This window comes from Bradyrhizobium sp. Y36 (assembly GCF_002531575.1).
Classification (GTDB): Bacteria; Pseudomonadota; Alphaproteobacteria; order Rhizobiales; family Xanthobacteraceae; genus Bradyrhizobium.
Genome location: NZ_NWTI01000004.1, coordinates 338,152 through 393,632, shown reverse-complemented (window position 1 = coordinate 393,632; position 55,481 = coordinate 338,152). Strand labels below are relative to the sequence as shown.

Below are 55,481 nucleotides of genomic sequence, written 5' to 3'. Positions count from 1 at the left end.
GAGCGTGCGCTGACGATTGCGGTCGGTGCGACCGGCGTTCACGAACGCCGATGCGTGCAAATTCGCGAAGTATATTTCATTGCACGCAAGAGCTGCGAGAAGTCAGGCAGTTAAGCGGCTTTTCCAGTATTTCTACCTAGCCCGCCGGGGTCCTGCTTAACGTTAATGAGGAACGTCGCTGGTAGCCTCTCCGGGTTGTGCGCGCGCTTCGTCGCGGCAAATGCGTACCTTTCGAGGATACCTCAATGATGTTCGTTCAGAACCTGCGAATTGGCACCAAGCTCGCGGTCACGTCCGCGCTGACCATCGGGCTCGTCGCGCTCATGATCTTTCTGCAGATGAGCGGAAACGCCGATGTCCAGAAGCTCGGCAATGCCGCGTCGGAACAGCAGGCGATCGCGCAAAACGCCGCGGAAGCGAAGGCGTCGGTCCGGGGCATGCAGATCGGCATTCGCGACATCCTGACGTCCGTCTCGCCGGCCGATATGCAGAAGGCGGTCACTTACTTCAACGACCGGCTGACTGCTGCCACCAAGTTCTCGAACGAAATGGCGAAGCTCTCGCACTCGCCGGAAAACCGCAAGCGAATCGATCGCCTGACCGTGTTGATCGGCGAATTCGGCAAGGGCCAGCAGCAGATCGAGGCCAAACGCAAGCAGGAGCTCGCGCTCGAGGGGAACAAGGACGCCGAAGCGGCCGCTCAGATCGCAAAGCTCGTGGCTGAGGTCGATCGCATTCGCAAGGGAACGCTGGCGCCGATCAACGAAGAAATCACCGAGCTGACCAACCAGATCACCGATTTCGCCAAGCGGAAGAGCGTCGAGGCGCGTGCGGAAGCGGAAGCCGAGGCGGCGTCGGTTGCCCGGACCTCGCTGATCACCGGCGCGCTGGTTGCACTGGTCTTGATCGCTACGTGCATCTTCTCCGTCTTCAGCATCGCGCGGCCCATGCGCGCGCTGACATCGGCGATGGAGAAGCTTGCCGGCGGCGACTTCTCGGTCGTGCTCCCGGGCCTTGGCCGCAAGGACGAAGTCGGCGAGGTCGCGGGTGCCGTGGAGAAATTCAAGGTCGTGTCCGAGCAGAAGGCACGCGCGGAAGCGGAAGCCAAGATACGGCAGGACGCGATCGCGGCCGAGCAACGCAAGGCGGAAATGTACAAGCTCGCGGACACGTTCGAGTCCGCGGTTGGCGAGATCGTCGGCACGGTGTCTTCGGCCTCGACCGAGCTCGAGGCATCCGCCACCACGCTGACCTCCACCGCCGAGCGCACGCAGGAGCTCACCGGCCTGGTCGCGGCTGCGTCGGAAGAAGCGTCCACCAACGTGCAGTCGGTGGCTTCGGCGACCGAGGAACTGTCGTCCTCGATCAACGAGATCAGCCGGCAGGTGCAGGAATCCGCGCGCGTCGCCAGCGAGGCGGTCGGCCAGGCCCGCACCACGACCGACCGCGTCGGCGAATTGTCGAAGGCGGCGGCGCGGATCGGCGACGTCGTCGAGCTCATCAACACCATCGCCGGCCAGACCAATCTCCTGGCGCTCAACGCAACCATCGAGGCCGCGCGCGCCGGCGAGGCGGGCCGCGGCTTTGCCGTGGTCGCGTCCGAGGTCAAGGCGCTCGCGGAACAGACGGCGAAGGCGACCGGCGAGATCGGCCAGCAGATCGCCAGCATCCAGACCGCGACCGAGCATTCGGTCGGCGCGATCAGGGACATCAGCGGCACCATCGAGAAGCTGTCGGAGATCTCGTCGACCATCGCCGCGGCCGTCGAAGAGCAGGGTGCAGCGACGCAGGAGATCTCCCGCAACGTGCAGCAGGCGGCGAAAGGAACCCAGCAGGTGTCCTCCAACATCACCGACGTGCAGCAGGGTGCGAGCGAGACCGGTTCGGCGTCCTCGCAGGTGCTGGCGGCTGCGCAATCGCTGTCTGGCGACAGCAACCGCCTCAAGCTCGAGGTCGACAAGTTCCTCGGAACCGTGCGCGCGGCCTGACGGCGACGTCTCTCATTCGGCGACTTGCAACCGTCGCGCGTGACTGCGCGGCGGCTGCACGCGTTCCTAACCCGATGCCCGATCCGCGGGCGCAGGGTTAACCTTCCGGAAAAGCGATGCGGTCATGATTGCCGCAATTTCCCGGGTGCTGAGTCGCCCCTTTGCGTATTGCGTCTCAATCGTTGGAGCAGTTCATGAGCGGCATTTCCATTCGTCTCACTCACAAGGTCATGGCGATCGGACTGTTCGGGCTCATCGGGCTCGTCGCCTTCGGTTCGATCTACCAGATCGGCAGCCTCTCCCAGGACACGTCCCGCGATGCCGCTGAAGACGCGCGCAGGATGTCCGACCTGAACCAACGGGTTTCCCAGCAGCTGCTCGAAGCGCGCCGGGCCGAGAAGGATTTTCAGCTCCGCCGCGAGCAGTCCTATGCGAAACGTCACGCCGAACTTGCTTCCGACATCATCCGCAACCTCGATCATTTCGGCAGCGCGACGCGTGCGGCAGGATACGCGACGATTGGCGAGACGGTGTCGCAGGTCCGCGCCGGGTTCGAAAGATATGTGAGCGAGTTTGCGGCCGTCGAGAAGGCCGAGGTCAAGCTTGGATTGAACGAAACCCTGGGCCTGTCGGGCTCGCTGCGCACGGCAGTCCACGACATCGAGTCCAAGCTCAAGGAGGTCGACGACCCCAGGCTCACCAGCGGCATGCTGATGATGCGCCGTCACGAGAAGGACTTCATGCTGCGCCGCGACCAGAAATACGTCGACGCACTGAAGAAGACGGCGACGGAGTTCTCTCGGCAGATCGAGACGTCGACGATTCCGCCGGCCGTCAAGGCGGACATCGGCAAGCTGCTCGCCAAGTATGAGGGTGACTTCTCGGCCTGGGCGGCCGGCGCGCAGGATCTGACCGCGCACGGCGCGGCCATGTCCAGGGAATTCCGGGTGATCGAACCGGTTCTCGCCGACATCGAAAAGAACGTTGCTCAGCGCTACGATGCGGCGCAGGCCGCCGAAGCGTCGTCGCGGGCCTCGATCAAGCTGTGGATGTGGGTTGCGCTCGGATGCTCCATCCTGCTGGTGGGAGGCGTGTCCTTCTTCATCGGCCGCTCGATCTCGTCCGCGCTGATCGCCATGGTGCGGTCGATGACCGGCCTCGCAAACGGCGATACCTCCGTCGTGATCCCCGGCCTCGGCCGCAAGGATGAGATCGGCGAGATGGCCGGCGCGGTCGCGGTCTTCAAGACCAATATGGTGGAGGCTGATCGGCTGCGCGCCGAACAGGCTGAAGCGGAGGCGCGTGTCCGGCAGCAGCGCAAGGCCGACATGCAGCGGCTCGCTGACCGCTTCGAAGTCGCGGTCGGCGAGATCATCGAGACCGTGTCGTCGGCGGCGACCGAGCTCGAGGCGTCTTCCAACACGCTGACGCAGGCCGCCGAGCGCGGCAACAGTCTCGCCACTGCCGTGGCGGCGGCCTCGGAGGAGGCGTCCGCCAACGTGCAGTCGGTGTCGTCAGCGAGCGAGGAGCTGACCTCCTCGGTCTCGGAGATCAGCCGCCAGGTGCAGGAATCCGCGCGCGTCGCCGACGTCGCGGTCGGGCAGGCCGAGCGCACCAATGCACGCGTCGCCGAACTGACGAAGGCCGCCTCCCGCATCGGCGATGTGGTCGAGCTGATCAACACCATTGCGGCGCAAACCAACCTGCTGGCGCTCAACGCGACGATCGAGGCGGCGCGCGCGGGCGAAGCCGGCAAGGGCTTTGCCGTCGTCGCGACCGAAGTGAAGGCGCTCGCCGAGCAGACCGCGAAAGCCACCGGCGAGATCGGCCAGCACATCGACGCGATCCAGGCCGCGACGGAGGATTCGGTCGGCGCGATCAAGGAGATCGGGGACACCATCGCGAAGATGTCGGAGATCTCCTCGACCATCGCCGCGGCGGTGGAGGAGCAGGGCGCCGCCACCCAGGAGATCTCCCGCAACATCCAGCACGCCGCGCAGGGCACCTCCGACGTCTCGGCGAATATCGGCGACGTTCAGCGCGGCGCGGGCGAGACCGGCGCCGCCTCGGCGCAGGTGCATTCGGCCGCGCAGTCGCTGTCGCAGGACAGCAACCGGCTCAAGAGCGAGGTCGCGCGGTTCTTGGAGACGGTGCGGGCGGCCTGAGCGCTCAGCCCGCCCGGGCGAGGTGGTGCGCTGGTGTGGGCTGCGCGACGCCTGCGGTGCTGCATCAGATGATTGCGAAACATATAACGGCGGCGGCGCCGAATTCCGTAATTCAACGTAGCTTCCTGTTAACGCCTGTTTGCAAGTATGTGCGTAATCTTACGAGACAAGAACCAGCCATCATTGTTGGAATGACCTTCGCCCTGCCGTCCGTCGCGACGATTGCGGCGCAGGTGATTTGTGCGTTGCAGGTTTCACCGGGATTTGTGTGATGTCGAAGCTGTCTATCGTCTTCAAGCTGCTGACCGTGCTGTCGGTCCTCGTGCTCTCGCTCGCCGGCGTCGGCGTGACCGCGATCGGCACCATGCAGAACATCAATGCTCACACCGTCGAGATCGCCGAGAGCTGGCTGCCGAGCGTCCGTGCGCTGGGTTCCATGCGCGCCGATATCAACGAGCTGCGCGTCGCGCTTCGCCTGCACCTGATGCAGGAGACCGCGGAAGGCAAGGAAGCCGCCGAGAAGCGTCTCGCCTCGCTGCAGGCGCGAATCGACCAGACGCGCAAGGTCTACGAGCCGCTGATCACCTCGGCCGAGGAGCGCTCGCTCTACACGCAATGGACCAAGGCCTGGGCCGACTATCTGAACGGTGTGCAGGAAGTGATGGCGCTGTCGCGCAAGAGCGTCGGCAAGTTCCCGGCCGACGCCAATGAATTGCTGCAGACCAGGGTCGCCAAGATGGCCCAGGCGGCCGACCCGCTGCTTCAGAAGGGCATCGAGCTCAACAACAGCGGCGCCGAGCTGGAGACCAAGCAGGCGGCCGACAGCTATGCGACGATCTTCCGCGTGCTGGTCGGCATCATCGTCCTCTCGGTCGTGATCGCGATCGCGGCCGCCTATTATCTCGTGCGCGACGTGTCGCGCGGCATTGCCTCGATCATCAAGCCGATGCAGTCGCTCGGCGAAGGCGATCTCTCGGCCGAGGTTCCGCATCGTGGCGAGAAGACCGAGATCGGCTCGATGGCCGACGCGCTGCAGATCTTCAAGGAAGCGTTGATCGCCAAGCGCGCGGCGGACGAGGCGGCCCGGCTCGATGCCGAAGCAAAGATCGAGCGCGGCCGCCGCGTCGATGCCATCACCAGCAAGTTCGAAGCCATGATCGGCGAAGTCGTCGGCACCGTCTCCTCGGCCTCGACCGAGCTCGAGGCGTCGGCCTCGACGCTGACCGGCACCGCGCAACGCGGCCAGGAGCTCGCGACCGTGGTCGCGGCGGCCTCCGAGGAAGCCTCCACCAACGTCCAGGCGGTCGCCTCCGCATCGGAAGAGCTGTCGTCCTCCATCACCGAGATCAGCCGTCGCGTGCAGGATTCGGCCCGGATGGCGGCGGAAGCCGTCGAGCAGGCCGCGCGGACCAACGAGCGCGTCAATGCGCTGTCGCAGGCCGCGTCCCGCATCGGCGACGTCGTCGAGCTCATCAACACCATCGCAGGCCAGACCAATCTGCTGGCGCTCAACGCCACCATCGAGGCGGCGCGTGCGGGCGAAGCCGGCCGCGGCTTCGCCGTCGTCGCCTCCGAAGTCAAGGCGCTGGCCGAGCAGACCGCGAAGGCGACCGGCGAGATCGGCGCGCAGGTGTCGGGCATCCAGGCAGCGACGCAGGAATCCGTCAGCGCCATTCAGGAGATCGGCGGCACCATCGAGCGGCTGTCAGAAGTGTCCGCGGCGATTGCCGCCGCCGTCGAGGAGCAGGGCGCCGCCACGCAGGAGATCTCGCGCAACGTCCAGCAGGCCTCGGTCGGCACGCAGGAGGTTTCGGCTAATATCACCGACGTGCAGCGCGGCGCGATCGAGACCGGCGAGGCCTCGGTCGAGGTGCTGTCGGCGGCGAAATCGCTGGCGACCGACAGCACGCGCCTCAAGGTCGAGGTCGCGCAGTTCCTGGAATCGGTCCGCGCGGCCTGATCTTCAACTTCCCGATTGTGGAGCCGCCGGCGGCGTGACCTGCCGCCGGAACAGGATGCGCTGGTAGAGCCAGCCGATCGCGACCAGCACGATGCCGAGGCCCATGAACGACAGTGCCCGGTAGACGCCGGTCAGCGTCGACATGTCGATGACGAAGGCCTTGAGGATCGTCAGCGCGATGACGGCAGCCGACGCCAGCCGCGCACGCTCGGAGTTGACGAGAATGCCGACGCCCAGCAGCACCACGCCGAAGCCGAGCCAGCCGATCGAATAGGTGTATTGCTCGGCGCCCGTCGTCGGACCGGTCGAGAGGATCGGGCCGTGATAGAAGCGGCGGATCTCCAGCGTGACATAGGCGAGCGCGAACACGAGCGCACCGCCGGCGATGGTGTTGGCGTAGGCCTTGCCGCGCGGGCCGGCCACCGCATAGGACAACAGCAGCATCAGCACCGCCGGCAGCGCGTAGCCGAGCAGCAGCAGGTTGAACACCGCGCCGCCGACGTCGATGCGCCAGATCAGCGGGTTCTCCAGGATCAGCAGGCCGCCCACGCTGACGAGCCCGCCGATCGCCGTGAGCACGACGGCGCCGACGTCGTGCACGACGCTGTGGCTGCGCAGCCGCAGGCGCTCCAGCCCGATCGCCATCGCCAGCGTGACGCAGACCTGCAGCGCGAATTCGAGCAGAGACGGCGGTGAGATCATGTCGCCGCCGGTCGCAAAGTGCCGGATCTCCATGAAGGCAAGCAGTGCGGTGAACAGGATGGCGGCGGTCTCCACCATGCGCAGCGGCGCATCGTCGGCGCGGCGTCGCAGGAACAGGCTCGCGGCCCAGAACGACGCCGCGGGCAGGCCGTAGCCCCAGAGCAGCCAATTGAAGATCGGCGTGGTGCCCACGGCATCGCCGACGATGCGCGGATCGTAGGCGATGCGCGCGGTGACGAGGCCGGCGAAGATCGCGGCGAGCCAGCGCAGGAACGGGATCGGCCGCTGCAGCGAGATCCAGGCGGTGCCGAGCGACATCAGCGCCAGCGCGATCGTCAGCCAGCCCTTCTCCAGCGCGAAAGTCAGCGCCAGCGCCAGCGCGCCGAGCGTGCCGGTGGCGAACAAGGCGGCGGAGATCATGGTGCCCGGCCGGGTCTCGCGGCGCGTCAGCGCCTCGGTCGCGGCGCCAAAGCTTGCTGCGAGCAGCACCGCAAGGATCGCAAACGGGATCGAGCGGTCGAGATGGGCGATGCGCGCGTAGAGCGCGACCAGGATCGCGATCGGCGTCGCGACGCCCGCGACCGACCAGACCACCGGAATGATCGCGGAATTGGAGCGGCCCTGCGCCAGGAAGCCGGCGATGCCGAAGCCCGCGGCGAAGATCGCCGCCGTCACCAGATGCAGCGTGACGGAGCTGTCGATCGCGTTGGGGCCGATGCCCGCGATGGGACCGCCCGGCAGCACCAGCATGTCGGGATTGGCGCGCACCGCCCATTCGGCGAACACGATGAAGACGGTGGCCGCCGCCGCTCCGACGGCGCCGGTGGCGGCAGACGTCCGCCAGGCGACGAACAGGGTTGCGCCGACGAGAAGCGCAAAGGTGATCAGCGACAGGTCGGCATGCGCGCTCGACAGCACGATCAGCATCGCGCCGAACAGATAGGCACCGAGCGCGCCCGAGGAGATCGGCTCGATCTCGCCGTCCTCGATGGCAGGTCCGAACATGAAGCCGCAGACGACGAGGAGCGCGGCCAGCGCGAAGCCCGCGATGACGTGGAAGGCGTGCGGCGCGACCTGGACCTGCGCGGTGTCGAGCCCCGGGAACAGCCAGAGCACGGCGAAGGCGATCGTGGTGACCGCAAGCCAGCGCCACAGCCGGATGCGGGCAAGGCCGAAGCTCGCAGCGGTGACGACGGCGAGATAAATGTAGAGCGCCCAATAATCCGGCTTGCCGCTGGAGACCAGAACCGGCGTCACGAAGGCGCCGACCACGCCGAGGCCGGCGAGCGCAGGTCCATGCAGCAGCGCGGCGGCGAGCGTGCACATCGCCACGATGCCGAGCAGCACGAAGGCCGTGGCGGGCACCAGGAAGCCGTAGAGCGCATAGGCGGCATAGATGGTCGCGAACGCTACCGCCGTTCCGGCCGCGGTGAGGATCGCGGGGATGTTGGCGGTCGGCAGAGCCGTGATGGTGGAGATGCTCTCCTTGCGCCGCGTCCATTCGCCGGCCGCCAGCAGCGCGGCTGCGAACAGGCCGCCCAGGAACACGCGCACGCCGGGGCCGAGCAGGCCGGCCTCGATCGAATAGCGCACCATGAAGAAGCCGCCGAGCGCAAGCGCAAGGCCGCCGATCCACACCACCCAGCGCGTGCCGAGCCGCTCCTCGAAACCGGGTTCTCGATGATCGGGGGCGCGTGCGGGCAGCGGCGGCGGCGCATCGGCTTGCGGGCCCGCTGCCAGCGGGGGCGGCGAAAGCGCTTCGGCGACGGGCGGCGGCATGGCCGCGTCGGCCTCGACCTCAGGTGCGAGCGGCGGAGGCTCGGCGGTTGCGGCCGTCGCGGGCGCTTCGACTTGCGTCTGCACGGGCAGCGGCGGCGGCGGTTGGACCCGCCGCTGTTGCGCGTAAAACATCTCTTCGAGCGTGTTGAACCGTCGGCGCAACTCGGCTGCCTGGCTGGAGGCCTTGATGGCGATCAGGATGGCGATGATCGCGATGATCAGCGCAAAGACGTCAAACGGGCCGTCGAACATGAAGCCTCCAGGCGACCGGCGGGCAGGGGCCGATCACACAAATTTTGGGTTAGCGCCGGGAGCGGACGCGCAATCCCGGTGCGGGCCGCTCCTGGAGCACGTCGCGGCGGAAGCGGTAAAGCGCCGCCGGCCGTCCGCCCGTCTGTGTCGACATCACCCCGGTCGGTTCGACCAGGGCTTCCATTTCGACCAGGCGGCGGAAATTTTGCTTGTGCAGATGCCGGCCGGAGATCGCCTCCACCGTATGCTGCAGTTCTGTGAGTGTGAATTCGGGCGGCAGAAGTTCAAACACCACAGGACGATACTTCAGTTTTGCCCGGAGCCGGGCGATTGCCGTCGCGAGAATCCGGCGGTGGTCGAACCGCATCGAGGTCCCGAGCGGCGGCAGCGTCTTGCGCGCTAATGCCGCAGGACGGCCGTCGCGCCGCGCTTCCTCGACCAGGCCGGCCTCGTACAGCAGCTCGTAGCGGTCGAGCACGCGCTCCTCGTCCCAGGCCGCCCCGTCGAGGCCGAAATAGAACCGCACGCGATCCTTGCGCGGCAGCGCGCGCGTCGTCTCCGGCGTTTCCTCCGCGGCCCACTCGGTCAGCGCCGGAATGATGTCGCGGGCGATGATCGCCGGCGGCTCCTCGCGCCAGTCTTCCCAGGGGAAGAAGCGATACCATGGCGCGAAGCTCGCCGCGTTGGCCGCAAGCTCGCCGTCGACCGCGCGCGTCAGTGCGAGATAGCCGATCGACACCATATGTGCGCCGGTGTCGCCGGCCTCGGCATGACGGCCGCGATCGCCGAAGGTGTAGAGCTGCTCGACATAGCCGAGCCGCAGGCCGGCCTGTTCCTCGACCCAGGCGCGCAGGCCGATGTCGAAGGTGCGGTGCGCGAGCGCGTCGAAGGGGCCGAACGGCAGGCCGGCCAGCCCGTCGCTGCCGCGCGCGGTCAGGATCAGCGGCTCGTGGCCTTCGATCGCGACGATCGCCGCGGTGAGGCCGATCTCGATCGGGGTCAGCAGCGTCTCGTTCATGCGGCTGATATCGCAGCTGTCATTCGAGCTCGATCACGAAGGGGCGGCCCTCGACCATCATCGCGCCCGGGCCGATCTCGTCGAGCGCGCGCAGCATGCGGCCGTTGCGCCCCAGGGCACGGTCGGCGAGGCCGACGATGCGCCGGTTCGGCGAGGCGATCGGCGAGGCCGCGCGGAGCTTCCTGGCGATCTCGAGCTCGTCGCGGTTGGGATTGAGCGCACAGACCGCCGCGAACGCGCTCGCGGTGGAGCGGCTGATGCCGGCGTAGCAATGCACCACCAGCGGTGCGCTGCGGTCCCAGCCGCGCACGAAGTTCAGCACCTGATCGATATGCGTCTCGGACGGTGCGGTGAAACCATCCATCTCCTCGGTGATGTCGTCCATCGACACCTTGAGATGATTGGCGGGGAGCACCGAGACCGGCCGCGCCACCTGCTCGACATTGGCCATCACGGTCAGCACATGGCTGGCCCGGGTGAGGCGGACGGTTTCGGGAAGCGCGGCGAGGGAACAGACGTGGATCATGGCGAACCTTTTTGCCGCTGATTATAGCGAGCGCCCGTAGGGTGGGCAAAGGCGCAAAGCGCCGTGCCCACCGTCTCGCAATTGCGTGCAGCTCGCCGGTTTGGTGGGCACGCCTCGCCTTGCCCACCCTACGAAGGGATGACGCCTACGCGAACACCGCGCCGAACCGCTCCAGAAACTGCTTCTCCGCCCGCGCCGCGGTCCAGGGCGTGAGGTAGTCGCGGCGGACGCTGTCGGCGAGGCCGGGGTCCTTGCCGAACAGGCGCTTGGCCTCGGCGGCGCTGAAGCCGGCCAGCTCGGTCGCCTCCAGATAGGCCGCACCGCGGTCGGCGGCCTTGATGGCCTGCGTGATCTCCTCCGGCAAGTCCGGCGGCAGGCCGAAGCGGATATGGATGGCGCCGAGCAGGCGCTTCTCCACCGCCTTGTAGTTGCCGGCGAGCACGGCCTTGAACGGCGAGATCATGTCGCCGATGACGTATTCGGGCGCATCGTGCAGCAGCGCGGCGAGCCGCATGCGCTGGTCCACGCGCGGCATCTCGTGCCGCAGCACGGTCTCCACCAGCAGGGTGTGCTGCGCCACCGAGAAGATATGCGCGCCGGTGGTCTGGCCGTTCCAGCGCGCAACGCGCGCCAGCCCATGCGCGATGTCGGCGATCTCGACATCGAGCGGGGAGGGATCGAGCAGATCGAGCCGCCGGCCCGACAGCATGCGCTGCCAGGCGCGGGACTCCGCGCCGTGCGCCGTCTTCCTCGCGCTCATTTGGTCTTGAGGCGCGGCTTGCGCTGCAGCTTGCTGCAGGTCGCGTGGCAGTGGCAGTCGACCAGATGGTCGTTGACCATGCCGGTCGCCTGCATGAAGGCATAGACGATGGTCGGGCCGACGAACTTGAAGCCGCGCGAGGACAGCTCTTTCGAGATCTGTATCGACAGCGGCGTCGAGGCCGGCACGCTCGCGCTGGTCTTGAAATTGTTGACCTTGGGCTTGCCGCCCATGAAGTCCCACAGCAGCTTCGAGAAGCCCGGACCCTTCTCCATGATGTCGAGATAGGACTTCGCACTGAGGATCGTGCCGTCGATCTTGGCCTTGTTGCGCACGATGCCGGCGTCGTTCATCAGCGCATGCACCTTCTTGTCGGTGTAGCGCGCGATCTTCTCCGGCTGGAAATCGTCGAAAGCTTTGCGGAAATTGTCGCGCTTGCGCAGGATGGTGATCCAGGACAGGCCGGCCTGGAAACCGTCGAGGATCAGCTTCTCGTACAGCGCGCGGTCGTCATATTCCGGCACCCCCCATTCGGTGTCGTGATAGGCGACATAGAGCGGATCATCGCCCGGCCAGGGGCAGCGGGTCTTTCCGTCGGGATGCAGGCGGGGGGCTCGGCTCATGCGGTGGGCTGTTTCGCAGGGATACGGACGACGTCAGGGTCTGCCAGCTGCAACGCGAGGCCGCCGGCGGTGAGGGGCTGGCCGGCATCGAGCGCCTCTGCAACCCGGTCGATGCGCACCAGGGCAATGCCCTTGCCCTGCGCCGACGAGCCCATGGTGCCGACGGACTTGTCGCCGGCCATGACACTGACGCCGGCCTCCGGCGAGAAGTCGTCGAGCAGCACCTTCACGCTGCGCGTGCGCGCGGTGCCGCGATGTTGCATGCGCGAGACGACCTCCTGGCCGACATAGCAGCCCTTGTCGAAATCGACGCCGGCGAGGCGGTCCATGTTGGTCTCGTGCGGGAACGCATCGTTGTACATGAAGTCGAGCCCGCCGCGCGGCACGCCGAGGGCGATCCGGTGCGCCTCGTAGTCCGCCGCATCGACCAGATCGGCGCCGATGAGATCGGACAGCTTCTGCTTGAGGTCTTCGGGGATCAGGATGCGGATGCCGAGCGCTTCGTTGCGCGGGTCGGTGAAGGCGAGGTCCGGCTGCGCCGCAGGCTGGCCGTCCCAGGCCGCGAGCACGCCGAGATCGAGGTTTTCCACGGTGACCTTGGCGCGCAGCTTGTAGAATTTCAGCTTGGTGGCGAGCCCCTCGGCCAGCGCTTTCGGGCAGTCGATCAGGAACCCGCCGCCATGGCCTGCGGGCACCTCGGTGATCAGGAAATCCACGATGATCTTGCCCTGCGGCGTCAGCAGCGCGCCGAATCGCCCCAGGCCCGGCTTCAGCCTGTCGACGTCGGTCGTGACCAGGCCGTTGAGGAAGTTGCGCGCATCCTCGCCCGCGACCTTGACGACGCCCCGGTCGGGAAGAAACGCTGATTTCATGCGAAAATCTCTTGCGACATGGTGCTCCGGAACGTAAGCCCGCGAGGCATAAACGACAAGACCTCGAGCCCTGCGCTTGGGGATGAGAGAGGCCCTCAGCCATGACCCAGCGCTTCGATGTGATCCTCAAGAACGGCACCGTCGTCAACCAGGACGGCGAGAATGTTCGCGATATCGGCATCACCGGAGGCCGCATCGCCGAACTGGGCCCGTTGTCGCAGGCTTCGGCCGCGGAGATCATCGACTGCAAGGGCCTGCACATCCTGCCCGGCGTGATGGACACGCAGGTGCATTTCCGCGAGCCCGGGCTGGAGCACAAGGAAGACCTTGAGACCGGCTCGCGCAGCGCCGTGATGGGCGGCGTCACCGCCGTGTTCGAGATGCCGAACACCTCGCCGCTGACGGTGACCGAGACCGAATTCACCGACAAGGTGAAGCGCGCCCATCACCGCATGCATTGCGATTTCGCCTTCTTCATCGGCGGCACCCGCGAGAACGTGCAGGATCTGCCGGTGCTGGAGCGCGCGCCGGGCTGCGCCGGCGTCAAGGTGTTCATCGGCTCGTCCACCGGCGCGCTGCTGGTGGAGGACGACGAGAGCCTGCGCCGCATCTTCCAGGTGATCCGCCGCCGCGCCGCGTTCCATGCCGAGGACGAATATCGGCTCAACGACCGCAAATCGCTGCGCATCGAGGGCGATGCGCGCTCGCACCCGGTGTGGCGCGACGAGACCGCGGCGCTGATGGCGACGCAGCGCCTGGTCAAGCTCGCGCACGAGACCGGCAAGCGCATCCACGTGCTGCACATCTCGACCAAGGAAGAGATCGAGTTTCTGCGCGACCACAAGGACGTCGCCTCCTGTGAGGCGACGCCGCATCACCTCACGCTGGTCGCGCCCGAATGCTACGAGCAGCTCGGCACGCTGGCGCAGATGAATCCGCCGGTGCGCGGCGCCGATCATCGTGCCGGCATCTGGCGCGGCATCGAGCAGGGCATCATCGACGTGCTCGGCTCCGACCACGCCCCGCATACGCTGGAAGAGAAGCAGAAGACCTATCCGGCTTCGCCCTCCGGCATGACCGGTGTGCAGACGCTGGTGCCCTTGATGCTCGATCACGTCAATGCAGGCCGCCTGTCGCTGGCAAGGTTCGTCGACCTCACCAGCGCCGGCCCCGCGCGCCTCTACAACATGGCCTGCAAGGGCCGCATTGCGGCAGGCTACGACGCCGATTTCACCATCGTCGATCTCAAGCGCAGCGAGACCATCACCAACAAATGGGTGGCGTCGAAGGCTGGCTGGACGCCTTACGACGGGTTGCGCGTCACCGGCTGGCCCGTCGGCACCTTCATCCGCGGCCGCCGCGTGATGTGGCAGGGCGAGCTGATCACGCCCGCGCAGGGCGAGGCGGTGCGGTTTTTGGAGACGCTGAAGCCGTAGGCACTAACTTCGGCTTCTTGCTCAACTGTCATGCCCCGGCTTGACCGGGGCATCCAGTACGCCGCGGCGATAGTTGGTTGATGCGACTGCCGCCTCTGGAATACTGGATTGCCCGCCCCTGTGCGCAATTGCGCACTAGGCGAGCACTGACAGTGTGCCACGAAGCGCAAGGTCAAATTGGGGGGAGCAATGTCCCAACCGTCAGCCCTCATCACCACCGAGCAGCTCGCCGCCATGCTCGGCGATCCCAATCTCCGCCTCTACGACTGCACCACGTACAACGAGCCGGTCCCACCCGGCAGCGACGTGCCGTATCGTGCCGTGCCCGGCGACAAGACCTTCGCGGCCGGCCACATCCCGGGCGCCGATTTCCTCGATCTGCAGGGCGAGTTCTCCGACGTCTCGTCACCGCAGTTCTTCATGATGCCCGACGTCGCCCAGCTCGAAGCCGCCTTTGGCCGTCACGGCCTCGATGCCGGCAAGACCATCGTGCTCTACAGCATCGGCACCATGATGTGGTCGACGCGGTTCTGGTGGATGCTGCGCGCGCTCGGCGTCGATGCCCGTGTGCTCGATGGCGGTCTCGACAAATGGAAGGAGGAGGGGCGGCCGATCGAGGCGGGCGCACCGAAGGGCTATCCGACCACGACCTTCAAGGCCGCGCCGCGCGCCGGCTTCTTCGTCGACAAGACCGTCGTGGCGGCCCGCATCGGCGATCCCGCGACCGTCATCGTCAACGCCCTCGGGCCGCAGTTTCATCGCGGCCTCGAGCCGAGCCGCTACGGCCGGCCCGGCCGCGTTCCCGGCAGCGTCAACGTTCCCGCGGCCACGCTCACCAATGCCGACAAGACCCTGACGACACTCGCCGACGCCGAAGCCAAATTCGCCGCGGCCGGTGTCACGCGCGACAAGACCGTGATTCTCTATTGCGGCGGAGGCATCTCGGCGACGATCGATCTGTTCCTGCTGGCCCAGCTCGGCTACGACAGGCTGACGCTGTATGACGCCTCCATGGGCGAGTGGGCGCGAGACCCGGCGCTGCCGATCGAGACGGATTAGGATCTGTCTCACCCGGCCCTGGCGGAGAGGGTAAGATCAGGGCGAGAAAATCCGGGAACCTTTCCGCTGGGCCTGCATCCAATGTCCGGAACCAATGGAGACAAGGGACCCGCCATGCCAGCGACCGCAGCCGGCCTGTCCGCCGGCGCCAGGCCATTAGAGGCCGAGCTGATCGACCGCGCGCGGCGCCGTGACGAGGCCGCACTCCGCGAGATCATGCAGGCCAACAACCGCAGGCTCTACCGGCTCGCCCGCGGCATCCTGCGCAACGACAGCGAGAGCGAGGACGTGGTGCAGGAAACCTATGTCCGCGCCTTCACGCATCTCGACGGTTTTCTGGGTGAAGCCGGGCTCTCGACCTGGTTGTCGCGCATCGCGATCAACGAAGCGCTCGGGCGCCTGCGCAGTCGGAAGCCGCACGTCGAACTGGGATCGGTGCCGGAGGCGGTGCTCGAAGCCCAGATCATCCGGTTTCCCCTTTCGTCCGCCGCAACCGATCCGGAAAGATCCATGGCCCAACGCGAGATCCAGCGTGTCGTCGAGCACGCGGTCGACGAATTGCCCGACGTCTACCGCATGGTCTTCATCGCGCGGGTGATGGAGGCCATGAGCATGGAGGAGACGGCCGAGCTGCTCGGCATCAAGCCCGAGACCGTCAAGACGCGGTTGCATCGGGCGCGCGCCCTGCTGCGCGAGAACGTCGAGAAGAAGATCGGCCCCGTCGTGATGGACGCATTTCCGTTCGCCGGGCAGCGTTGCGAGCGCCTGACCGAGGCGGTGCTCAGACGCCTTGGCGTTGGCGCGTAATTTTTTTTCGGGAACGTTTGCGCGAAACGCCCATCCAATTCCTGTGAAGCAACGTGCCGGCGATGCGTCCGGCAGCACAGGAGTGTCAAACCATGTTCATCCGTTGGAGCGCCGCGCTCGCCGCGGCCATTTTGTTGTCGAGCCCCGCGCTGCAAGGCGCCTGCGCTGCCGACAAGCCGACCGATCCGCAGATCGCCCACATCGCCTACACGGCCGGCGTGATCGACATCAACGCCGCCAAGCAGGCGCAGAAGAAGGCGAAGAGCAAGGACGTCAAGGCGTTTGCCGAGGACATGCTGCGCGACCATGAAGCGGTCAACAAGCAGGCGCTCGCGCTGGTCAAGAAGCTGAATGTCACCCCTGAAGACAACGACACCAGCAAGGCGCTGTCGAAGCAGGCGAGCGACAAGCTGGCCGAGCTCGACAAGCTGGACGGCGCCGCCTTCGACAAGGCCTATGTCGCCAACGAGGTCGCCTACCACAAGGCGGTCAACGGCGCACTGGAGACCCAGCTGATTCCGTCGGCGAGCAATGCCGAGCTGAAGAGCCTGCTGCAGACCGGCCTGAAGATCTTCCAGGGCCATCAGCAGCACGCCGAGCACGTCGCGGCCGAGCTGAAATAGGGAGTGGTGGGATGCGGTCGGGACGGCTGTTTTCGATTTCCATCGCGCTTGTCGTCGCGGCCCTTGTCGTCCCGGCGCGTGCCGCGACGATCGAGATCACGATGGAGAACCTCGTGATCTCACCGGCCGAGATATCGGCCAAGGTCGGCGACACCATCACCTGGATCAACAAGGATGTCTTCGCCCACACCGCCACGGCGAAAAACGGCGACTTCGACGTGACGCTGCCGCCGAAAAAATCGGCGGCGTCAATTCTGAAGAAGGCGGGAACGATCGACTATTATTGCCGCTATCATCCCAACATGAAGGCGACGCTCAAGGTCGAGCCGTGAGGGAGAGAGCACGTTCCCGAGCGCGGCGGGAACATCTCCCGATGGCGACGAGACTAATGCTTGTCCGCTGAAAGCGGCTTCCGTGCGATAAACGCGGCAGGCTTCGCGAAGCCTTTCGCCAAATCCGCTTTGCAAAGTCATTCATCCGTTGACTGGCCCCGCCCGCGTGGCGGGGTCATTTTCGGAAGGTGCTACTGCCTGCAGATGTCGACCGAGAATTCGCCGTTGCGGATGCGGCCGGGAAAGCCTTCGACGAACTTGGCGACCGCGTCCTCGCCATAGGTGCCGACGAGCTCGGCAAAGGCCGCAAACAGGCTCGCCTGCGCCAGGCAGTCGCCGTCGACGCCCTCGTGGCGCGCTTCGGCCCAAGCCTCGTTGAGATAACTCAGTGCGGCCTGCTTCTGCTCGTGATCGGGCAGCGGCGCGCGGTCGGGTGCGTAGGAAATCGGCTGGCTCATGAAACTCGATCAGGGCTGGGGCGCGATCCACGGCGATGCGCTGTGCGAGAGGTGTAGCACGCGTATTAACGCCCGCTAGGCCACATCTTTAAGAACGGTTAACGGCTGTGAACAAAGTCGATGACAGGGTTCCCGTCGCCAAACCCTCATGGTGAGGAGCGTGCGAAGCACGCGTCTCGAACCATGCAGGCCCCCGTTGCCGCGGATGGGCCTTTCATCCTTCGAGACGCGCGTTCCGCGCTCCTCAGGATGAGGAATTTACAGTTCCGGGTTTGGCTGACGGAGAGGTATTTCAGTTCGCGTAACGCGCCGTGAGATCCCGCGAGATCTTCGAGCCTTCCTCGATATACCGGCGGATCGCGACCGTCGCAGCGGGCGTGCAGCTCCGATAGGTCTGCTGAAAGCCGTTATAGCCGCGGTTGAAGCCGGCGATCATGCGGGTGCGGCGCTCTCCGGAGGGGGTTTCGGCATCGATCAGCGCCTGCATCTCGTTGCGCCATTTGTTGCCCTCGTTGGCCCCGCAGATGCCGCGCAGATAGTGCAGGCCGCCGAGGATCTCGGCCAGCCGCTGCAAATCGGCGTCAAACGGCGCCGCCACGTCCTGGGCCCGGGTGGGCGCCGAGGCGCAGGCGAGAATCAGGGCAAAAATGGCCAGAAATCGCGTGGACATCGGCGGGGTGTATGCCTCCTCGGGGCTGACGACGCAAGGTAGGCGAGCCGGTGAGCCCGGCGGCTCGGGTCAGGCCCCGATCAGCCGCGCAGCGGACTGGATGACCTCCTCCAGCCCCCCGGTCAGCCTGAGGTCACCGAGGCCCGCCAGGGCGTCGGGCGCGATCCAGCGATAGTCGTCGAGCTCGTCGTTGAGGGAAGGCTCCCTGGCCACCCAGCGGGCGGCAAACGACATGATCAGATAGTGGCCTGCGTCGGGCGCGGCCGGCAGCACCTCGCGCCAGCCGGCAAGGCCGACGATCGCGATGTCGAGCCCGGTCTCCTCGTCGACCTCGCGCGTGAGGGCCTGGTGCAGCGATTCGCCGAATTCGACCCGGCCGCCGGGGAGCGAATAGAAGCCCTTGGCGGGCGAGCGGGCCCGGCGGGTCAGCAGCACCTGGCCGTCGCGGAAAATCGCGGCGCTGACGGCGAGCTGCGGGTGGGTGGGCTGGATGACCGAGGCCATTTTCTGAACAGACCCGGCTCAGTTCGCCATGATGGTGTCGACGTCGGCTTCGGCCCCGCCATGGATGATGCCGCCGCAGGCCGCGATCAGCGGCTTGACCCAGAGGGCGGCCTGCTCGGCGAGGCGGATGCGCGTCGTGTCCTTCTCGACCTCGCGCATGGCCGAGCCGACCGCGGTCAGGATCGAGGTCATGGTATCGGTGATGTGGTCGAACTGGGCGCGGACGCTGGGATCGGCCTTCTCATAGGCCTCGATGGCGAGGTCGCGTGCCTTGAAATTCGAGGCCGTGAAATGCTCGGCATAGGACAGCGGCGACCAGGTCAAGAAATCGTCCGCGCATTCCGGCATGTCCGGAACCATCTCCAAGAGCATCACGGCTTCATTGAAATGGTTGAGATAGTCAGTGGCAAGGCCGGTCCGCGGGTTGATGTTGGCCACGCGCAGCCGCTCGGCCCAGGCGGCGGCCTCGGGGCCCGTCTGTACATGCGTCCGCGCGGGTTGGGAGGCCGTTGAGCTCATCTGCCGCAGTGTTAACGTTCGGGGTTAAAAGGACCTGAACGGACCCTATATAGACACCCTGCGATGTGTGGACGCTTCGTCATAACTTCGGCCCCCGCGGCTTTGCGGCAACTGTTCGGCTATGTCGAGCAGCCCAACTTCCCGCCCCGGTACAATGTCGCCCCGACACAACCGATTCCGGTGGTGCTGGTCGAGAATGGTGCGCGCCATTTCCGCCTGATGCGCTGGGGATTGCTGCCGGGCTGGGTCAAGGACCCCAAGGGCTTTACGCTCCTGATCAATGCCCGCTCCGAGACGGTGCTGGAGAAGCCCGCGTTCAAGCGCGCGATCCGCCGCCGCCGCGGCCTGATCCCCGCCGACGGCTATTACGAGTGGAAGTCCGAAGGCGGCCGCAAGCAGCCCTTCTTCATCCACCGGGCCGACGGCGCGCCGCTAGGGTTCGCCGCTGTGTTCGAGACCTGGGCCGGGCCGAACGGCGAAGAGCTCGACACGGTTGCGATCGTCACGGCCGCCGCGGGCGAGGACCTCGCGAGCTTGCATGACCGCGTGCCCGTCACCATCAGCGAGCGCGATTTCGAGCGCTGGCTCGACATCCGCGGCGATGAGGTCGATGCGATCCTGCCGCTGATGACGGCGCCACGCGTCGGCGAATTCGCCTGGCACCCCGTCTCCACCCGCGTCAACCGCGTCGCCAATGACGACGAGCAGCTCGTGCTGCCGATCAGCGCGGCGGAGATGGAGGCGGAGGCCGAGGCGATGAAGCCGAAGAAGACTGTGCGGAAGGTTGCGGCCGGCCCGGCGGATGACGGGCAGGGGTCGTTGTTCTGATCGCCACTGCCGTAGGGTGGGCAAAGGCGCAACGCGCCGTGCCCACGACCTCTCTCCGCAACATGCAATGGTGGGCACGCTTCGCTTTGCCCACCCTACGAGCGCATGCCATTTACTCCGCCGTCGTCCCGGACAAGCGAAGCGCAGATCCGGGACCATAACCCCAGGGAGAGGTTATGGCGCGAGCTGCTCACTACGGTCTTCGTCAAACCCAATCCTGTGGTTTTGGGTCCCGGGTTCGCGCTACGCGCGCCCCGGGACGACGAGAAGAGTGTGAGGCGCTACCGTCACACGACCTCACTTGCCCGCAACGCCGCGATCGCCGCCGCATCGAATCCCAGCTCGCCGAGCACCGCATCCGTGTCCGCCCCCAGCTCCGGCGCCATCCGGTCCAGCCTGCCGCCGCCATGGGCGAGCTTGAAACCGCTGCCGGCGAAGCGCAGGCGGCCGTAGGGCGTGTCCAGCTCCTGGATCGCGCCGCGCGCCTTGATTTGCGGATGGTCGATCACCTCCTCGACCTTCCAGATGCTGGCGCAGGGGGCGCCGGCATCTTCCAGAATGGTCTCCCATTCGCGTGCCGGCTTGGCCGCGAGCGCCTCCTCGATGATGGCGCGCAGGGCCGGCTCGTTCTCGTTGCGCGAAAACCAGTCGGCAAAGCGCGGGTCGCTGAGCGTGTCCTCGCGGCCGAGCGCGGCCATCAGCGCGCGGTACTGCTTCTCGTTGTTGACGGCGAGCAGGATGTGGCCGTCGCCGCATCTGAACAAATTCGCCGTGGTCCGGCGGCTCACCGCCTGGTTGCCCGACAATTGCTGACGATGCCCGGCGACCGACCAGTCCGCGATCTGTCCCGACAGAAACGCCATCGTCGCCTCCAGCATGGAGACGTCGATGAGCTGCCCCTTGCCGGTGCGATCGCGCTGATACAGCGCGCTCGAGACGCCGAACGCGGCAGTGGCGCCCGACAGCACGTCGCACACCGCAAAGCCGGCGCGGGTCGGTCCGGTCTCGGGATGACCGGTGATGGCCATGATGCCCGACAGCGCCTGCATCTTGCCGTCATAGCCGGGCCGCAAGCGATCCGGACCGGTCTGGCCAAAGCCCGACACCGCGCAATAGATCAGTTTTGGATTGATCGCCGAGAGCGCCTCATAGCCGATGCCGAGCTTGTCCATCACGCCCGGGCGGAAGTTCTCCATGACGACGTCGACGCTCGCCGCGAGCTTCTTCACGATCGCGACCGCCTCGGGCTTCTGCAGATCGAGCGTGAGGCTGCGCTTGTTGCCGTTGATGGCCTGGAACGCGGGGGCGAGCCCGCGTTCGGCCCATTCGCGGCTGAGCGGCGTGCGGCGCATGTCCTCTCCCTCGCGCCGTTCGACCTTGATGACGTCGGCGCCCAGCAGCGCGAGCTGGTAGCTCGCATAGGGGCCGGCCAGCACTTGCGTGAAGTCCAGGATCTTCACGCCCTCGAACGGTCGCGTCACGTCGCTCTCCCCTTTTTGATTGTCGTTGTCGGAGGACGTCAGGCGGCGCGGTTGCCGCGCGCGATCTCCTTCTGCTTGTCGAATTCGGCGCGGCGGCGCGCCAGCTCTTCCGGCGACAGCTGCGCGACGTTGTTGTAGTCGAGCTTCCAGGAGGCATCCTCGCTCCAGCGCAGCGGCGACTGCATCGTGGTCTGCGGGCCGCTCGCGGTCTCCAGCAGCAGAAGCGCCAGCTCCAGCGTCTGCGCCTGCGAGGCCACATCATGCGGCTTGCCGGCGGAGTTCCCGAGCGGGAAGTCCGAGAACAGGAAGCGCGGTACCGCGGCGTGCTCGATGATGTCCTTGGCGCAGCCCATCACCACGGTCGGAATGCCGCCTGCCTCCAGATGCCGCGCCACCAGCGCGGTGGTCTGGTGGCAGACCGGGCAGTTCGGCACCAGCACCGCGACATCGACCTTGTCGGCCAGGCAGCGCGCCAGAATCTCCGGCGCGTCGGTGTCGAGCGTGACGCGGTGGCTGCGGTTGGTCGGCGCGCCGAAGAAGCGCGGCGCCACTTCGCCGATGCGGCCGGCGGCGGACGCCTTCAACAGCTGTGGCAGCGGAAACCAGGTGCCGTTGTCGGTCGCCGAGGTGTGCTTGCGGTCGTAGCCGATATGCGAGATGCGAAGGTCGTGCTCCTTCGACGTGTCGCCGTCATAGACCTGATAAAACTTCGCGCCGCCATTATATGCCGCGCCCGGCCCCTGGTCGCCCTTGGCGGGATCGTAGGGCGCAGCCGTGGTGATGATCGTCACCCGCGACTTGGTCAGCGGCTTCTTCAGCGGCTGGAACGGCGCTGAGGTGTAATGCGCCCAGCGATACGGCGTGGTGTAGCCGATCGCCGCGTAATAATCGCGGGTGCGCTGCATGTAGGGGATGGGGGCATCATAGTCGGGCGCAAAGCCGAATTCATCGTCGCGCGGCGCGGACATGGGCGCGTCTCCTGGTTCTTGGTTGGGGCCAGACTAGAGATAGTTTTGGGGTTACTCAACCGGGGGCAGGCCAGCGCAGGACAGGATTGCAGACGAGGATAGAGCGGCAAGTCTCTTACCCTCCCCTGGAGGGGGAGGGTCGATCGCGCGAAGCGCGAGCGGGGTGGGGTGATCTCTCCACACGGGCACCGTGGACGAGGAGAGACCGTCACCCCACCCCGTCTCACATTTCGCTGCGCTCAATGTGAGCCGACCCTCCCCCTCCAGGGGAGGGTGTCACCTGAACACGTGCAGCGCTGCGTATTGCAGCAGCATGATCGCCTTGGCGTCGATGATGCGGCCGTCGGCGATCATCGCCAGCGCCTCGTCGATCGACAGCTCCAGCACCTCGATGTCCTCGCCCTCGTGCTCGAGGCCGCCGCCGTCGCTGACCCGCATCGAAGGCTCGTATTCAGCGACGAAGAAGTGCAGCTTCTCGGTGATGGCGCCGGGGCTCATGAAGGCCTCGAACACCTTGTGGACGTGATGCAGGCGATAGCCGGTCTCTTCCTCCGCCTCGGCGCGGATGCGCTCCTCGGGCTCGGCGTTGTCGAGCACGCCGGCGGCGGCCTCGATCAGAAGCTCGTCATAGCCGCGGATGAAGGCGGGCAGGCGGAACTGGCGCACCAGGATCACGGTGCGCCCCGCGAGATTGTAGGGCAGCACGGCGGCGGCGTTGTCGCGCTCATAGGTCTCACGGTGCTGCGTCTGCCATTCGCCGCTGGCGCGCCGGTACTCGAACGTGGTGTTCTTCAGCGTGGTCCAGCCGTCCGAGAGCACGCGGACGTCCTTGATGCGGACGCGGTCGGAAATGGTCATGGCAGGATTCTCAATTGCTTGGCGTGGGGGCGCGGCCGTCGAGCCATTTCTGGAACATCACGGAGGTCGACAGCTCGAAGCCGAGCGAGCCGTAGAACGCGTTGGCCTGCGCGTTCTCGCGGCGGACCAGCAGCTGCAGCTTCGAAATTCCGGCCGCGCGCAGCCAGTCCTCCGCCGCCGCCATGATGACGCGGCCATGGCCGCGCTTGCGGGTGTCGGGATCGACCGCGACGTAATAGACCCAGCCGCGATGGCCGTCATGGCCGACCATGACGGTCGCGACGATCGCGCCGCCATCGCGGCCGACCAGCACGGTGGAATTGTCGCGCCGCCGCGCCAGCGCGATGTCGGCATGCGGATCGTTCCAGGGCCGCGTCAGGCCGCAGCGCTGCCACAGCGCGACGACCGTTTCGACGTCGGGGTCATCGATCGCGGAGATCGCGAGCGGAGCGGAAGAGGCGCTCACAGCACCTTCCCCGGATTCATGATGCCGAGCGGATCGAGCATCGCCTTGATCGCGCGCATCAGCTCGATCGCGGTCTTGTCCTTGACGTCGGGCAGCTCGTCGCGCTTGAGCACGCCGATGCCGTGCTCGGCCGAGATCGAGCCGCCCATGCGCAGCACGATCTCGAACACCACGGCGTTCATGTCGTGCCAGCGCGCGAGGTAATCGGCCGTGTCGGCGCCGACGGGCTGGCTGACATTGTAATGCAGATTGCCGTCGCCGAGATGGCCGAACGGCACCGGGCGCGCGCCCGGGATCAGCTTGACCACGGCGGCGTTGGCTTCCGCGATGAACGCAGGCACCGCGGCGATCGGCACGGAGATGTCGTGCTTGATCGAGCCGCCCTCGGGCTTCTGCGCCGCCGACATCTCCTCGCGCAGCTTCCAGAAATTGTTGCGCTGGGAAAGGCTCGCCGCAATCACGGCGTCGTCGACGATCTCCTCCTCCATGGCGCGGGCGAGGATCGTCTCCAGCGGCGTGCGGGCGTCGTCGCCGGGGGAGGACAATTCCATCAGCACGTACCAGGGATGCTTCTCCGAGAGCGGATCGCGCACGTCGATGCCGTGGCGGACCGAGAAATCCACCGCCATCTCCGACAGCAATTCGAAGCTCGTCAGCGCGTTCGCCGCTTCGCCTTGCGCGATCGTCAGCAGCTTCAGCGCCGCGGCCGGCGATTTCAGCCCGACATAGGCGGTCTCGACCGAACGCGGTTTCGGAAACAGCTTGAGCGTCGCCGCGGTGATGATGCCCAGCGTGCCTTCGGCGCCGATGAAGAGGTTGTGCAGATTGTAGCCGGTGTTGTCCTTCTTCAGCTTCGACAGCACGTTGAGCACGCGCCCGTCGGCGAGCACCACTTCCAGCCCCAGCGCCATCTCGCGCGCGACGCCATAGGCGAGCGCGGCGGTGCCGCCGGCATTGGTGGAGAGATTGCCGCCGATGGTGCAGCTGCCCTCCGCGCCGAGCGACAGCGGAAACAGCCGGTCCGCGTCGGACGCCTTTTGCTGCGCGATCTGCAGCACCACGCCGGCTTCGCACGTCATCGTGTTGGAGGCGGTGTCGACCTCGCGGATCTTGTCGAGCCGGCGCAGCGACACCACGACCTCGCCGTTGTGCGGGGTCTGGCCGCCGACCAGCCCGGTGTTGCCGCCCTGCGGCACCAGCGCGATTCTGTGCGCGGAGGCGAGCTTGCAGATCGCGGAGACCTCCGCGGTCGAGCCCGGGCGCAGCACCAGCGGCGAGCGGCCGTGGAACAGATTGCGCTCCTCGGTGACGTAAGGCTGGATGTCGGTCGCATCGGTGATCGCGTGGCGCTCGCCGACGATCTCGCGGAATTGCGCGATCAGCTCGGATGCAAGCGGAGGGGGGGCGGATTGATTGATGTTCATTGTCGCGTCTCTTCTTCCACTCTCATCTCGCCACGGCAGCCCGGCGCAGCCGGTCGTTGATCGCTTCGCCGAGTCCATCCTCAGGCACCGTCATCACCGCAATCGCCCGCGGCCCCTTCGCATCGAGCGCGCGAAGATAGCCGAACAAATTGGCGGCGGCTTCATCGAGATCACCGGTGGGCGACAGATTCATGACGGCGGTGGCGGTCGCCATGCCGGGCAGCCGCGCCGGTCCGAATGCCAGCAGCGCTTCACCCGGCGCAACCTCTCGCGCGCGTAGGCGCACAGGCGCGCGCGGCGCGTAATGGGAGGCCAGCATGCCCGGCGCCAGCGGCCGGTTGTCATTGCTCTCGGCTTCTGCCGGCGGCCGCGCCAGGCTCGCGCCCAGCACGGCCTCGATCCGCTCGCGCGACAGCCCGCCGGGCCGCAGCAGCATCGGCGCGTCGAAGCAGCCGACAATGGTCGATTCGACGCCGACCGCGACAGGCCCGCCGTCGACGATCAGGTCGATCCGCCCCGACAGGTCGCTCTCGACATGGGCCGCCAGCGTCGGCGAGACGTGGCCGGAGATGTTGGCGGATGGCGCCACCACCGCCCCGCCGAACGCGCGCAGGATCGCCTCCGCCACGGGGTGGGCGGGAATGCGGATCGCGACCGTGTCGAGGCCGGCGGTGGCGAGATCCGCCACCGGGCAGCCCTCCGTCTTCGGCACCACCAGCGTCAGCGGCCCCGGCCAGAACGCCTCGGCCAGCTTTTGGGCCCGCGCGTCGAATCGCCCGATCCGACGGGCCGCCGCGATATCAGGCACATGGGCAATCAGCGGATTGAAGGCCGGTCGCCCCTTGGCGGCGTAGAGATGGGCGATCGCGGCCGCGTTGGCGGCGTCCGCGCCGAGCCCGTAGACGGTCTCGGTCGGAAACGCGACCAGCCCGCCAGCCGCCAGAGTCCGGGCGGCAGCCTCCGCGCCGGCCGCGCCGGCCGGTAGAATCAGCGTTTGAAGGCCCGTTTTCACAGGGGCAAAATTCCTCATCTCGGCCGCTTGCGGTGCGCCAAACCCGACGCTATAAGCCGGCCTCTTGTCGGAGTGTGGCTCAGCCCGGTAGAGCACTGCGTTCGGGACGCAGGGGTCGCAGGTTCGAATCCTGCCACTCCGACCATTCTTCCAAAAGTCGACGTTTTCCAGAGGCTTGGCAGACCGGCCGCCGCCGCCTCGGGACGCCCTTTTGCAACGATTTCGCCATCGGGTCCACGTCCGATTTGGCGGGGCAGGGCCGCTTGTTCCGGAACGCGGGGTCGCGACGGACGGCCCTTGACGGCCCTTGGCCGCCCTCAAAATCGCTCCGGCCGCACCACCTGGACGTCACTGACGGAAACAAGGCCCACCTGCCGGGCGACGATGGCGAAGACGACCTGCAGCAGTTCGTCCAGCCGAGCCGCATCGACGATACACCACAGCGCGAACATCCCGGCGGCATCGCCGATCTGGCCGTCCGCTTCCCATCGGCCGGCTCGGCCGCGCCCGCCGGCGAGCGGAGCCACGGAATAGCCGCTCACGCCCGTGCGCTCGAGTTCCTCGGTCAGCCGCTTCAGCACAGCCCGTTCGATCAGGATTTCGATCCGCTTCTTGGCAAACATCTGCATGCTGTCCTCATCGCGCGATCATCTGGGCGGCAGCAATGTAGAGCGGGATGCCGACGATCAGGTTGAATGGGAATGTCAGGCCGAGCGAAAGGGTCAGAGCAATGGCCGGGTTTGCCGCGGGCAGGGCAAGCCGCATCGCGGCCGGGACGGCGATGTAGGAGGCCGACGCCCCGAGCGTCATCAGGATGGCGGTACTGCCTGGCGACAGACCGATGAGCCGGGCGAACAGGGCCGCGAAGACTGCGCCGATGAGCGGCATCACCCAGGCAAACCCTGCCACCGCAGGAGAGAGCGATCTCCAGCCGTCCCGCAGTCCGCGCCCGGCGATCAGGCCCATATCGAGCAGGAAGACGCAGAGGAAACCGGGAAAAGCATCCAGCAGGAAAGGCTTGAGCGAACTCATGCCGCGCTCGCCCGTGATGCAACCGACCACAAAGGCCCCGAGTAGCGCAACGATCGAGCCGTTCAGTGCGATCTCGCGCAGGAAGTCTCCGGACAGTTCGCCTTTCGCGCGGCCTTGCCCGCTGCGCGCGATCACGAGCACCGAGAAGATCGCCGGCGTCTCCATCGCGGCTGCGACCGCGATCATGTAACCGTCATAGGGCAACGCGAGCTGGGTGAGCGCGCCCGTGATGGCAACGAACGTCACCGCCGATATCGATCCATAGTGACCGGCCACGGCCGCCGCGTTGACGTGGTCGAGCCTCGCGCCGTAGCGCAGCAAGGCGTAGGCGATGAACGGCAAGCCGGCCGACAACACGATGCCGGCCACGATGGCCAGCGCCAGCCCCGGCGTCACGCCCTGATGGGCGACCTCCGCACCGCCACGGAAGCCGATCGAGATCAGGAGATAGAGCGAGAGAAAGCGTGCAATGGCCTCCGGCACGGAGAGGTCTGAGCGGCCAAGCGAGGCGCCGAGACCCATGCCGAAGAACAGCACCGAAGGTGACACGAGATTCTGGACGGCGAGCGCGAGCAAGGGACCTCCATCGGGCTGGGGCGAACGATGGCTGCATAGCTTTTCGCTGGTGTTTGACAAAATTGATTGTATCAAGGGTCATCATTGAAAAAGGCAATGATGATGCCCCGTTCGCGTCTCAACCTCGACATCGACCTGATCCGGTCCTTCGTGACCATCGTGTCGCTCGGCAACTTCACGCGCGCCGCGCAGGCGCTCGGATTGCAGCAGTCGACGATTTCCCTGCAAATCCGCCGGCTCGAGCAATCGGTGGGCGGCAAGTTGCTCGAAAGGTCGCCGCAAGCGGTCGCGTTGACGGCGGAAGGCGACACGTTCTTCGAGTATGCGCGGCGCATGCTGGACCTGAATGACGAAATGGTTGCGCGCATCCAGGAGCCCGCGATGCGTGGCCTCGTTCGCCTTGGCGCGCCCGAGGATTTCGCGACCCGCCATCTTCCCGACGTGCTCGCCCGGTTTGCCCACGCCTATCCTCAGGTCGACCTCGAAGTGACCTGCGATCTGACGATGAATCTCATCGAGCGCTTTCGCAAGGGGGCTTTCGATCTGGCGCTGATCAAGCGCGAGCGGTCGATCGAGATTCCCGGCACGCGCGTGTGGCGCGAGCCGCTGGTCTGGGTGACGGGTGGTGTCGATCTCAGGCAAGGCGTCCTGCCCTTGGCAGTCTCGCCAAAACCCTGCGTCTACCGGAAACGCGCAACCGAGGCGCTCGATCGTGCCAAGCGATCGTGGCGGGTTGCCTACACCTGCGGATCGCTGGCCGGAACGCTCGCCGCCGTCCGAGCCCGGCTTGGCGTGACGGTGCTTCCCAAGGACATGGTGCCTCCTGATCTCCATGTCGTGGACGGAAAGCCGATGCCCGACCTCAAGGACACGGAGATTGCGATCCTGGAGCGCGACCGTCTCCCGCTGCCCGCGCGGCGGCTCAAGGACTTCGTGATCAAGACCCTGAGCTGAATCCGTCACGAGGCATCGTCAAGAGCCTGAATTCGCCCGGCACCGCGGCAGCGAGCGCGGCACGACGACGCGGGTACGGCGACGACAGCGGTTTTTCAGGCCGTTTGCCTCGACGGGACAATCCGATCCTCTGGATATTTGAACTGGCCGGTGATCCGGTCGTCGCTGCGCTACGTTTCGTGGGGGTCGATCGCAACTGATCGGACGATGGATGCGCGGTATCGCGTGCACCCATCGCGTCGGCATGAATGAAAACACCTGGAGAATTTGATGACGCCCGCAATTCGTTCGTTCGTGGCCGGAGCGGCCATGGTCGCCGGCCTGCTCGGCCCTTCCGTCGCGCGCGCCGCCGACATCGTGGACACCGCGGTTTCCGCCGGTTCGTTCACCACGCTGGTGACGGCCGTGAAAGCCGCCGGTCTCGTGAATACGCTCAAGGGCAAGGGCCCGTTCACGGTGTTTGCGCCTAACGACGCGGCCTTCGCCAAGTTGCCGCCCGGAACGGTTGAATCGCTGTTGAAAAACAAAGCCAAGCTCGCGGCGATTCTGAAGTATCACGTCATTCCGGGCCGCGTGAGGGCCGCCGACGTCGCCGGCAAGTCGCTGAATGTGGCGACCGTTCAGGGCCAGCCCGTCGCCGTCGACGGAAGCCTGGGTGTCCGCGTCAACGATGCGCACGTCATCCAGCCGGACATCGAGGCGTCGAACGGCGTCATTCACGTCATCGATACGGTGCTGCTGCCGCCGGCGCGCGCGAAGAAGATGCACCACTAGAACGGTCCATGACCGTGCACCTGGCCGCTACGGCGGCCGGGTGTTGTGTTGAACACTTGCTGCGGTGCGGATGTCGCTGCTCGCGCGGAAGAGCCTACCTTCGCGCCACCACCACGCCCACGATGAACGCCACCAGCAGCGCCGGTAGCGGCGCCTCGCGCACCATGCCGCGTACGATGTCCGGCCAGTGCTGTTCCGGGACCAGCCGCGGCGATCGCACCTTCGGCGCCGGTTCGATGCCCCAATGCGAGGCGAGTTCGGCGACTTCGCTCGACGCGAGGCGCACGTCGTCGCGGACGCGGAAGATCGCGGCTTCCGATCGCTCGCGCGGCGGAAGCTGCATCAGCGTTGCGACCGCCGTGCGCAACGTCATCTCGCCGAAGCCTTGCAGGCGGACCTGCTCCTCGGGATCGGATGTCATGCAAAATCCCTCACAGCGCAAAGTGCCGCGCAAGGCCGAAGGCCAGCGTCGCGCACAGGACCAGCGTGGATACCGCGCCGGCCACGCCGCGCGCGAGATTGGTTCGCGTCAGGTGCCTGGACATGATCGTGCTCCATGCTCTCATGGAAATGGCGGCGAGAGAGGTTGGTTCCTTCAACGTCGCCGAATCGCGACCTTGTAGGATGGGTAGAGCGAAGCGAAACCCATCACCTTCGTTTCCGCGAGAGGGATCGATGGGTTTCGCTTCGCTCTACCCATCCTACGCCCCCATCGGCTCGCCGGCGTGATTACCTCCGCAGCAACTCGCTCAGGGCCGCCGTCGCCTCGGCGCAGCGGATGTCGTCGATCTCGCGCGACAGGCTGAGCGCGCTCGCCTTGAGCTCTTCGAGCTTCCAGCTCTCAGGATGCTGGCTTTCGAGCTGGCCCAGACGCTTGTTGAGGTCGTCCAGTCTCGATTGGAGGTGCCCGATGCTGGCATCCCCATTCACTTTCCAAACGCGTTGTGCACGCATCGTCGTTCCCCTGATAGTCTCACGGCCTTGTGAGAGCGGTTCGTGGCCGCAATGGGAGTTTGTTTTGTCCGGCTTCAGACCGTGGGGAACCGTTGCATATCCGCAACGAAGTTCCATCGATCCATGCGGCAACGGCCGCGCGCCGCCTGACGATGATACCCACCGGCACGAAATTTGATTGTGCCAAGTGACGACGATGAGATGGACCGGCCTGTGCGCGCGGCCCGGCGCTCGATAGGCTCCAACCAGACGCACTCCGGGCAACGAGGGAATGACGCGTGGCAAGATTTGTGACAGTCGCGGCCGGCCAGCTTGGTCCTGTCGCGAGGAGCGAGACGAGAACGGACGTGGTGGCGCGCCTGATGGCGCTGATGCGTCAGGCCCACGCGAATGGCTGCGATCTCATCGTCTATCCCGAGCTTGCGCTGACGACGTTTTTCCCGCGCTGGTATTTCGAGGATCAGGCCGAGATCGACGGCTTCTTCGAGCGCGAGATGCCGGGCGAGGAGACGCGAGCCCTGTTCGATCTTGCCCGCGCCATCGGCATCGGCTTCTACCTCGGTTATGCCGAGCTGACGGTCGAGGCCGGAATTGTCAGGCGCTACAACACCTCCATTCTGGTCGACAAGAGCGGTGCGATCGTTTCGAAATATCGCAAGGTCCATCTGCCGGGCCATGCCGAGCATGAGCCGTGGCGGAAATTTCAGCATCTGGAAAAGCGCTATTTCGAGCCCGGCCGCGGCTTCGGCGTCGCGAATGCCTTCGGCGGGGTGATGGGCATGGCGATCTGCAACGACCGCCGCTGGAGCGAGACCTATCGGGTGATGGGCCTGCAGGGCGTCGAGATGGTGATGATCGGCTACAACACGCCGGTGCATAATCCGCCCGCGCCGGAGCATGACGATCTCTCGCTGTTCCACAATCATCTCGTCATGCAGTCCGGCGCCTATCAGAACGGCACCTTCGTGGTCGGCGTCGCCAAGGCCGGCGTCGAGGAGGGCGTCGACCACATCGGCGGCAGCTGCATCATCGCGCCCTCCGGCGAGATCATCGCGCGATGCACCACCAAGGGCGACGAGCTCGCGCTCGCCCGCTGCGATCTCGATCTCTGCAATTCCTACAAGCGCACCACCTTCAATTTCGACGTCCACCGCCAGCCGCAGGCCTATGGAATGATCGTGGAGCGGAAGGGCGTGACGACGATGGCGGACGGGACGGCGGCGCGGCCGAAGGTGTGAGGCTCTCGTAGCCCGGATGGAGCGCCAGCGTAATCCGGGGGCGCTCGCCCGGCATCTCGTACCGTCCCGGATTGCGCTTTGCTCCATCCGGGCTACGCGGTCGCGCCTGTGTCGCCCCCTGTCAATCGCCTCGCGCAAAAATATTCCACTTTACCGAAATTCGGATTTGTCGTAGGTGTTGCCCATCCCGGCTCACCAAGAGGGGCGATCTCGTCGTCGTCTTGATCGCGAGCCGGGCTTGCGGTGGACGCGGCAGCGTCGGCACGAGATGGGGCGGGCAGGGCGGGTAGCCCCTGTGAGCCCGAACCCCGCGTGCAGACGAGCGACGCTGAACGCGTACGGCAAAACCGTGTGGTCCTGGCCGTCGTTGCTACGGTCAAGCCGGATCGAAGATGTGCGAAAGCCCAACCGGGCAGACGGCATCATCCAATTCGAACGGCGAGGGAGGCCAGAAGGAAAGTTCGGCTCCCGGGAGAGCACGGCATAAGCCGTCCGACCATCGCGCAGGGAAGGCCGTGTGATCGGCACCACCTGTATGCTGCTGTGCGGTTCTTCCTGCGTGTGCATTTCGCGCAGCGGACCGCGGGTGCGAGGTCGGCACCCGGTCTTCCCTGCGCTCTCTTGGACCTGGAGGGGCGAAAGATGAAGCAAAGCTCGGGCGAAACAAGCCGCGAGAATGCGAAGCCATGTCTGCAAATCAGCTGCCGTAGGATGGGTAGAGCGAAGCGAAACCCATCGTCTTCCCGCGATGAGGATGCGTGATGAGTTTCTCATCGCTCTACCCGTCCTACAAGTACGCCTCGGAGAATCGCGCCGCGTGCCGCAAGCTCGATGTCGTAGGGTGGGCAAAGCGGCAGCGTGCCCACGCCCTTGTTGCGTATGGATGGAGATCGTGGGCACGGCGCGATGCGCCTTTGCCCACCCTACGGCACTACTGTCGGGATGTGCACTGGAGCGTCGCCATGACGGCGTGGAGAGCGCCAGCGCCACCCTTCACAACTCCGTGTCTTTATTAGGAAACGATCATTCCCTATTATCCCGCAATGCAGAAGACCGCCCGCAGATCCCAGCCTGTCGCCCGTCCGCCCGGCCGTCCCCGGGAATTCGACATGGACACCGCCCTCGATCGCGCCGTGCGGGTGTTTTGCGAGCGCGGCTATCATGCCACCTCGATCGGGGACCTCACCGCCGCCATGCGGCTCGCCACCGGCAGCGTCTACAAGGCGTTTCGCGACAAGCAGGCCGTGTTCCTGGCGGCGTTCGACCGCTACGCCGCCGTGCGCCGGGAGCAGACCCGCAGCGCGGCGGCGCGCGGCAGCAACGGCCGGGAGCGGCTGCGCCACGTGCTGCTGTCCTATGTCGAGCACTCCCAAGGCATCGAGGGCCGCCGCGGCTGCATGGTGGTCGGCGGCACGGTCGAGCTTGCCGCGCTCGATTCCGACGTCCGCGCCCGTGTCAACGCGCAGATCGAGACCAACGAGGCGTTCATCGCCGGCCTCATCCGCGAGGGCCAGGCCGACGGCTCGATTTCGGCCCATCTCGATGTCGACGACACCGCGCGGCTGATGATCTGCATCACGCAAGGCATGCGCGTCGTCGGCAAGGCGCGGCTGCCGCTCGACGGCGAGCGCCTGGTCGGCGTCGCGATGAAGCTGCTCGCCTGAATTCATGCCTTATTAGGGAATGATCGTTCCCGATATCTGGAGTCCATTGGAATGACGATGAATGCCACGATCGAAACCGCCTCCGAACCGGATGCGGTGTCGCAGCGCCTGACCTTCGTGCTTGCTGCGGCCTGCGGCATGGTCGCCGCCAACATCTATTACGCGCAGCCCCTGATCGCCCCGATCAGCGCCGCGCTCGGCCTGTCGCACGGAGCCGCGGGGCTGATCGTCACCATGACGCAGATCGGCTATGGCGTCGGCCTGCTCTTCATCGTGCCGCTCGGCGATCTCGTCGAGAATCGTGCCCTGATCTGCTCGGTCATCATGCTCGGGGCCGCCGCGTTGCTCGCCGCCGCGTTCTCGACCCACGCGCTGCCGTTCCTGGTCGCGGCGCTGTTCATCGGGCTCGGCTCGGTCGCGGTGCAGATCATCATCCCTTATGCCGCGCATCTGGCGCCGGAGGCCATCCGCGGCCGCGTCGTCGGCAACGTCTCGACCGGGCTGATGCTCGGCATCATGCTGGCGCGTCCGGTGTCGAGCTTCGTCACCGCCGCCTCGTCGTGGCACACGGTGTTCTTCGCCTCCGCCGCGCTGATGATCGTGCTCGCAGCGGTGCTGCGCCTCGCGCTGCCCCGGCGCAGGCCCGTCGCGCGCATGCATTACGGCACGCTGCTGCTGTCGATGCCGCATCTGGCCTTGAACACGCCGCTGCTCCGGCGACGGGCGCTCTATCAGGCGAGCCTGTTCGGCTGCTTCACCCTGTTCTGGACGGTGGCGCCGCTCCAGCTCGCGGGCGCGTTCGGCTTCTCCCAGCGCGGCATCGCGCTGTTCGCGCTGGCCGGCGTCGCCGGCGTGTTCGCAGCTCCCATCGCGGGGCGGCTCGCCGATCGCGGCCATAGCCGGATCGCGACGCTGGTCGCGATGCTGCTCGCGGCCGCGGGCTTCCTGGCGAGCTATGTCGGTGCGCCCGGCTCCATGCTGAACCTCGGCTGCCTGGTGGTGGCCGCGATTGCCATCGATATCGGCGTTCAGGGCAACGTCGTGCTCGGCTTCCGCGCCATCTTCGCGCTCGGGCACGAGCACCGCAGCCGCCTCAACGGCCTCTATATGGCGACGTTCTTCGCGGCCGGTGCTGCCGGTTCCGCGGTCGGCGCCTGGGCCTTCGCGCAAGGCGGCTGGCCGCTCGCCTCGGCCATTGGCCTCGCTTTGCCCGTCGCGGGCCTGCTTTATGCGGCGACCGAGTAGTCGCCGGCCCGGCAGAATGCTGCGATGCGGCTGTTTACCAAGACCGGGCCACGAGACCCTGCGAGGCCTCGGGTGCCGCAATTTCCATCTCGCGGTTTGCTTGCGGTTGTAGTACTTTCGTCTCAAGCGAGCCCGGTTAACGGGCGGCAGGGGGAGGCTGATGAGGCGTGCGGGGCTGTTTGGCGTACCGCGGGTACGGCCATGGTCGTGGCAGGCGTTTCTGCTCGGAAGCGTCGTTGTCGCAGTGTCGGCCGTGTTTCAGGGCATCTGCGTCGCGCTCGGCGCAAACCTCTATTTTGCAGCGTTCCTGCCCGGCCTGTTCGTGCTCGGCATCGTTGCGGGCACGCCGGCGGCGGGATTTGCCGCTCTGCTCACCATTCCATTGGTGTGGTGGGCGTTCATTCCGCCCTTCTTCGAGTTCGCCGCGCTGTCCAGCGCGAATACCGATTCCATCAATCTGTTCTGCCTGCTGGCCGTGCTGCTGATCGGCCTTGCCGATCTTTGCCGCGAGACGATGAGCATCATCAGCCGCGGCGGGCTGAAGCCTCCGGGCGAGAGCGCAGCAACGAATCCACAATAGATCGCCCCTGCGCGGCGTCGCGCGTTGCCTGCGCGCAACAGTCCGGCAACCATCCGCGCGCTTGCCGCGCGCCGCTAACTTTTCGAAAAAGATTTGGCCGCAGTTTCTCCCCCGGGAATGACGAGGGAGTTTTCGGACATGAACGGCCAAATCAGCGGTCAGGCCATCCTGGAGAACGTGCGTCGCTATCGCGGCATCGCATCGCTCTATCGCCAGACCGCGGCGTTCCGCCCGGGCCAGAGCTGGTCGCTTCTGGAGCAGGCGCAGGATTGGGAGGCGCGGGCGCTGTCGGAGCTGGAAGCCTATTTCGCATCGCGCATGGACTACGCCGCTTCGCTCGCCGCCTGATCGTTAACCATCGCTCACGATATGATCGTGAGATCGGGCGCGGGCACCACGAACTGTCCGCCCCAGGCGCGAATCTCCGCCAGCTGGTCGATGATCTCGTCCTTCAGATTCCACGGCAGGATGAAGACGTAATCGGGCCTGGCCGCGATCAGGGCGGCGGGATCGCGGATCGGCAGATGCGATCCCGGCAGCAGCAGGCCCTGCTTGTGCGGATTGCGGTCCACGGTAAACGGAATCAGTTCGCGCGTGATGCCGCAATAATTCAGCAGCGTATTGCCCTTGGCCGGCGCGCCATAGCCGAGCACCGTCTTGCCCGCGCGCCGCGCCGCGACGAGAAAGTCGCGGATCATCTCGCGCTTCGCCGCCACCTTGGTCCGGAAATCACTGGAGATCGCGGGCCGGTCGAGCCCTGCGACGGCCTCGCGCCGGCGCAATTGCGCGAGCGCAGGCGAGGGGCTGTGGGCCGCCGTTTCAGTGCAGACATGCAGGCGCAGCGAACCGCCGTGGGTCGGCAATTCCTCCACGTCGAAGACGCGCAACGCATGTGCGCGAAACACCGTCTCGAGGGTCGCGAGCGAGAAGTACGAGAGGTGCTCGTGATAGATCGTGTCGAACTGGATCCCCTCGATCAGATGCAGCAGATGCGGAAGCTCCAGCGTCGCACGTCCGTTGTCGGGCAGAAGAATGCGCAGGCCCGCGACGAAATCGTTGATGTCGGGGATGTGCGGCAGCACGTTGTTGGCGACGATCAGTGCGGGCCTGTGGCCTTCGGCGCAGAGCGCCGCGGCGGCATCGCGGCCGAAATAGCAGATGCGGGTCGGAATGCCCTTGGCGATCGCAGCGGCTGCCGGGCCGCCGGCCGGCTCGATCCCGAGCGCGCCGATGCCGGCGCGCTGAAAATACTGCAGCAGATATCCGTCATTGCTGGCGATCTCGATCACCTCGGATCCGGTGCCGAGCCTCGCGCGGGCGATCATGTCGGCGGCATAGCTCTCCGCATGCAGCAGCCAGCTCTCGGAATAGGAGGAATAATACAGGTACTGGTCGAAGATGCTGGCCGCAGGCTCGAATTGCGGCAGCTGCACCAGCCCGCAAGCGCGGCAGACGCGGGCATGCAGCGGATAGGCCGGCTCGGTGGCATTCGCGCGCTCCGGCGGCAAATAGGAATTCGCCAGGGGCGACAGGCCGAGATCGACGAAGGTCTCGTCGAGCTCCCGCGCGCAGAAGCGGCATCGATGCCCGTGCATGACCGGATCGTCCCGTTGTGCCGCCCTGTCGCGGCTGTTAGTGAATTCCCACAAGCGACGGAAACTCCGACAAGGTTGCGCATGATGCAACCGAAAAGGCGTTCGGGTGAACGGAGGTTCGCAACGGCGGCGTCGCGGCGCGGAGGGGCGAGATGAGGTTCACTGCATTGCCTCTGCCAGGCGTGGTCGAAATCGGCATCGAGCCCGAGCTTGATGCGCGCGGGTCGTTCGCCCGGCTGTTCGATACCGAGGCCTTCGCGGCGCAGGGACTGCCGACGCATTTCGCGCAAGTCAGTCTGTCCCGCAACGAACGCGCCGGCACCCTTCGCGGTCTGCATCACCAGGCCAGCCGGCCGGAGGCGAAGCTGGTGCGCTGCGTCGCCGGCCGTGCCTTCGACGTGATCGTCGATCTGCGCCGATCGCTGCCGACCTATGGGCAATGGTGCGCGGTCGAGCTCACCGCCGACCGCGGCAACGCCGTGTTCATCCCTGCCGGATGCGCGCACGGTTTCCAGACGCTCGTCGATGCGACCGAGTTGATGTACTTCATCGACGTGCCCTATGACGCGCAAGGTGCGGCCGGCGTTCGCTGGGACGATCCGTCGCTGGCGATCGCCTGGCCGCTGCCCGATCCGATCCTGTCCGCGCGCGACCGCGCTCTGCCGTATCTCGCATGAAGCGGGTCTTGGTCACGGGCGCGTCCGGATTCATCGGCCGTGCGCTGCTGCCTGTGCTGGCGGGGCGCGGCTTCGAGGTCCATGGCATCGCGCACACGGCGCAACCGGCGACGCCGGGCGTGAGGTGGCACGCGGCCGATCTCCTCACCGAAGCCGGCCGTGCGCATGCGCTCTGCGCAGCGCGGCCGACGCATCTCGTCCATCTCGCCTGGGAAGCGCGGCCGGGCCGTTATCGGGAGGATCCCGTCAATCGGCTGTGGGCGGAAGCAAGCATCGACCTGCTCGAGCGCGCGCGAGCCTGCGGCACCAGCCGCATCCTCGGCATCGGAAGCGGCCTCGAATACGGACCGCAGAACGGCCCGTGCGAAGAGAGTGCGAGCCCGTGCCGTCCGACGACATGGTACGGACAGGCCAAGCTCGCGACGGGCGAAGCCTATGTCGCGGCGGGCGCCGCCTGGGGCCGCGTGTTTGTCCCGTTCGGTCCGCACGAGGCGGAGCCGCGCCTCATTCCCTCGCTGATCCGGAGCCTTCGAGCCGGACGGGGCTTCGACTGTTCGCATGGCGGCCAACTGCGCGACTTCGTCTATGTCGACGATCTCGCGCAGATGATCGCCGCCGTGCTCGACAGCGGGCTCGCCGGCGTCGTCAATCTCGCCAGCGGCGACGTGCGCAGCCTGCGCAGCGTGATCGAGCATGTCGCGGGTCTCCTCGAGCCGCGTCATCTGGTGAGGTTCGGCGCCGTCGATGCAACGGGCGTCGATGCCGAGCCGATCCTTGCCGCCGATATCAGCCGCCTTCGCGAGGTGACAGCAGGCCTGCCGCTCGTCGGATTCGAGGAAGGGGTCGCCCGCACCCTCGCATGGTGGAACGATCGCCTGCAGGGGAGCGCGTGAGGTGCGGTCCGCTTGCAACAGGCGAACGGCATGCGGGTCCCGTGGCAATTACGGAGTTGTCTGGCGGAGCGTCTGTGCTAGCAACGGGCCGATCGAAACCTCCTTCACCTCGGCCGGGGCAAGCGATGACCACGTTCAACCGCATCTTCACGACGGAGCGCCTGCTCCAGATCATCGTGATCCTGGCGGCGACCGTCGCGATGAAGCTGATGAGCTGAGTGCCGGCGGACTAGCGTCCTCCGAACTCCGGCACGTCGGGCAGATAGTTCGCCCCTTCCGAGCCCAGAAAATCGAACATCGCCTGCGCCGGCGGCAGCAGCACCTTGTCGCTGCGGCGGATCACGTACCATTGCCGCACGATCGGCAGGCCCGCGACGTCGAGCACGACGAGGCGGCCTTCCGCGAGTTCATGCGCCACCGTGTGAGCCGAGATGAAGGCGATGCCGAGCCCGGCGATCACCGCCTGCTTGATGGTCTCGTTGCTGCTCATCTCCATGCCGATGATCGGCTCGAGATCGGAGCGCTGGAACATGCCCTCCATCAGCGTCCGCGTGCCCGAGCCGGGTTCGCGGGTGAGGAAGGTCTCGTGCACGAGGTCGGTGAGGTTGAGGCCGGAATCCTTCTCCAGCCAGTGCCCCTTGCGCGCGACGATGATGTGCGGATTGCGCCCGAGCTGGCGCACATCGACGGTGACGTCGGCCGGTGGCCGACCCATCACCGCGAAATCGAGGTCGTAGCCGTGCATGGCCTCGCGGATTTCCTCGCGATTGCCGATGGTCAGCTTGATCTCGATCTTGGGGTAGCGCTTGGAGAACGCCGCGATCGCATGCGGCACGAAATATTTGGCGGTCGAGACCGCGCCGAGATGCACCGTGCCGCCGGTCCGTCCCGCCAGCAGATCGAGCGCGCCCTGGCAGTCCGTGATGGCGGCCTCGACCCGCTCGGCCAGCGCCAGCACCTCCTTGCCCGCCTCGGTCAGCAGCATGCCGTCGCCAGTCCGCTGCACCAGCGGCAGGCCGGCAAGGTCCTGAAGCTGGCGGAGTTGCTGGGTCACGGCCGGCTGGGTCAGCCCGAGATGGCCGGACGCCGCCGTCACGCTGCCCTTGGCCGAGAGCGCCGCGAGCGAGCGCAGCTGCCGGATCGTCAAATGCCGGAGCTGGGCCGCCGCATGGCTGGAGCCATTATAAGAAAAATCTTTGACGCTCATTATGAATAGAAATTTTCCTTATTAAGCTGCCCCTGTCAATCTCCTGATGCCGGGACTGATCGCTACCGACCTCCAGAGGGGAGGGAATGGATGCGCGCCGGCACAGGGGATGGACGCAGATGACCGGGCAACTCAGGCTGGACGATCACCTTCAACGGTATTCCGAGACCGCGCCGCACGCGCTGGCTGTGGCGGCCGCGGTCGACGCCATCGCCGCGGCGGCCATCGAGATCGCTGACCTCATCGCCACCGGCGATCTCGCCGATGCCTCAGGCCTGACCACGGGGCGCAACAGCGACGGCGACGTCCAGCGCGACCTCGACGTCCAGGCCGACGCGATCCTGCGCCGCTGCCTGGGCAAGCTGCCGATCGCGGCGCTGGCGTCGGAAGAGATGCGCGAGGCCCAGATCGGCGACCGCGAGGGCCGCATCTGCATCGCGATCGATCCGCTCGACGGCTCCTCCAACATCGACATCAACATGACCGTCGGCACGATCTTCTCGATCCTGCCCGCGCCCGACGACCTGTCGCTCGCCTTCCATCAGCGCGGCTCGGCGCAGCTTGCGGCAGGCTTCGTCACCTACGGCCCGCAGACCTCGCTGGTGCTGACGCTCGGCGAGGGCGTCGACATCTTCACGCTCGACCGCAAGGCGGGCTGCTTCCGCCTCGCGCGCAGCGGCGTGCAGATCGCAGAGACCTGCGAGGAATTCGCGATCAACGCCTCGAACCGCCGGCACTGGGATCCGCCGGTGCGCGCCTTCATCGACGAGTGCCTCGCCGGCGTCGAAGGTCCGGCCAACCACGATTTCAACATGCGTTGGGTCGGCTCGCTGGTCGCCGAGGCCTATCGCATCCTCACCCGCGGCGGTGTGTTCCTTTATCCCTCCGATGCGCGCCCCGGCTATGGCGACGGCCGCCTGCGCCTGACTTACGAGGCGCATCCGATGGCCATGATCATCGAGCAGGCCGGCGGCTCCGCCACCACGGGACGCGAGCGCGTCCTCGATCTCTCGGCGCAAAACCTGCACCAGCGCGTGCCGCTGATCATGGGCTCGAGCAACGAGGTGCGGCGCGTCGAGGAGCTGCACTGCGATCCGGTGCTCGTCGCCAGCGTCTCGGCGCCGCTATTCGCGCGGCGCGGATTCTTCCGGCTGTAAGGAGGGCGTCCGATGTCCAGGAAGCATCCGATCATCTCGATCACCGGCTCCTCCGGCGCCGGCACCACCTCGGTCAAGAAGACCTTCGAGCAGATATTCTTCCGCGAGAAGGTCAACGCCGCCTACATCGAGGGCGACGCATTCCACCGCTATGACCGCGCCGAGATGCGTACGCAGATGGCCAAGGAGGCCGAGCGCGGCAACAAGCATTTCAGCCATTTCAGCCCCGAGACCAACCTGTTCGAGGAACTGGAGCGCGCGTTTCGCGACTACGGCGAGACCGGCACGGCGGTGACGCGTCACTACGTGCACGATGCCGAAGAGTCCGCGTTGCACGGCGCAGCGCCCGGCACCTTCACCGATTGGAAGAAGCTGCCGGAAAATTCCGAGCTGCTGTTCTACGAGGGCCTGCACGGCGCCGTGGTCACCGACAAGGTCAATGTCGCGCGCTATGCCGATCTCAAGATCGGCGTCGTGCCGGTCATTAATCTCGAATGGATCCAGAAGCTGCACCGCGATCGCAGCGCGCGCGGCTATTCGACCGAGGCCGTCACCGACACCATCCTGCGGCGGATGCCCGATTACATCCACTACATCTGCCCGCAATTCACCGAGACCGACATCAACTTCCAGCGCGTGCCGACGGTGGACACCTCCAATCCATTCGTCGCCCGCTGGATCCCGACGCCCGACGAATCCATGGTCGTGATCCGCTTCAAGAATCCGCGCGGCATCGACTTCCCCTATCTGCTCTCGATGCTGCCGCAGAGCTGGATGTCGCGCGCGAACTCGATCGTCTGTCCCGGCGCGAAGCTCGATCTGGCGATGCAGCTGATCCTGACGCCGCTGATCATGCAGCTCATCGAGCGCAAGCGAAACCTCAAGTGAACAAGGGGAGAATTCGATGAACATCTCGGTTCATGCCGAAGCCGACCTCAATAGGGTCGCGCACAACGATCTCGCCAACGCCGTCCGCTTCCTCGCGGTCGATGCCATCGAGGCCTCGCAGTCGGGGCATCCCGGCCTGCCCATGGGCATGGCCGACGTCGCGACCGTGCTGTTCTCGCGCTTCCTCAAATTCGACTCGGCGCATCCGAACTGGCCGGACCGCGACCGCTTCGTGCTGTCGGCGGGCCATGGCTCGATGCTGCTCTATGCGCTGCTGCATCTGACCGGCGGCGACGTCAGCATCGACGACATCAAGGCCTTCCGGCAATGGGGCTCGAAGACGCCGGGGCATCCCGAGTATGGCCACACGCCTGGTGTCGAGACCACGACGGGGCCGCTGGGGCAGGGCATCGCGACGGCAGTCGGCATGGCGCTCGCCGAGCGCATGGCCAATGCGCGGCATGGCGACGGGCTCGTCGATCACTTCACCTATGTCATCGCCGGCGACGGCTGCCTGATGGAGGGCCTCAGCCAGGAGGCGATCTCGCTGGCAGGCCATCTCGGGCTCGGCCGCCTGATCGTGCTGTTCGACGACAACGGCATCTCCATCGACGGTCCGACCTCGCTCGCGACATCCGACGATCAACTCGCGCGTTTCGCCGCCTCCGGCTGGTCGGTGCGCCGCGTCGACGGACACGATCCCGAAGCCGTCGCACAGGCGATTGCGGAGGAGCGGGAGACCGCAAAGCCGTCGCTGATCGCCTGCCGCACCATCATCGGCTACGGCGCGCCCGATCGGCAGGGCACCGAGAAGGTGCATGGCGCGCCGCTCGGGACCGAGCAGACCGCGGCGGCGCGCCGCACGCTGGGCTGGGATTATCAGCCCTTCGTGGTGCCGATCCCGGTGCTCAAGGCCTGGCGCATGATCGGGCAGCGCGGACAGGTCGACCGTCTCGCCTGGCTCGATCGCTATGAGCGCGCGACGCCAGAGCAGCGCGATCTGTTCGTCGAGGGCAAGGCCGTTGCGCTGCCGGCCGCCTATGCGCTGGCGGCCGCGAAACTGCGCGAACGTTTCGCGTCCGAGCGGCCGAAGCTTGCGACGCGGCAGGCCTCGCAACAGGTGCTCGACGGTATCGCCGGGACCATTCCCGGCCTGGTCGGCGGCTCCGCGGACCTGACGCATTCGAACCTCACGCATGCCAAGACGCAAGCTCCGGTCAAGTGCGGGGCGTTCGCCGGCGACTACATCCACTACGGCATTCGCGAGCACGGCATGGCCGCCGCGATGAACGGCCTCGCATTGCATGGCGGCTTCATCCCCTATGGCGGCACGTTCCTGGCGTTCTCCGATTACAGCCGGCCCGCGATCCGCCTTTCGGCGCTGATGCGGCTGCGCGCCATCCACGTGATGACGCACGACTCCATCGGGCTCGGCGAGGATGGTCCGACGCATCAGCCTGTCGAGCATCTCGCGGCGCTGCGCGTCATTCCGAACCTGCTGGTGTTCCGTCCCGCCGACGCGGTGGAGACGCTCGAGGCCTGGGACTGCGCACTCGGCTCCGAGAGCCGTCCGTCGGTGCTGTGCCTGTCGCGGCAGGCGCTGCCGACCTTCCGCAGCGATGCGCGCGGCCGAAACCGTGTCGCGCGCGGTGCCTATCTCGTCGTCTCCCCGGACGGCGGCCGCGACGTGACGCTGATCGCAACCGGCTCGGAAGTCTCGATCGCGCTGGAAGCGGCTCGCTTGCTCGCAACGGAGCACATCCGTGCGGCCGTGGCGTCAGCGCCGTGCTTCGCCCTGTTCGAGGAGCAGCCGGACGATTATCGCGCCGCCGTGCTCGGCACCGCGCCGCGTGTCGGCGTCGAGGCGGCCGTTGCCGGCGATTGGCATCGCTGGATCGGCGCCGACGGCGAGTTCGTCGGCATGCGCGGCTTCGGCGCCTCGGCGCCGGCGCCGGTGCTGTACCGCGAATTCGGCATCACGCCACAAAGCATCGCAGAGGCGGCCAGGCGCTCGATCGCACGTCGGAACCAGGGAAGAACAGCATGAGCTTGCGTGTCGCCATCAACGGATTTGGCCGGATCGGTCGCAACGTGCTGCGCGCGATCGCCGAGTCCCGCCGCAACGATATCGAGGTGGTCGCGATCAACGACCTCGGTCCGGTCGAGACCAACGCCCATCTGCTGCGCTTCGACTCCGTTCACGGCCGCTTCCCGGGCGAGGTCAAGGTCGACGGCGATACGATCGACGTCGGCGGTGGTCCGATCAAGGTGACCGCGATCAAGGATCCGGCGCAGCTGCCGCATCGCGCGCTCGGTGTCGATATCGCGCTGGAATGTACGGGCCTGTTCACCTCGCGCGAGAAGGCCGCCGCGCATCTTCAGGCCGGGGCGAAGCGCGTGCTGGTCTCGGCGCCTGCGAGCGAGGTCGATCTCACCGTCGTGTTCGGCGTCAACCATCTCGCGCTGACCGGTGATCACATCGTGGTCTCCAATGCCTCCTGCTCGACCAACTGCCTCGCTCCGCTCGCCCAGGTGCTGGACGAGGCCGTCGGGATCGAGAAGGGCTTCATGACCACGATCCATTCCTACACCGGCGACCAGCCGACGCTCGACACCTTCCACAAGGACCTCTATCGCGCCCGCGCTGCGGCGCTGTCGATGATCCCGACCACGACTGGCGCAGCCAAGGCGGTGGGGCTGGTGCTGCCGGCGCTGAAGGGCAAGCTCGACGGCGTGGCGATCCGTGTGCCGACGCCGAACGTGTCGGTGGTCGACTTCAAGTTCGTCGCCAAGCGCGCAACGAGCGCGAAGGAGATCAACGATGCGGTCCAGGCTGCGGCCAAAGGACGGTTGAAGGATGTCCTGGGCGTGACCGACGCGCCGAACGTCTCCACCGACTTCAATCACGATCCGCGCTCCAGCATCGTGCATCTCGACCAGACCAAGGTGATGGACGGCAATCTCGTGCGGGTCATGAGCTGGTACGACAACGAATGGGGCTTTTCCAACCGCATGGCCGACACCGCCGCTGCGATGGGCCGGCTGATCTGAGCTGACGGAAAGACAGGAAACGGAGAAATCCCTTGGCACGTATTACCCTTCGACAATTGCTCGACCACGCCGCATCTCATGGCTACGCGGTGCCGGCGTTCAACATCAACAACATGGAGCAGGGCATCGCGATCATGCAGGCGGCCGCCGAGGTCGACGCGCCCGTCATCATGCAGGCCTCGCGCGGCGCGCGCAGCTATGCCGGCGATCTCATGCTCTCGCACATGATCGACGCGCTGGAGCGGACGTATCCGGACATTCCGCTCTGCATGCATCAGGACCACGGCAATGACGAGGCGACCTGCGCCTCCGCCATCGCCCATGGCTTCACGTCCGTCATGATGGATGGCTCGCTGAAGGCCGATGCCAAGACCGCGGCCGACTACGACTACAATGTCGCGATCACCCGCCGCGTCGTCGATCTCGCGCATTGGGTCGGTGCCTCCGTCGAAGGTGAGCTTGGCGTTCTGGGGTCGCTCGAACATGGCGGCGGCGAGCAGGAGGATGGCCACGGCGTCGAGGGCACGGTCAGCCACGACCAGCTCCTGACGGATCCCGATCAGGCCGTCGATTTCGTCCGTGCCACCAAGGTCGATGCGCTCGCCATCGCGATGGGCACCTCGCACGGCGCCTACAAGTTCAGCCGCAAACCGGACGGAGACATCCTGGCGATGCGGGTGGTCGAGGAGATCCACCGCCGGCTGCCGAACACGCATTTGGTCATGCACGGCTCCTCCTCGGTGCCGCAGCCGCTGCAGGACATGTTCAATCAGTTCGGCGGCGAGATGCCGCAGACCTGGGGCGTGCCGGTCGAGGAGATCGTACGCGGCATCAAGAGCGGCGTGCGCAAGGTCAACATCGACACCGATTGTCGCCTCGCGATGACCGCGGTGTTCCGCAAGGTCGCGGCGCAGACGCGCTCGGAATTCGATCCGCGCAAATTCCTCAAGCCCGCGATGGACGCGATGCGCGAGCTCTGCCGCGAGCGCTTCGAGCAGTTCGGCACTGCAGGCCACGCCAGCAAGATCAAGGTCGTTCCCTTGAGCGAGATGGCACGGCGCTACCGCGCCGGCGAGCTCGACCCACGTATCGACGCCCGCGAGTCCGTCGCGGCCTGATCAATCGGAAAGAGCAGAGAAAAGAACAGGAGAGAGACATGAACGCACATGCAGGCACGGTCCGCGGCAAAGAGCGCTATCGCTCCGGCGTGATGGAGTACAAGCGCATGGGCTATTGGGAGCCCGACTACACGCCAAAGGACACCGACGTCATCGCGTTGTTCCGGGTGACTCCGCAGGAGGGCGTCGATCCGATCGAGGCCTCTGCCGCGGTGGCCGGTGAGTCCTCGACCGCGACCTGGACCGTCGTGTGGACCGATCGCCTGACTGCGGCGGAGAAGTACCGCGCAAAGTGCTACCGGGTCGATCCGGTGCCGGGCTCGCCGGGTTCGTATTTCGCCTACATCGCCTATGACCTCGACCTGTTCGAGCCGGGCTCGATCGCGAACCTGTCCGCTTCGATCATCGGCAACGTGTTCGGCTTCAAGCCGCTCAAGGCGCTGCGGCTGGAGGACATGCGTTTCCCGGTCGCCTATGTGAAGACGTTCCAGGGGCCTGCGACCGGCATCGTGGTCGAGCGCGAGCGCCTCGACAAGTTCGGCCGGCCGCTGCTCGGCGCAACGGTGAAGCCGAAGCTGGGGCTGTCGGGCCGCAACTATGGCCGCGTGGTCTACGAGGCGCTGAAGGGCGGGCTCGACTTCACCAAGGACGACGAGAACATCAACTCGCAGCCCTTCATGCACTGGCGCGACCGCTTCCTCTATTGCATGGAGGCGGTGAACCGGGCCCAGGCGGCCTCGGGCGAGGTGAAGGGCACCTACCTGAACATCACTGCGGGGACGATGGAGGACATGTACGAGCGTGCGGAGTTCGCCAAGGAGCTCGGGTCGTGCATCGTCATGATCGACCTCGTGATCGGCTACACCGCGATCCAGTCGATGGCCAAATGGGCGCGGCGCAACGACATGATCCTGCATCTGCATCGCGCCGGTCACTCGACCTATACGCGGCAGAAGATCCACGGCGTCTCGTTCCGCGTCATCGCGAAGTGGATGCGCCTCGCCGGCGTCGACCATATCCACGCCGGCACGGTGGTCGGCAAGCTCGAGGGCGACCCCAACACCACGCGCGGCTATTACGACGTCTGCCGCGAGGACTTCAATCCGGCCAAGCTCGAGCACGGCCTGTTCTTCGACCAGTCCTGGGCGAGCCTCAACAAGATGATGCCGGTTGCCTCCGGCGGCATCCATGCCGGCCAGATGCACCAGCTGCTCGACTTGCTCGGCGAAGACGTCGTGCTGCAATTCGGCGGCGGCACCATCGGCCATCCCATGGGGATCGCGGCCGGTGCGATCGCCAACCGCGTGGCGCTGGAAGCGATGATCCTCGCCCGTAACGAGGGCCGCGATTACGTCCATGAAGGCCCGGAGATCCTGGCGAGGGCAGCCGAGACCTGCACGCCGCTGAAGGCGGCGCTCGAGGTCTGGAAGGACGTGACTTTCAACTATCAATCCACCGACACGCCGGACTTCGTGCCGACGGCGCTCGAAACCGTCTAGGGAGACGCAGCATGAAACTCACTCAGGGTTGCTTTTCGTTCCTGCCCGATCTGACCGACGACCAGATCACCAAGCAGGTGCAGTATTGCCTTGGCAACGGCTGGGCGGTGAACATCGAGTTCACCGACGATCCCCATCCCCGCAATACCTATTGGGAGATGTGGGGCCTGCCGATGTTCGACCTACAGGACGCCGCCGGCGTGATGATGGAGCTCGCGGAGTGCCGCAGGGTGTACGGCGACCGCTACATCCGCATCAGCGGCTTCGATTCCAGCCACGGCTGGGAATCGGTGCGGATCTCCTTCCTGGTCAACCGGCCGCCGAAGGAGGCCGAGTTCGAGCTGGTGCGGCAGGAGGTCGGCGGCCGGGCGATCCGTTACACCACCGTGCGCAAGCACGCCGCGCAGGCGTCAACCTAGGTCATCCGTTTCCGCACGGAGCTCTCCCTGCTCCGGATCCTTGGCGGACCAACTGCTTCGCCGCCTCCCTCGCGGCGAAGCCCTTTTTTCGAGGTCCTTATGCTCGATGTGCCCCACGCAACCACGACTGAGCCCAGCGAGACCCAATTCGATCTCCGCAAGGAGGCCGAAGCGGCCGGGATCACCGACACGCTGCAGCAACTGGATCAGGAGCTGGTCGGATTGAGGCCGGTGAAGAACCGCGTGCGCCAGATCGCCTCGCTGCTGCTGATCGAACGTATCAGGCAGCGTGCGGGCCTGGCCTCGGCGCCGCCGACGCTGCACATGTCGTTCACCGGCAATCCCGGCACCGGAAAGACCACGGTCGCGCTGCGCATGGCCAGGATTCTGCACGGGCTCGGCTTCGTGCGGCGCGGGCAGGTGATCTCGGTGACGCGCGACGACCTCGTCGGCCAATACATTGGTCACACCGCGCCGAAGACGAAGGAGATCCTGAAGAAGGCGATGGGCGGCGTGCTGTTCATCGACGAGGCCTATTACCTGCACCGGCCCGACAATGAGCGCGACTACGGCCAGGAGGCGATCGAGATCCTGCTCCAGGTGATGGAGAACCAGCGCGAGGATCTCGTCGTGATCCTCGCCGGCTATGGCGAGCGCATGACGAGCTTCTTCGCCTCCAATCCCGGCTTCCGCTCGCGCATCGCCCACCACATCGAATTCCCGGACTATGCGGAGGACGAACTGCTCGTCATCGCCGAGCTGATGCTGAAGGAGCGGGGCTATCGCCTCTCGGCGTCGGCGCGCGAGGCGTTCGAGAAATACATCGCACTGCGCCGGACCCAGCCGTTCTTCTCCAATGCGCGGTCGATCCGCAACGCGGTCGACCGCATCCGCCTGCGGCTGGCCGATCGCCTGGTGTCCGATCTCGACCGCATGCTCGATGTCGCCGATCTCGAAACCATCGATCCCATGGATGTCCTGGCGAGCCGCGTCTTCAGCGGCGGCGCGGATGCGCGGAGTGCAAAGCCATGACCGGAGAGATCGTCGTCGCTCCCTCGATCCTGGCTGCGGATTTCGCGCGCCTCGGCGAGCAGATCGCGGCAATCGACACGGCCGGCGCCGACTGGATCCATTGCGACGTCATGGACGGACATTTCGTGCCGAACATCAGCTTCGGCGCCGATGTCATCAAGGCCATCCGGCCGATGACGAAGAAGATCTTCGACGTGCATCTCATGATCGCGCCTGTCGATCCCTATCTCGAAGCGTTCGCGAAGGCGGGGGCCGATTTCATCACCATTCACGCCGAAGCCGGCGCCCATCTCGACCGTTCGCTCCAGGCCATCCGTGCGCTCGGCAAGAAGGCCGGTGTCAGCCTGTGTCCCGCCACTCCCGCGAGCGCGATCGAATATGTCCTCGATCGCATCGATCTCGTGCTGGTGATGACGGTCAATCCAGGATTTGGCGGTCAGTCGTTCCTCGAATCCCAGCTTCCGAAGATCGAACGTATCAAGGCCATGATCGGCGACCGGCCGATCAGGCTCGAGGTCGACGGCGGCATCACGCGCGACAATGCCGCTGCGGTGGCGGCGGCCGGCGCCGATACGCTGGTGGCAGGTTCCGCGGTGTTTCGCGGCAAGAGCGTCGCCGACTATGCCGCAAACATCGAGGCCATTCGCATTGCTGCCGAGACGGGACGGGTTCGAAAACGGCAGGATAGTTCGGCGCAACCGATGCGCGTCGGCGAGGCTGCGCGCATCCGGTAGATTACGGAGGTGCAGCACGCGCGCGCGGCCTCCTCTCCGGGGTCCTACGGAGAATTGATCGCGAATCCGCAGCCGCTTTCATGCCGAGGTAACCAACGGTGTCGAAGCCGGCTCCCGATTAACGACGACGCAATGCGCCGCTCCACAATCTGTGGTTCAAGAACTGCAGAGAGCGCGTGGGATGCACATTCAATACCTTCACTGGAATGCTGCCCATGGTTGGCGCGGAGCGAATGCCCTGCGCGAGCCCGCCCAGCTCGTGCTCTATTTCGGCAGTCGTGAGGGACTGGAAAGCGGCGAGCGCTATCGCGAGCTGCGCGGCCTCTATCCCGACGGCCATATCGTCGGTTGCAGCGCCGGTGGGCAGATTCACGGCGATGACATCAGTGACGACGAAGTCGTTGCCGTCGCCCTGCGTTTCGAGCGCACGCAGGTGCGGCTTGCGAGCGAGATCGTTGCGTCACGCGACGACTCGCGAGCCTGCGGCGAGCGGATCGCCCGGCAATTGGCGGCTCCCGATCTGGCAGGCCTCTTCGTTCTGTCCGACGGGCTGGTGGCCAATGGGAACGAACTGGTTGCCGGCATCAACGGGATCGTCGGACCGGACTTGCCTGTCACGGGCGGGCTCGCGGCCGACGCCACCAAATTCGAACACACCCTGGTCGGGGTTGATGGCGAGCCGGTGCCCAACCGCATCGCCGCCATCGGCTTCTACGGCGCGTCCTTCCGCTTCGCGCATGGCTGCGCCGGCGGATGGGACGTATTTGGTCCGAGCCGAAAGGTCACGAGATCCGAAGGGTCCGTGGTGATGCAGCTCGACGGTGAACCGCCGCTCGACCTCTACACCCGTTACCTCGGCGAGGAGGAGGCCGCGGCAATGCCGGGTTCGGGACTCGCCTTCCCGATGCGCATTCATGACGAGGCCGAGCCGGATCGGCAGATCGTGCGCTCCGTTTTCGCAGTGGATCGCAATGCCCGCAGCCTGACCTTCGCCGCCGACATTCCCGAGGGATGCACCGCGCAGTTGATGCGCGCCAATTTCGACAGTCTCGCCGCAGGTGCCGGCGAGGCCGGCCGGCAGGCGCGCAGCGCACTCGCGGACGAGATTGCCGGGGACAAGCTTGCGATCCTGGTGAGCTGCACCGGCCGCCGCAGGGTGATGGGGCAGCGCACCCAGGACGAGCTGGATGCCGTTGCGGCCGAGCTCGGCGATGATGTCGTCCGGATCGGATTCTACTCCTACGGCGAGATCGCGCCGCCGGCCGCGTCCGGCCGCTGCGAACTGCACAACCAGACCATGACCGTCACCGTGATCGCGGAGGCGGCGGCGTGACCATGCATCGGCTACTCGCCAGACAGATCCGGCAGTCGACGGACGAATCCGGCAAGGTCGATCTGACCAAGCTCGGCGAGCTCGTCAGCGCGGCCTACGAGGAGAGCGATGGCGATCGTCGCAGCACCGACCGTGCGATCAAGCTGATGATCGAGGAGCTCGAACAGACGCATAAGCGTGCCGAACAGGATCTGGGGCGGGCGCGCGAATTCCTCGACAGCATCATCGAGAATATTCCGATCGCGGTGTTCGCCAAGGATGCGAAGGACTCCCGCTACATTCTGCTCAATCGCGCCGGCGAAGAATATTACGGAATGCCGCGCGAGGAGATGCTGGGCAAGACGCCGGAACAGATCTTTCCGGACAAGATCGCCCGCGTCGTCAACGAGCAGGATCGCCGTGTCGTCGACAGCGGGACGCCGATGTTCCTCGAGGGGCATCTGCTCGAAGTCGGCGTCAAGGGCCGCGATCGTCTGGTCAATTCGCGCAAGCTGCTGATCAGGGACGGCGGCGGCGCGCCGCAATATCTGGTCGGCGTGATCGAGGACGTCACCGAGAGGATCACGAACGAGGCGCGGATCAGCCATCTTGCACATCATGATGCGTTGACCGACCTGCCGAACCGCAGCGCCTTCAACGCCGCGCTTGGCGAGCGGTTGGAGCAGGCGCAGGAGGCGGCGACCAGTTTTGCCGTGCTCAGCCTCGATCTCGACCGCTTCAAGGAGGTCAACGACGTGTTCGGTCACCCCGTCGGCGACATGCTGATGCGGGCGGCGGCGGACCGGCTTGCCGCGGAAGCCGACGGCGCCTTCGTGGCCCGTATCGGCGGCGACGAGTTCATGATCCTGATGCCGGACGACATCAACCGCGAGGACGTTCTGGGCCTCGCCGAACGGCTGGTCGAGACGATCGGCACGGAGCTCGAGGTCGACGATTATCTGCCCCATGTCGGGCTCAGCGTCGGCATCGCGTTCTATCCGGATGACGGCGTGAATGCCGCCACGCTGCTCGCCAACGCCGATTCGGCGCTCTATCGTGCCAAGCGCGAGGGCAGGGGGCGCGTCCGCGTCTTCGAATCCGAGATGGATCAGGAGTTGCGCGACCGCAGGCTGTTGCAGCACGATCTGCGTCAGGCGCTCGAGCAGAACCAGTTCCTGGTCTATTTCCAGCCGCAGGCGCGGGTGGATGGCGAGGTCATCGGCTTCGAGGCGCTGCTGCGCTGGAATCATCCGACGCGGGGCTTCGTGCCGCCGGACCAGTTCATTCCGCTGGCCGAGGAGAACGGGCTGATCGTCGAGATCGGCGAATGGGTCTTGCGCGAAGCGTGCCGCGAGGCGGCATCCTGGCCGCGTCCGTTGCAGGTCGCCGTCAATTTGTCGCCGGTCCAGTTCCAGGCCGGCGATCTCGAACGTTCGATCCACCAGATCCTGCTGGAAACGGGGCTGACGCCGACGCGGCTCGAGGTCGAGATCACCGAGGGCGTGCTGATCGGCGATTTCAACCGCGCACTCAATCTGCTGCGGCGGCTGAAAGCGCTCGGCGTCCGCATCGCGATGGACGATTTCGGCACCGGCTATTCCTCGCTGTCCTATCTGCAGTCGTTCCCGTTCGACAAGATCAAGATCGATCGGGGCTTCATCTCCAATCTCGAAGCGACGCCGCAATCGGCCGAGATCGTCCGTGCGGTGCTGAGCCTCGCGCACGCCCTGCATATCCCGGTCATTGCCGAGGGGGTGGAGACGGAAGCGCAGCGCGCCTTCCTGGCGCGCGAGGCCTGCGAGGAGATGCAGGGCTATCTGGTCGGCCGGCCCGACCTGATCGAACGTTATCTCGACCTGGTCGGGGTGACCGTGGAGCGCCGGCTCTACGCTTGAGCCGTCGGACCTCGGTTCCCCGCGTCAGCCGCTGCCCGTTTGGAACTTTGGGCCGGATATATATTTCCTAAACAACGAGGCGAGGCCAGGCGCGCGCGACGGGCGCAGCAAATCTTTTGCACAACCGCCATCGGCCTGACGCAAATTGGAGTAATAAGCTCAGGGAGTGCGAGGGAGGGTCTCATGGAGAACGTACGTCGCTACCGGGCGCTGGCGTCCCTCTGTCGTCAGCAGGCGGCCTACCGGCCGCTCCAGAACTGGCAACTGCTCGGCCAGGCCGAACATTTCGAATATCTTGCCGAGGTCGCGCTCAAGGCGCATTTCGACGCGTGCAACCTGAAGCACGACGAGGCCGCCGAGCCGCCCGCGACCTGGGAGACCCCGGTCGCGGCCTGACGGCGCCCGTCAGCCTCAATGCGACATCAGCGTCGGCACCGTCATGGCTTCCAGCATGGCGCGGGTGACGCCGCCGAGAACGCGTTCCTGCAAGCGCGAATGGCCGTAGCCGCCCATCACCAGCAGATCGAGGGACTCATCGGCCGCCAGGGACAGGATGGTCGGCTGGATGTCGGCGCGCGTCGCCGTCAGGCTGACCGTGCGGGTCGACAGTCCGCGCCGGCCGAGATGCCTTGCGAGATTGTTCGCTGAAGCCTCGTCCGAGACCGCCTTGGCTTCGTTGACGGTGATGATCACGACCTCGTCGGCGCGCGCCAGGAACGGAGCGGCGTCGTGCACGGCGCGGGCCGCGACGCGGCTGCCGTCCCAGCAGATGCCGATCCGCCCCGCCGTGAACGCGCCGTGGAAGGTGTAGGGCAGGAACAGCACCGGACCGCCCGACTGGAACAGGATCTCGCCCGGCACGTCGTTGTCGAACGAGCCGTGCGCCGGCTCGGGCTGAAGCACGACGCTGAGGTCGTGCAGTCGCGCCATCTCGCCGAGCGAGCCGGCCGCATCGACCGGGATCGCGCCGAGCGGGCGGCAGGCGTAGGCGATGCCGGCGTTCGCCGCTTCGATTTCGAACACCGAGAGCGCGGCCTCGGCCCGCTCCACGGCGCGCTCGCGTTCGAGCTCGAACACGGCGGCGACCGCGGCGCCGCCCTCCATCACGTAGGCTGCACTGGTCGCGACATAGCCGACCGCGACCGCGTCGAGATGGGCGTTGAACTGCGCCGCCAGCGAAATCGAGCCATCGATCGCGGAGCGCATGGGACGTTCGGTGGGGATGTGAACGAGAATATCTTTGTACATGGGGCGCCTCCGATGAACATCATCCGGTGGCCGCAGTGTTTCACTGCCTGCAAGACCCGCGTTGAGCTGCATCAAATGCGAGGGACGCACCTTGCCGCAGCCGAGCCCGCTCGCATGTTCTTTGCCAAGATTTAATCGGATGGACGGGACACCGTAAGGTGAGGATGTCCATGTTGGAGGCAAGGCGACATCCTATCCAACATGGACATTTCGACATGAACGATCGCGCCAATTCCGACACCCCGACGTCCCGCAAGATCTTGAGGCCGCGCCGGCTCGCGCTGCTCGGCACCGTCGCCGCGCTCGGCGTGGCCGTGCTGGCGGCCTCTCCCGGCTCTTCGAAGTTCGGTCCGGGTTCCTTCATCGCACCGGCCCAGGCCGCGGAATCCGCCGCGACCCCGCCGGGCTTCGGCGACCTCGTCAGCAAGGTCAAGCCCGCCGTCATCTCGGTGCGGGTCAGGATCGACCAGGACAACGACCAGAGCGCCATGCTGCAACAGAACCGGATGGACCAGGACGAGCAGACGCCGTTCGACCAGTTCTCGCGGCAGTTCGGCTTCCGCTTTCCGGGCGGCCCGAACGGCATGCCGCGCCAGCGCCATCAGATGATCACCGGCGAAGGCTCCGGCTTCTTCATCTCCGCCGACGGCTATGCCGTGACCAACAACCACGTCGTCGACCACGCCGCCTCGGTGCAGGTGACGATGGATGACGGCAAGAGCTACACCGCGAAGGTCGTCGGCACCGATCCGAAGACCGATCTCGCGCTGATCAAGGTCGACGGCAAGACGGACTTTCCGTTCGTCAAGTTCTCCGACCAGAAGCCGCGCATCGGCGACTGGGTGGTTGCGGTCGGCAATCCCTTCGGTCTCGGCGGCACCGTGACGGCCGGCATCGTCTCGGCCAGTGGCCGCGACATCGGCAACGGTCCGTATGACGACTTCATCCAGATCGACGCGCCCATCAACAAGGGCAATTCCGGCGGTCCGGCCTTCGACATGAGCGGCAACGTGATCGGCGTGAACACCGCGATCTTCTCGCCCTCCGGCGGCTCGGTCGGCATTGGCTTCGACATTCCGGCCTCGACCGCAAAGCTCGTCGTCGCGCAGCTGAAGGACAAGGGTGCGGTGACCCGCGGCTGGCTCGGCGTGCAGGTGCAGCCGGTGACATCGGAGATCGCCGACAGTCTCGGCCTGAAGGAGGCGCGCGGCGCCATCGTCGACAATCCGCAGGATGGCAGCCCGGCGGCGAAGGCGGGCATCGCGGCGGGTGACGTCATCACCGCCGTCAACGGCACGCCGGTCAGGGACTCCCGCGATCTCGCGCGCACCATCGCAACGCTCGCCCCCGGCAGCTCGGTGAAGCTCGACGTCTTCAGCAACGGCGGGACCAAGACGCTGACCCTCGCCCTCGGCGAGTTGCCGAACGAGCGGCAGGCCAAGGCAAACGGCGGGGCCGACGAGGGCAGGGGACAGCCGAACGCCGGCACACCGCGTCTCGGTCTCGGCCTGGCGCCGGCCGGTGAGGTCCAGGGCGCCGGCCAGAAGGGCGTCGTCGTCACCGAAGTCGATCCGCAAGGGCCGGCGGCGCAGCGCGGCATCCAGACCGGCGACGTCATCCTCAATGTCGGCGGCAAGGCCGTCGCCAAT

General features: G+C 66.3%; 55 protein-coding genes and 1 tRNA gene (2 of these 56 only partly in view). 33 read left to right on the top strand and 23 right to left on the bottom strand.

The window, feature by feature from the left end; translation table 11 throughout:
- From CO669_RS10670 to CO669_RS10655, 4 genes are all read left to right on the top strand, one after another.
- Positions 1 to 13, top strand: partial view of a DUF6894 family protein gene (locus tag CO669_RS10670; RefSeq protein WP_097659750.1) — the 3' portion only. Its footprint begins 221 nt before the window's first position; the window shows 13 of its 234 coding nt (coding positions 222–234); its start codon lies beyond the left edge, outside the window; its stop codon occupies positions 11 to 13.
- Positions 14 to 245: 232 nt separating this feature from the next.
- Positions 246 to 1,988, top strand: coding sequence for a methyl-accepting chemotaxis protein (locus CO669_RS10665; RefSeq protein WP_097659749.1), 1,743 nt, complete (start codon positions 246 to 248; stop codon positions 1,986 to 1,988).
- A 194-nt stretch (positions 1,989 to 2,182) separates the two neighbouring features.
- Positions 2,183 to 4,153, top strand: coding sequence for a methyl-accepting chemotaxis protein (locus tag CO669_RS10660; RefSeq protein ID WP_097659790.1), 1,971 nt, complete (start codon positions 2,183 to 2,185; stop codon positions 4,151 to 4,153).
- Between the two features lie 271 nt (positions 4,154 to 4,424).
- Positions 4,425 to 6,113 carry a methyl-accepting chemotaxis protein gene (locus CO669_RS10655; RefSeq protein WP_198963940.1) on the top strand — a complete coding sequence of 563 codons (1,689 nt, stop codon included), beginning with the start codon at positions 4,425 to 4,427 and terminating at the stop codon, positions 6,111 to 6,113.
- 3 nt (positions 6,114 to 6,116) lie between these two features.
- On the opposite strand, the gene CO669_RS10650 is transcribed toward CO669_RS10655, so the two are convergent.
- From CO669_RS10650 to ygfZ, 6 genes are all read right to left on the bottom strand, one after another.
- Positions 6,117 to 8,846: a DUF2339 domain-containing protein gene (locus CO669_RS10650; RefSeq protein WP_097659747.1), complete on the bottom strand. Its 2,730-nt coding sequence runs from the start codon at positions 8,844 to 8,846 to the stop codon at positions 6,117 to 6,119.
- Positions 8,847 to 8,895: 49 nt separating this feature from the next.
- The gene (locus CO669_RS10645; RefSeq protein ID WP_198963939.1) at positions 8,896 to 9,864 is read right to left on the bottom strand and encodes an NUDIX hydrolase; all 969 of its coding nucleotides are present in this window, start codon (positions 9,862 to 9,864) and stop codon (positions 8,896 to 8,898) included.
- Between the two features lie 19 nt (positions 9,865 to 9,883).
- A complete protein-coding gene (locus CO669_RS10640) occupies positions 9,884 to 10,390 on the bottom strand; it encodes a tyrosine phosphatase family protein (protein WP_097659745.1) in 507 nt (168 codons plus the stop codon).
- Positions 10,391 to 10,535: 145 nt separating this feature from the next.
- Positions 10,536 to 11,150 (bottom strand): YfbR-like 5'-deoxynucleotidase, encoded by a 615-nt coding sequence (locus CO669_RS10635; protein ID WP_097659744.1) that lies wholly within the window; start codon positions 11,148 to 11,150, stop codon positions 10,536 to 10,538.
- Positions 11,147 to 11,773 carry a DNA-3-methyladenine glycosylase I gene (locus tag CO669_RS10630; RefSeq protein WP_097659743.1) on the bottom strand — a complete coding sequence of 209 codons (627 nt, stop codon included), beginning with the start codon at positions 11,771 to 11,773 and terminating at the stop codon, positions 11,147 to 11,149. The genes CO669_RS10635 and CO669_RS10630 overlap by 4 nt, the downstream gene beginning before the upstream one ends.
- A complete protein-coding gene (gene ygfZ / locus CO669_RS10625; RefSeq protein ID WP_097659742.1) occupies positions 11,770 to 12,645 on the bottom strand; it encodes a CAF17-like 4Fe-4S cluster assembly/insertion protein YgfZ in 876 nt (291 codons plus the stop codon). Before ygfZ ends, CO669_RS10630 begins: the two co-directional genes overlap by 4 nt.
- A 101-nt stretch (positions 12,646 to 12,746) precedes the next feature.
- Here ygfZ and CO669_RS10620 point away from each other — a divergent pair, with 101 nt between their 5' ends.
- The 5 genes from CO669_RS10620 (at position 12,747) to CO669_RS10600 (ending at position 16,902) form a co-directional block, all read left to right on the top strand.
- Positions 12,747 to 14,081: a dihydroorotase gene (locus tag CO669_RS10620; RefSeq protein WP_097659741.1), complete on the top strand. Its 1,335-nt coding sequence runs from the start codon at positions 12,747 to 12,749 to the stop codon at positions 14,079 to 14,081.
- Positions 14,082 to 14,270: 189 nt separating this feature from the next.
- Entirely contained in the window at positions 14,271 to 15,140 is an 870-nt protein-coding gene (locus CO669_RS10615; protein WP_097659740.1) for a sulfurtransferase, read from the top strand.
- Between the two features lie 114 nt (positions 15,141 to 15,254).
- On the top strand, positions 15,255 to 15,947 hold the full coding sequence (locus CO669_RS10610; RefSeq protein WP_198963938.1) for an RNA polymerase sigma factor: 693 nt from the start codon (positions 15,255 to 15,257) through the stop codon (positions 15,945 to 15,947).
- Between the two features lie 92 nt (positions 15,948 to 16,039).
- A complete protein-coding gene (locus CO669_RS10605; protein WP_097659738.1) occupies positions 16,040 to 16,570 on the top strand; it encodes a DUF4142 domain-containing protein in 531 nt (176 codons plus the stop codon).
- Positions 16,571 to 16,581: 11 nt separating this feature from the next.
- A complete protein-coding gene (locus CO669_RS10600) occupies positions 16,582 to 16,902 on the top strand; it encodes a cupredoxin domain-containing protein (RefSeq protein ID WP_097659737.1) in 321 nt (106 codons plus the stop codon).
- A 191-nt stretch (positions 16,903 to 17,093) separates the two neighbouring features.
- Here CO669_RS10600 and CO669_RS10595 read toward each other — a convergent pair whose 3' ends face one another.
- The 4 genes from CO669_RS10595 to CO669_RS10580 all read right to left on the bottom strand — a co-directional run bounded on the left by CO669_RS10595 (position 17,094) and on the right by CO669_RS10580 (position 19,053).
- Positions 17,094 to 17,360: a hypothetical protein gene (locus tag CO669_RS10595; RefSeq protein ID WP_097659736.1), complete on the bottom strand. Its 267-nt coding sequence runs from the start codon at positions 17,358 to 17,360 to the stop codon at positions 17,094 to 17,096.
- A gap of 292 nt (positions 17,361 to 17,652) precedes the next feature.
- Complete coding sequence (locus CO669_RS10590; RefSeq protein ID WP_097659735.1) at positions 17,653 to 18,030, bottom strand: TIGR02301 family protein; 378 nt, start codon at positions 18,028 to 18,030, stop codon at positions 17,653 to 17,655.
- 69 nt (positions 18,031 to 18,099) lie between these two features.
- On the bottom strand, positions 18,100 to 18,534 hold the full coding sequence (locus tag CO669_RS10585) for an NUDIX hydrolase (RefSeq protein WP_097659734.1): 435 nt from the start codon (positions 18,532 to 18,534) through the stop codon (positions 18,100 to 18,102).
- Between the two features lie 18 nt (positions 18,535 to 18,552).
- Entirely contained in the window at positions 18,553 to 19,053 is a 501-nt protein-coding gene (locus CO669_RS10580; protein WP_097659733.1) for a hypothetical protein, read from the bottom strand.
- A 63-nt stretch (positions 19,054 to 19,116) separates the two neighbouring features.
- On the opposite strand from CO669_RS10580, the gene CO669_RS10575 reads away from it, so the two are divergent.
- Positions 19,117 to 19,881, top strand: a complete 765-nt coding sequence (locus tag CO669_RS10575) for an SOS response-associated peptidase (RefSeq protein ID WP_097659732.1) — start codon at positions 19,117 to 19,119, stop codon at positions 19,879 to 19,881.
- Positions 19,882 to 20,168: 287 nt separating this feature from the next.
- Here the strand turns inward: CO669_RS10575 and CO669_RS10570 are convergent, their stop codons facing one another.
- From CO669_RS10570 to CO669_RS10545, 6 genes are all read right to left on the bottom strand, one after another.
- Positions 20,169 to 21,362, bottom strand: coding sequence for a CaiB/BaiF CoA transferase family protein (locus tag CO669_RS10570; RefSeq protein WP_097659731.1), 1,194 nt, complete (start codon positions 21,360 to 21,362; stop codon positions 20,169 to 20,171).
- Between the two features lie 38 nt (positions 21,363 to 21,400).
- Positions 21,401 to 22,330 (bottom strand): glycine reductase, encoded by a 930-nt coding sequence (locus CO669_RS10565; protein ID WP_097659730.1) that lies wholly within the window; start codon positions 22,328 to 22,330, stop codon positions 21,401 to 21,403.
- A 276-nt stretch (positions 22,331 to 22,606) separates the two neighbouring features.
- Complete coding sequence (locus CO669_RS10560; protein WP_097659729.1) at positions 22,607 to 23,188, bottom strand: NUDIX hydrolase; 582 nt, start codon at positions 23,186 to 23,188, stop codon at positions 22,607 to 22,609.
- Positions 23,189 to 23,198: 10 nt separating this feature from the next.
- Complete coding sequence (locus tag CO669_RS10555; RefSeq protein ID WP_198963937.1) at positions 23,199 to 23,654, bottom strand: GNAT family acetyltransferase; 456 nt, start codon at positions 23,652 to 23,654, stop codon at positions 23,199 to 23,201.
- Positions 23,651 to 25,078: an FAD-binding oxidoreductase gene (locus CO669_RS10550; RefSeq protein ID WP_097659728.1), complete on the bottom strand. Its 1,428-nt coding sequence runs from the start codon at positions 25,076 to 25,078 to the stop codon at positions 23,651 to 23,653. Before CO669_RS10550 ends, CO669_RS10555 begins: the two co-directional genes overlap by 4 nt.
- A gap of 22 nt (positions 25,079 to 25,100) precedes the next feature.
- Positions 25,101 to 26,090, bottom strand: a complete 990-nt coding sequence (locus CO669_RS10545; protein ID WP_143278651.1) for an L-threonylcarbamoyladenylate synthase — start codon at positions 26,088 to 26,090, stop codon at positions 25,101 to 25,103.
- Between the two features lie 68 nt (positions 26,091 to 26,158).
- On the opposite strand from CO669_RS10545, the gene CO669_RS10540 reads away from it, so the two are divergent.
- Positions 26,159 to 26,235: transfer RNA gene (locus tag CO669_RS10540), tRNA-Pro, on the top strand.
- Positions 26,236 to 26,407: 172 nt separating this feature from the next.
- Here the strand turns inward: CO669_RS10540 and CO669_RS10535 are convergent.
- Together CO669_RS10535 and CO669_RS10530 are read right to left on the bottom strand one after the other, a co-directional pair.
- The gene (locus tag CO669_RS10535) at positions 26,408 to 26,719 is read right to left on the bottom strand and encodes a P-II family nitrogen regulator (protein WP_097659726.1); all 312 of its coding nucleotides are present in this window, start codon (positions 26,717 to 26,719) and stop codon (positions 26,408 to 26,410) included.
- 7 nt (positions 26,720 to 26,726) lie between these two features.
- Complete coding sequence (locus CO669_RS10530) at positions 26,727 to 27,698, bottom strand: sodium-dependent bicarbonate transport family permease (RefSeq protein WP_097659725.1); 972 nt, start codon at positions 27,696 to 27,698, stop codon at positions 26,727 to 26,729.
- A 96-nt stretch (positions 27,699 to 27,794) separates the two neighbouring features.
- Here CO669_RS10530 and CO669_RS10525 point away from each other — a divergent pair, with 96 nt between their 5' ends.
- Together CO669_RS10525 and CO669_RS10520 are read left to right on the top strand one after the other, a co-directional pair.
- Positions 27,795 to 28,652, top strand: a complete 858-nt coding sequence (locus CO669_RS10525) for a LysR family transcriptional regulator (protein ID WP_245444262.1) — start codon at positions 27,795 to 27,797, stop codon at positions 28,650 to 28,652.
- Positions 28,653 to 28,961: 309 nt separating this feature from the next.
- A complete protein-coding gene (locus CO669_RS10520; RefSeq protein ID WP_097659787.1) occupies positions 28,962 to 29,426 on the top strand; it encodes a fasciclin domain-containing protein in 465 nt (154 codons plus the stop codon).
- A gap of 94 nt (positions 29,427 to 29,520) precedes the next feature.
- Here CO669_RS10520 and CO669_RS10515 read toward each other — a convergent pair whose 3' ends face one another.
- Positions 29,521 to 29,847, bottom strand: coding sequence for a hypothetical protein (locus CO669_RS10515; protein ID WP_097659724.1), 327 nt, complete (start codon positions 29,845 to 29,847; stop codon positions 29,521 to 29,523).
- A gap of 308 nt (positions 29,848 to 30,155) precedes the next feature.
- The gene (locus CO669_RS10510; RefSeq protein WP_097659723.1) at positions 30,156 to 30,380 is read right to left on the bottom strand and encodes a hypothetical protein; all 225 of its coding nucleotides are present in this window, start codon (positions 30,378 to 30,380) and stop codon (positions 30,156 to 30,158) included.
- Positions 30,381 to 30,658: 278 nt separating this feature from the next.
- On the opposite strand from CO669_RS10510, the gene CO669_RS10505 reads away from it, so the two are divergent.
- The 5 genes from CO669_RS10505 to CO669_RS10480 all read left to right on the top strand — a co-directional run bounded on the left by CO669_RS10505 (position 30,659) and on the right by CO669_RS10480 (position 35,455).
- Entirely contained in the window at positions 30,659 to 31,618 is a 960-nt protein-coding gene (locus CO669_RS10505) for an N-carbamoyl-D-amino-acid hydrolase (RefSeq protein WP_097659722.1), read from the top strand.
- 1,109 nt (positions 31,619 to 32,727) lie between these two features.
- Positions 32,728 to 33,282: a TetR/AcrR family transcriptional regulator gene (locus tag CO669_RS10495; RefSeq protein WP_245444260.1), complete on the top strand. Its 555-nt coding sequence runs from the start codon at positions 32,728 to 32,730 to the stop codon at positions 33,280 to 33,282.
- A 51-nt stretch (positions 33,283 to 33,333) separates the two neighbouring features.
- A complete protein-coding gene (locus tag CO669_RS10490; protein ID WP_097659720.1) occupies positions 33,334 to 34,527 on the top strand; it encodes an MFS transporter in 1,194 nt (397 codons plus the stop codon).
- Positions 34,528 to 34,687: 160 nt separating this feature from the next.
- Positions 34,688 to 35,107 (top strand): DUF4118 domain-containing protein, encoded by a 420-nt coding sequence (locus CO669_RS10485; protein ID WP_097659719.1) that lies wholly within the window; start codon positions 34,688 to 34,690, stop codon positions 35,105 to 35,107.
- A gap of 138 nt (positions 35,108 to 35,245) precedes the next feature.
- On the top strand, positions 35,246 to 35,455 hold the full coding sequence (locus tag CO669_RS10480; protein ID WP_097659786.1) for a hypothetical protein: 210 nt from the start codon (positions 35,246 to 35,248) through the stop codon (positions 35,453 to 35,455).
- A 14-nt stretch (positions 35,456 to 35,469) separates the two neighbouring features.
- On the opposite strand, the gene CO669_RS10475 is transcribed toward CO669_RS10480, so the two are convergent.
- Complete coding sequence (locus CO669_RS10475) at positions 35,470 to 36,702, bottom strand: class I SAM-dependent methyltransferase (protein ID WP_097659718.1); 1,233 nt, start codon at positions 36,700 to 36,702, stop codon at positions 35,470 to 35,472.
- 152 nt (positions 36,703 to 36,854) lie between these two features.
- Here CO669_RS10475 and CO669_RS10470 point away from each other — a divergent pair, with 152 nt between their 5' ends.
- Positions 36,855 to 37,379 carry a dTDP-4-dehydrorhamnose 3,5-epimerase family protein gene (locus tag CO669_RS10470; protein ID WP_097659717.1) on the top strand — a complete coding sequence of 175 codons (525 nt, stop codon included), beginning with the start codon at positions 36,855 to 36,857 and terminating at the stop codon, positions 37,377 to 37,379.
- A complete protein-coding gene (locus CO669_RS10465; protein ID WP_097659716.1) occupies positions 37,376 to 38,272 on the top strand; it encodes an NAD-dependent epimerase/dehydratase family protein in 897 nt (298 codons plus the stop codon). Before CO669_RS10470 ends, CO669_RS10465 begins: the two co-directional genes overlap by 4 nt.
- Before the next feature lie 229 nt (positions 38,273 to 38,501).
- On the opposite strand, the gene CO669_RS10460 is transcribed toward CO669_RS10465, so the two are convergent.
- Positions 38,502 to 39,479 carry a LysR family transcriptional regulator gene (locus CO669_RS10460; protein WP_097659715.1) on the bottom strand — a complete coding sequence of 326 codons (978 nt, stop codon included), beginning with the start codon at positions 39,477 to 39,479 and terminating at the stop codon, positions 38,502 to 38,504.
- A 119-nt stretch (positions 39,480 to 39,598) separates the two neighbouring features.
- Between CO669_RS10460 and CO669_RS10455 the strand changes: the two genes are divergently transcribed.
- The 12 genes from CO669_RS10455 to CO669_RS10400 all read left to right on the top strand — a co-directional run bounded on the left by CO669_RS10455 (position 39,599) and on the right by CO669_RS10400 (position 52,980).
- Positions 39,599 to 40,636 (top strand): class 1 fructose-bisphosphatase, encoded by a 1,038-nt coding sequence (locus CO669_RS10455; protein ID WP_097659785.1) that lies wholly within the window; start codon positions 39,599 to 39,601, stop codon positions 40,634 to 40,636.
- A gap of 12 nt (positions 40,637 to 40,648) precedes the next feature.
- Entirely contained in the window at positions 40,649 to 41,524 is an 876-nt protein-coding gene (locus tag CO669_RS10450; protein WP_097659714.1) for a phosphoribulokinase, read from the top strand.
- A 16-nt stretch (positions 41,525 to 41,540) separates the two neighbouring features.
- On the top strand, positions 41,541 to 43,571 hold the full coding sequence (gene tkt / locus CO669_RS10445) for a transketolase (RefSeq protein ID WP_097659713.1): 2,031 nt from the start codon (positions 41,541 to 41,543) through the stop codon (positions 43,569 to 43,571).
- On the top strand, positions 43,568 to 44,575 hold the full coding sequence (gene gap / locus CO669_RS10440) for a type I glyceraldehyde-3-phosphate dehydrogenase (RefSeq protein ID WP_097659712.1): 1,008 nt from the start codon (positions 43,568 to 43,570) through the stop codon (positions 44,573 to 44,575). The genes tkt and gap overlap by 4 nt, the downstream gene beginning before the upstream one ends.
- A 32-nt stretch (positions 44,576 to 44,607) precedes the next feature.
- Positions 44,608 to 45,693 (top strand): class II fructose-bisphosphate aldolase, encoded by a 1,086-nt coding sequence (gene fba / locus CO669_RS10435; protein WP_097659711.1) that lies wholly within the window; start codon positions 44,608 to 44,610, stop codon positions 45,691 to 45,693.
- Between the two features lie 38 nt (positions 45,694 to 45,731).
- A complete protein-coding gene (locus tag CO669_RS10430; RefSeq protein ID WP_097659710.1) occupies positions 45,732 to 47,192 on the top strand; it encodes a form I ribulose bisphosphate carboxylase large subunit in 1,461 nt (486 codons plus the stop codon).
- 11 nt (positions 47,193 to 47,203) lie between these two features.
- Positions 47,204 to 47,611 carry a ribulose bisphosphate carboxylase small subunit gene (locus CO669_RS10425; RefSeq protein ID WP_097659709.1) on the top strand — a complete coding sequence of 136 codons (408 nt, stop codon included), beginning with the start codon at positions 47,204 to 47,206 and terminating at the stop codon, positions 47,609 to 47,611.
- 99 nt (positions 47,612 to 47,710) lie between these two features.
- Positions 47,711 to 48,643, top strand: coding sequence for a CbbX protein (gene cbbX / locus CO669_RS10420; protein WP_097659708.1), 933 nt, complete (start codon positions 47,711 to 47,713; stop codon positions 48,641 to 48,643).
- Positions 48,640 to 49,377: a ribulose-phosphate 3-epimerase gene (gene rpe / locus CO669_RS10415; RefSeq protein ID WP_097659707.1), complete on the top strand. Its 738-nt coding sequence runs from the start codon at positions 48,640 to 48,642 to the stop codon at positions 49,375 to 49,377. Before cbbX ends, rpe begins: the two co-directional genes overlap by 4 nt.
- Positions 49,378 to 49,558: 181 nt before the next feature.
- On the top strand, positions 49,559 to 50,710 hold the full coding sequence (locus tag CO669_RS10410; protein WP_097659706.1) for an FIST signal transduction protein: 1,152 nt from the start codon (positions 49,559 to 49,561) through the stop codon (positions 50,708 to 50,710).
- On the top strand, positions 50,707 to 52,584 hold the full coding sequence (locus tag CO669_RS10405; RefSeq protein ID WP_097659705.1) for a putative bifunctional diguanylate cyclase/phosphodiesterase: 1,878 nt from the start codon (positions 50,707 to 50,709) through the stop codon (positions 52,582 to 52,584). Before CO669_RS10410 ends, CO669_RS10405 begins: the two co-directional genes overlap by 4 nt.
- Positions 52,585 to 52,767: 183 nt before the next feature.
- Positions 52,768 to 52,980, top strand: coding sequence for a hypothetical protein (locus CO669_RS10400; RefSeq protein WP_097659704.1), 213 nt, complete (start codon positions 52,768 to 52,770; stop codon positions 52,978 to 52,980).
- Between the two features lie 15 nt (positions 52,981 to 52,995).
- Here CO669_RS10400 and CO669_RS10395 read toward each other — a convergent pair whose 3' ends face one another.
- Positions 52,996 to 53,832, bottom strand: coding sequence for a universal stress protein (locus tag CO669_RS10395; protein ID WP_198963935.1), 837 nt, complete (start codon positions 53,830 to 53,832; stop codon positions 52,996 to 52,998).
- Between the two features lie 215 nt (positions 53,833 to 54,047).
- Between CO669_RS10395 and CO669_RS10390 the strand changes: the two genes are divergently transcribed.
- Positions 54,048 to 55,481, top strand: partial view of a Do family serine endopeptidase gene (locus tag CO669_RS10390; protein ID WP_198963934.1) — the 5' portion only. Its footprint extends 114 nt past the window's final position; the window shows 1,434 of its 1,548 coding nt (coding positions 1–1,434); its start codon is at positions 54,048 to 54,050; its stop codon lies off the right edge, out of view.

What these genes read in the sequence shown, in the direction of transcription:
- CO669_RS10605 (WP_097659738.1), top strand. Translation starts at nt 16,040, where the DNA reads ATGTTCATCCGTTGGAGCGCCGCGCTCGCCGCGGCCATTTTGTTGTCG.
- CO669_RS10560 (WP_097659729.1), bottom strand. Translation starts at nt 23,188, where the DNA reads ATGACCATTTCCGACCGCGTCCGCATCAAGGACGTCCGCGTGCTCTCG.
- CO669_RS10585 (WP_097659734.1), bottom strand. Translation starts at nt 18,534, where the DNA reads ATGGCCTCGGTCATCCAGCCCACCCACCCGCAGCTCGCCGTCAGCGCC.
- CO669_RS10455 (WP_097659785.1), top strand. Translation starts at nt 39,599, where the DNA reads ATGACCGGGCAACTCAGGCTGGACGATCACCTTCAACGGTATTCCGAG.
- CO669_RS10525 (WP_245444262.1), top strand. Translation starts at nt 27,795, where the DNA reads ATGATGATGCCCCGTTCGCGTCTCAACCTCGACATCGACCTGATCCGG.
- tkt (WP_097659713.1), top strand. Translation starts at nt 41,541, where the DNA reads ATGAACATCTCGGTTCATGCCGAAGCCGACCTCAATAGGGTCGCGCAC.
- CO669_RS10470 (WP_097659717.1), top strand. Translation starts at nt 36,855, where the DNA reads ATGAGGTTCACTGCATTGCCTCTGCCAGGCGTGGTCGAAATCGGCATC.
- CO669_RS10450 (WP_097659714.1), top strand. Translation starts at nt 40,649, where the DNA reads ATGTCCAGGAAGCATCCGATCATCTCGATCACCGGCTCCTCCGGCGCC.
- CO669_RS10565 (WP_097659730.1), bottom strand. Translation starts at nt 22,330, where the DNA reads ATGTCCGCGCCGCGCGACGATGAATTCGGCTTTGCGCCCGACTATGAT.
- CO669_RS10590 (WP_097659735.1), bottom strand. Translation starts at nt 18,030, where the DNA reads ATGTCCACGCGATTTCTGGCCATTTTTGCCCTGATTCTCGCCTGCGCC.
- CO669_RS10520 (WP_097659787.1), top strand. Translation starts at nt 28,962, where the DNA reads ATGGTCGCCGGCCTGCTCGGCCCTTCCGTCGCGCGCGCCGCCGACATC.
- CO669_RS10495 (WP_245444260.1), top strand. Translation starts at nt 32,728, where the DNA reads ATGGACACCGCCCTCGATCGCGCCGTGCGGGTGTTTTGCGAGCGCGGC.
- CO669_RS10610 (WP_198963938.1), top strand. Translation starts at nt 15,255, where the DNA reads ATGCCAGCGACCGCAGCCGGCCTGTCCGCCGGCGCCAGGCCATTAGAG.
- CO669_RS10635 (WP_097659744.1), bottom strand. Translation starts at nt 11,150, where the DNA reads ATGAGCGCGAGGAAGACGGCGCACGGCGCGGAGTCCCGCGCCTGGCAG.
- CO669_RS10550 (WP_097659728.1), bottom strand. Translation starts at nt 25,078, where the DNA reads ATGAACATCAATCAATCCGCCCCCCCTCCGCTTGCATCCGAGCTGATC.
- CO669_RS10460 (WP_097659715.1), bottom strand. Translation starts at nt 39,479, where the DNA reads ATGAGCGTCAAAGATTTTTCTTATAATGGCTCCAGCCATGCGGCGGCC.
- CO669_RS10485 (WP_097659719.1), top strand. Translation starts at nt 34,688, where the DNA reads ATGAGGCGTGCGGGGCTGTTTGGCGTACCGCGGGTACGGCCATGGTCG.
- CO669_RS10490 (WP_097659720.1), top strand. Translation starts at nt 33,334, where the DNA reads ATGACGATGAATGCCACGATCGAAACCGCCTCCGAACCGGATGCGGTG.
- cbbX (WP_097659708.1), top strand. Translation starts at nt 47,711, where the DNA reads ATGCTCGATGTGCCCCACGCAACCACGACTGAGCCCAGCGAGACCCAA.
- CO669_RS10430 (WP_097659710.1), top strand. Translation starts at nt 45,732, where the DNA reads ATGAACGCACATGCAGGCACGGTCCGCGGCAAAGAGCGCTATCGCTCC.
- CO669_RS10480 (WP_097659786.1), top strand. Translation starts at nt 35,246, where the DNA reads ATGAACGGCCAAATCAGCGGTCAGGCCATCCTGGAGAACGTGCGTCGC.
- CO669_RS10575 (WP_097659732.1), top strand. Translation starts at nt 19,117, where the DNA reads ATGTGTGGACGCTTCGTCATAACTTCGGCCCCCGCGGCTTTGCGGCAA.
- CO669_RS10660 (WP_097659790.1), top strand. Translation starts at nt 2,183, where the DNA reads ATGAGCGGCATTTCCATTCGTCTCACTCACAAGGTCATGGCGATCGGA.
- CO669_RS10600 (WP_097659737.1), top strand. Translation starts at nt 16,582, where the DNA reads ATGCGGTCGGGACGGCTGTTTTCGATTTCCATCGCGCTTGTCGTCGCG.
- CO669_RS10620 (WP_097659741.1), top strand. Translation starts at nt 12,747, where the DNA reads ATGACCCAGCGCTTCGATGTGATCCTCAAGAACGGCACCGTCGTCAAC.
- rpe (WP_097659707.1), top strand. Translation starts at nt 48,640, where the DNA reads ATGACCGGAGAGATCGTCGTCGCTCCCTCGATCCTGGCTGCGGATTTC.
- CO669_RS10535 (WP_097659726.1), bottom strand. Translation starts at nt 26,719, where the DNA reads ATGCAGATGTTTGCCAAGAAGCGGATCGAAATCCTGATCGAACGGGCT.
- CO669_RS10395 (WP_198963935.1), bottom strand. Translation starts at nt 53,832, where the DNA reads ATGTACAAAGATATTCTCGTTCACATCCCCACCGAACGTCCCATGCGC.
- CO669_RS10615 (WP_097659740.1), top strand. Translation starts at nt 14,271, where the DNA reads ATGTCCCAACCGTCAGCCCTCATCACCACCGAGCAGCTCGCCGCCATG.
- CO669_RS10465 (WP_097659716.1), top strand. Translation starts at nt 37,376, where the DNA reads ATGAAGCGGGTCTTGGTCACGGGCGCGTCCGGATTCATCGGCCGTGCG.
- CO669_RS10645 (WP_198963939.1), bottom strand. Translation starts at nt 9,864, where the DNA reads ATGAACGAGACGCTGCTGACCCCGATCGAGATCGGCCTCACCGCGGCG.
- gap (WP_097659712.1), top strand. Translation starts at nt 43,568, where the DNA reads ATGAGCTTGCGTGTCGCCATCAACGGATTTGGCCGGATCGGTCGCAAC.
- CO669_RS10510 (WP_097659723.1), bottom strand. Translation starts at nt 30,380, where the DNA reads ATGCGTGCACAACGCGTTTGGAAAGTGAATGGGGATGCCAGCATCGGG.
- CO669_RS10665 (WP_097659749.1), top strand. Translation starts at nt 246, where the DNA reads ATGATGTTCGTTCAGAACCTGCGAATTGGCACCAAGCTCGCGGTCACG.
- CO669_RS10410 (WP_097659706.1), top strand. Translation starts at nt 49,559, where the DNA reads ATGCACATTCAATACCTTCACTGGAATGCTGCCCATGGTTGGCGCGGA.
- CO669_RS10655 (WP_198963940.1), top strand. Translation starts at nt 4,425, where the DNA reads ATGTCGAAGCTGTCTATCGTCTTCAAGCTGCTGACCGTGCTGTCGGTC.
- CO669_RS10640 (WP_097659745.1), bottom strand. Translation starts at nt 10,390, where the DNA reads ATGATCCACGTCTGTTCCCTCGCCGCGCTTCCCGAAACCGTCCGCCTC.
- CO669_RS10580 (WP_097659733.1), bottom strand. Translation starts at nt 19,053, where the DNA reads ATGAGCTCAACGGCCTCCCAACCCGCGCGGACGCATGTACAGACGGGC.
- CO669_RS10400 (WP_097659704.1), top strand. Translation starts at nt 52,768, where the DNA reads ATGGAGAACGTACGTCGCTACCGGGCGCTGGCGTCCCTCTGTCGTCAG.
- CO669_RS10595 (WP_097659736.1), bottom strand. Translation starts at nt 17,360, where the DNA reads ATGAGCCAGCCGATTTCCTACGCACCCGACCGCGCGCCGCTGCCCGAT.
- CO669_RS10630 (WP_097659743.1), bottom strand. Translation starts at nt 11,773, where the DNA reads ATGAGCCGAGCCCCCCGCCTGCATCCCGACGGAAAGACCCGCTGCCCC.
- ygfZ (WP_097659742.1), bottom strand. Translation starts at nt 12,645, where the DNA reads ATGAAATCAGCGTTTCTTCCCGACCGGGGCGTCGTCAAGGTCGCGGGC.
- CO669_RS10475 (WP_097659718.1), bottom strand. Translation starts at nt 36,702, where the DNA reads ATGCACGGGCATCGATGCCGCTTCTGCGCGCGGGAGCTCGACGAGACC.
- CO669_RS10425 (WP_097659709.1), top strand. Translation starts at nt 47,204, where the DNA reads ATGAAACTCACTCAGGGTTGCTTTTCGTTCCTGCCCGATCTGACCGAC.
- CO669_RS10650 (WP_097659747.1), bottom strand. Translation starts at nt 8,846, where the DNA reads ATGTTCGACGGCCCGTTTGACGTCTTTGCGCTGATCATCGCGATCATC.
- CO669_RS10515 (WP_097659724.1), bottom strand. Translation starts at nt 29,847, where the DNA reads ATGACATCCGATCCCGAGGAGCAGGTCCGCCTGCAAGGCTTCGGCGAG.